The organism is Pseudomonas sp. SDO5271_S396, assembly GCF_054071795.1.
The window spans coordinates 1-42462 of sequence record NZ_JBSVWB010000053.1; the positions used below are offsets into that span (position 1 = coordinate 1).

Annotated in this window: 40 protein-coding genes; 19 read left to right on the forward strand and 21 right to left on the reverse strand. The window is 61.6% G+C overall.

The window, feature by feature from the left end; translation table 11 throughout:
• Window positions 1-68 precede the first annotated feature (68 nt).
• The 12 genes from lipA to ACW9IN_RS25685 all read right to left on the reverse strand — a co-directional run bounded on the left by lipA (window position 69) and on the right by ACW9IN_RS25685 (window position 11468).
• A complete protein-coding gene (gene lipA, locus ACW9IN_RS25630) occupies window positions 69-1070 on the reverse strand; it encodes a lipoyl synthase (RefSeq protein ID WP_457368499.1) in 1002 nt (333 codons plus the stop codon).
• Window positions 1071-1096: 26 nt separating this feature from the next.
• The gene (gene lipB, locus ACW9IN_RS25635; RefSeq protein ID WP_457368464.1) at window positions 1097-1744 is read right to left on the reverse strand and encodes a lipoyl(octanoyl) transferase LipB; all 648 of its coding nucleotides are present in this window, start codon (window positions 1742-1744) and stop codon (window positions 1097-1099) included.
• Entirely contained in the window at window positions 1744-2019 is a 276-nt protein-coding gene (locus ACW9IN_RS25640; protein ID WP_457368465.1) for a DUF493 domain-containing protein, read from the reverse strand. Before ACW9IN_RS25640 ends, lipB begins: the two co-directional genes overlap by 1 nt.
• Before the next feature lie 84 nt (window positions 2020-2103).
• On the reverse strand, window positions 2104-3261 hold the full coding sequence (locus ACW9IN_RS25645) for a D-alanyl-D-alanine carboxypeptidase family protein (protein ID WP_457368466.1): 1158 nt from the start codon (window positions 3259-3261) through the stop codon (window positions 2104-2106).
• A gap of 184 nt (window positions 3262-3445) precedes the next feature.
• Window positions 3446-4441 (reverse strand): septal ring lytic transglycosylase RlpA family protein, encoded by a 996-nt coding sequence (locus ACW9IN_RS25650; RefSeq protein ID WP_457368467.1) that lies wholly within the window; start codon window positions 4439-4441, stop codon window positions 3446-3448.
• Window positions 4441-5451, reverse strand: a complete 1011-nt coding sequence (gene mltB / locus ACW9IN_RS25655; RefSeq protein WP_457368468.1) for a lytic murein transglycosylase B — start codon at window positions 5449-5451, stop codon at window positions 4441-4443. The genes ACW9IN_RS25650 and mltB overlap by 1 nt, the downstream gene beginning before the upstream one ends.
• 17 nt (window positions 5452-5468) lie before the next feature.
• On the reverse strand, window positions 5469-6572 hold the full coding sequence (gene rodA, locus ACW9IN_RS25660) for a rod shape-determining protein RodA (RefSeq protein WP_042570827.1): 1104 nt from the start codon (window positions 6570-6572) through the stop codon (window positions 5469-5471).
• 31 nt (window positions 6573-6603) lie between these two features.
• Window positions 6604-8502 carry a penicillin-binding protein 2 gene (gene mrdA / locus ACW9IN_RS25665; protein ID WP_457368469.1) on the reverse strand — a complete coding sequence of 633 codons (1899 nt, stop codon included), beginning with the start codon at window positions 8500-8502 and terminating at the stop codon, window positions 6604-6606.
• 15 nt (window positions 8503-8517) lie between these two features.
• The gene (gene rlmH / locus ACW9IN_RS25670) at window positions 8518-8985 is read right to left on the reverse strand and encodes a 23S rRNA (pseudouridine(1915)-N(3))-methyltransferase RlmH (RefSeq protein ID WP_457368470.1); all 468 of its coding nucleotides are present in this window, start codon (window positions 8983-8985) and stop codon (window positions 8518-8520) included.
• Between the two features lie 9 nt (window positions 8986-8994).
• Window positions 8995-9489, reverse strand: coding sequence for a ribosome silencing factor (gene rsfS, locus ACW9IN_RS25675; protein WP_457368471.1), 495 nt, complete (start codon window positions 9487-9489; stop codon window positions 8995-8997).
• A 69-nt stretch (window positions 9490-9558) separates the two neighbouring features.
• Window positions 9559-10203 carry a nicotinate-nucleotide adenylyltransferase gene (gene nadD / locus ACW9IN_RS25680; protein ID WP_457368472.1) on the reverse strand — a complete coding sequence of 215 codons (645 nt, stop codon included), beginning with the start codon at window positions 10201-10203 and terminating at the stop codon, window positions 9559-9561.
• The gene (locus tag ACW9IN_RS25685; protein WP_457368473.1) at window positions 10203-11468 is read right to left on the reverse strand and encodes a glutamate-5-semialdehyde dehydrogenase; all 1266 of its coding nucleotides are present in this window, start codon (window positions 11466-11468) and stop codon (window positions 10203-10205) included. Before ACW9IN_RS25685 ends, nadD begins: the two co-directional genes overlap by 1 nt.
• Window positions 11469-11643: 175 nt before the next feature.
• Here ACW9IN_RS25685 and ACW9IN_RS25690 point away from each other — a divergent pair, with 175 nt between their 5' ends.
• Window positions 11644-12330 carry a DNA-3-methyladenine glycosylase gene (locus ACW9IN_RS25690; protein ID WP_457368474.1) on the forward strand — a complete coding sequence of 229 codons (687 nt, stop codon included), beginning with the start codon at window positions 11644-11646 and terminating at the stop codon, window positions 12328-12330.
• 175 nt (window positions 12331-12505) lie between these two features.
• On the forward strand, window positions 12506-13822 hold the full coding sequence (locus tag ACW9IN_RS25695) for a bifunctional DedA family/phosphatase PAP2 family protein (RefSeq protein WP_457368475.1): 1317 nt from the start codon (window positions 12506-12508) through the stop codon (window positions 13820-13822).
• Here the strand turns inward: ACW9IN_RS25695 and ACW9IN_RS25700 are convergent.
• Genes ACW9IN_RS25700 through ACW9IN_RS25710 form a run of 3 tightly spaced genes read right to left on the reverse strand, consistent with a single transcriptional unit; the run spans window position 13819 to window position 15497 of the window.
• Window positions 13819-14409, reverse strand: a complete 591-nt coding sequence (locus ACW9IN_RS25700; protein ID WP_457368476.1) for an LON peptidase substrate-binding domain-containing protein — start codon at window positions 14407-14409, stop codon at window positions 13819-13821. The two genes, ACW9IN_RS25695 and ACW9IN_RS25700, sit on opposite strands and share 4 nt — an antisense overlap.
• Window positions 14410-14430: 21 nt before the next feature.
• Window positions 14431-15147 (reverse strand): LrgB family protein, encoded by a 717-nt coding sequence (locus ACW9IN_RS25705; RefSeq protein WP_457368477.1) that lies wholly within the window; start codon window positions 15145-15147, stop codon window positions 14431-14433.
• Window positions 15144-15497, reverse strand: a complete 354-nt coding sequence (locus ACW9IN_RS25710) for a CidA/LrgA family protein (RefSeq protein WP_457368478.1) — start codon at window positions 15495-15497, stop codon at window positions 15144-15146. The genes ACW9IN_RS25705 and ACW9IN_RS25710 overlap by 4 nt, the downstream gene beginning before the upstream one ends.
• Window positions 15498-15657: 160 nt before the next feature.
• Between ACW9IN_RS25710 and ACW9IN_RS25715 the strand changes: the two genes are divergently transcribed.
• From ACW9IN_RS25715 to ACW9IN_RS25725, 3 genes are all read left to right on the forward strand, one after another.
• Complete coding sequence (locus ACW9IN_RS25715; RefSeq protein WP_457368479.1) at window positions 15658-16113, forward strand: MaoC family dehydratase; 456 nt, start codon at window positions 15658-15660, stop codon at window positions 16111-16113.
• 105 nt (window positions 16114-16218) lie between these two features.
• The gene (locus ACW9IN_RS25720; protein ID WP_457368480.1) at window positions 16219-17937 is read left to right on the forward strand and encodes a C13 family peptidase; all 1719 of its coding nucleotides are present in this window, start codon (window positions 16219-16221) and stop codon (window positions 17935-17937) included.
• Between the two features lie 29 nt (window positions 17938-17966).
• Window positions 17967-18608, forward strand: coding sequence for an oxidoreductase (locus ACW9IN_RS25725; protein WP_457368481.1), 642 nt, complete (start codon window positions 17967-17969; stop codon window positions 18606-18608).
• A gap of 123 nt (window positions 18609-18731) precedes the next feature.
• Here ACW9IN_RS25725 and ACW9IN_RS25730 read toward each other — a convergent pair whose 3' ends face one another.
• The 5 genes from ACW9IN_RS25730 to ACW9IN_RS25750 all read right to left on the reverse strand — a co-directional run bounded on the left by ACW9IN_RS25730 (window position 18732) and on the right by ACW9IN_RS25750 (window position 24182).
• The gene (locus tag ACW9IN_RS25730; protein ID WP_457368482.1) at window positions 18732-19016 is read right to left on the reverse strand and encodes a YceK/YidQ family lipoprotein; all 285 of its coding nucleotides are present in this window, start codon (window positions 19014-19016) and stop codon (window positions 18732-18734) included.
• Window positions 19009-19638: a flavin prenyltransferase UbiX gene (gene ubiX / locus ACW9IN_RS25735; RefSeq protein WP_457368483.1), complete on the reverse strand. Its 630-nt coding sequence runs from the start codon at window positions 19636-19638 to the stop codon at window positions 19009-19011. The genes ACW9IN_RS25730 and ubiX overlap by 8 nt, the downstream gene beginning before the upstream one ends.
• Window positions 19635-20984, reverse strand: coding sequence for a UDP-N-acetylmuramate:L-alanyl-gamma-D-glutamyl-meso-diaminopimelate ligase (mpl, locus tag ACW9IN_RS25740; RefSeq protein WP_457368484.1), 1350 nt, complete (start codon window positions 20982-20984; stop codon window positions 19635-19637). Before mpl ends, ubiX begins: the two co-directional genes overlap by 4 nt.
• Window positions 20985-21081: 97 nt before the next feature.
• Window positions 21082-22155 carry a hypothetical protein gene (locus ACW9IN_RS25745; RefSeq protein WP_457368485.1) on the reverse strand — a complete coding sequence of 358 codons (1074 nt, stop codon included), beginning with the start codon at window positions 22153-22155 and terminating at the stop codon, window positions 21082-21084.
• Window positions 22156-22283: 128 nt separating this feature from the next.
• Entirely contained in the window at window positions 22284-24182 is a 1899-nt protein-coding gene (locus ACW9IN_RS25750) for a sigma-54-dependent Fis family transcriptional regulator (protein WP_457368486.1), read from the reverse strand.
• A 273-nt stretch (window positions 24183-24455) separates the two neighbouring features.
• Here ACW9IN_RS25750 and exaC point away from each other — a divergent pair, with 273 nt between their 5' ends.
• The 9 genes from exaC to ACW9IN_RS25795 all read left to right on the forward strand — a co-directional run bounded on the left by exaC (window position 24456) and on the right by ACW9IN_RS25795 (window position 33870).
• Window positions 24456-25976: an acetaldehyde dehydrogenase ExaC gene (gene exaC, locus ACW9IN_RS25755; RefSeq protein WP_457368487.1), complete on the forward strand. Its 1521-nt coding sequence runs from the start codon at window positions 24456-24458 to the stop codon at window positions 25974-25976.
• A 217-nt stretch (window positions 25977-26193) separates the two neighbouring features.
• Window positions 26194-27627: an ethanolamine permease gene (gene eat, locus ACW9IN_RS25760; RefSeq protein ID WP_457368488.1), complete on the forward strand. Its 1434-nt coding sequence runs from the start codon at window positions 26194-26196 to the stop codon at window positions 27625-27627.
• A 60-nt stretch (window positions 27628-27687) separates the two neighbouring features.
• Window positions 27688-29082, forward strand: coding sequence for an ethanolamine ammonia-lyase subunit EutB (locus tag ACW9IN_RS25765; RefSeq protein WP_457368489.1), 1395 nt, complete (start codon window positions 27688-27690; stop codon window positions 29080-29082).
• Entirely contained in the window at window positions 29079-29912 is an 834-nt protein-coding gene (gene eutC, locus ACW9IN_RS25770; protein WP_457368490.1) for an ethanolamine ammonia-lyase subunit EutC, read from the forward strand. The genes ACW9IN_RS25765 and eutC overlap by 4 nt, the downstream gene beginning before the upstream one ends.
• Window positions 29913-30004: 92 nt before the next feature.
• Complete coding sequence (locus tag ACW9IN_RS25775) at window positions 30005-30463, forward strand: GNAT family N-acetyltransferase (protein WP_038846327.1); 459 nt, start codon at window positions 30005-30007, stop codon at window positions 30461-30463.
• Between the two features lie 303 nt (window positions 30464-30766).
• Complete coding sequence (locus ACW9IN_RS25780) at window positions 30767-31423, forward strand: DedA family protein (RefSeq protein ID WP_457368491.1); 657 nt, start codon at window positions 30767-30769, stop codon at window positions 31421-31423.
• Window positions 31424-31429: 6 nt separating this feature from the next.
• Window positions 31430-32245 (forward strand): M90 family metallopeptidase, encoded by an 816-nt coding sequence (locus tag ACW9IN_RS25785; protein ID WP_457368492.1) that lies wholly within the window; start codon window positions 31430-31432, stop codon window positions 32243-32245.
• A 109-nt stretch (window positions 32246-32354) separates the two neighbouring features.
• Complete coding sequence (gene ppa, locus ACW9IN_RS25790) at window positions 32355-32882, forward strand: inorganic diphosphatase (protein WP_011063696.1); 528 nt, start codon at window positions 32355-32357, stop codon at window positions 32880-32882.
• Between the two features lie 211 nt (window positions 32883-33093).
• The gene (locus ACW9IN_RS25795; RefSeq protein WP_457368493.1) at window positions 33094-33870 is read left to right on the forward strand and encodes a LexA family transcriptional regulator; all 777 of its coding nucleotides are present in this window, start codon (window positions 33094-33096) and stop codon (window positions 33868-33870) included.
• Window positions 33871-34220: 350 nt separating this feature from the next.
• Here ACW9IN_RS25795 and ACW9IN_RS25800 read toward each other — a convergent pair whose 3' ends face one another.
• A complete protein-coding gene (locus ACW9IN_RS25800) occupies window positions 34221-34628 on the reverse strand; it encodes a hypothetical protein (protein ID WP_457368494.1) in 408 nt (135 codons plus the stop codon).
• A gap of 241 nt (window positions 34629-34869) precedes the next feature.
• Here ACW9IN_RS25800 and ycaC point away from each other — a divergent pair, with 241 nt between their 5' ends.
• The 5 genes from ycaC (at window position 34870) to dxs (ending at window position 42365) form a co-directional block, all read left to right on the forward strand.
• A complete protein-coding gene (gene ycaC, locus ACW9IN_RS25805) occupies window positions 34870-35502 on the forward strand; it encodes an isochorismate family cysteine hydrolase YcaC (protein ID WP_457368495.1) in 633 nt (210 codons plus the stop codon).
• Between the two features lie 334 nt (window positions 35503-35836).
• Window positions 35837-39028 (forward strand): hypothetical protein, encoded by a 3192-nt coding sequence (locus ACW9IN_RS25810; RefSeq protein WP_457368496.1) that lies wholly within the window; start codon window positions 35837-35839, stop codon window positions 39026-39028.
• Window positions 39029-39228: 200 nt separating this feature from the next.
• Window positions 39229-39471 (forward strand): exodeoxyribonuclease VII small subunit, encoded by a 243-nt coding sequence (locus ACW9IN_RS25815; protein ID WP_003176346.1) that lies wholly within the window; start codon window positions 39229-39231, stop codon window positions 39469-39471.
• Window positions 39468-40355, forward strand: a complete 888-nt coding sequence (ispA, locus tag ACW9IN_RS25820; protein ID WP_457368497.1) for a (2E,6E)-farnesyl diphosphate synthase — start codon at window positions 39468-39470, stop codon at window positions 40353-40355. Before ACW9IN_RS25815 ends, ispA begins: the two co-directional genes overlap by 4 nt.
• Window positions 40356-40466: 111 nt before the next feature.
• The gene (gene dxs, locus ACW9IN_RS25825; protein WP_457368498.1) at window positions 40467-42365 is read left to right on the forward strand and encodes a 1-deoxy-D-xylulose-5-phosphate synthase; all 1899 of its coding nucleotides are present in this window, start codon (window positions 40467-40469) and stop codon (window positions 42363-42365) included.
• The last annotated feature ends 97 nt before the right edge of the window (window positions 42366-42462 follow it).

Here is a 42462-nt window from a genome sequence, read left to right on the forward strand (position 1 = left end):
ACCGAGGTGATGCTATCGCAGGCAAGCCAGCTCCCACATAAGTCCGCTCCCAGATTTGAGCAGCGGTATTACGAAACCAGACTCGCCTTCACCAGCTTGGCCTGTTCGTCGGCGTGGTACGAGGACCGAACCAGCGGGCCGGACGCAACGTTCTTGAAGCCCATCTTGTAGCCTTCCTCGGCGAACCAGGCGAAGGTGTCCGGGTGCACGAAACGCTGCACCGGCAAGTGGTTTCGGGAGGGTTGCAGGTACTGGCCCAGGGTCAGCATGTCGATGTCGTGTTCGCGCATGCGCTTCATGACTTCGATCACTTCATCATCGGTTTCGCCCAGGCCCAGCATCAGGCCGGATTTGGTCGGTACGTGCGGCATCATCTGCTTGAATTTCTGCAGCAGGGTCAGCGACCACTGGTAGTCCGAACCCGGACGCGCTGCCTTGTACAGGCGTGGCACGGTTTCCAGGTTGTGGTTGAACACATCCGGCGGCTCGGCAGCGGTGATTTCCAGCGCCACATCCATACGGCCACGGTAGTCCGGTACCAGGGTTTCGAGCATCACGTTCGGCGACAGCTTGCGGATCTCGCGGATGCAGTCGGCAAAGTGCTGGGCACCGCCGTCACGCAGGTCGTCGCGGTCCACCGAGGTGATCACTACGTACTTGAGCTTGAGGTCGGCGATGGCCACGGCCAGGTTTTCCGGCTCGCTGGTGTCCAGTGGCTTCGGACGGCCATGGCCCACGTCGCAGAACGGGCAACGACGGGTGCAGATGTCACCCATGATCATGAAGGTGGCCGTACCGCCGGAAAAGCACTCGCCCAGGTTCGGGCAGGACGCTTCTTCGCACACGCTGTGCAGCTTGTGCTTGCGCAGCAGGGCCTTGATACGGTCGACTTCCGGCGAAACCGGGATACGCACGCGGATCCAGTCAGGCTTCTTCGGCAGTTCGGTGGTCGGAATGATCTTCACCGGGATGCGTGCAACCTTCTCGGCGCCGCGCAGCTTGACGCCGGCTTCCACCTTGGCACGCGGGGCCGGGGCTGGACGGTCGGTAACGTCCACCGTCGGGATCATGGTTTGCACTGCATCAGTAGTCATAATCAGTCGATTCCGCCCGTAAGGGTCGTCTGCTCAGCATAGTCGAGGTGTTTGACGAGCTGCGCACGCAGCCGGGCACTTACCTCGGCAAATTTAATCGGTGTGGCGTGGTCGCTCAGTTGCGTCATCGCCAGCCCTGCGTAACCACAGGGGTTGATCCGTCGGAACGGCGCCAGGTCCATGTCCACGTTCAAGGCCAGGCCGTGAAAGGAACACCCGTGGCGAATACGCAGCCCCAGGGACGCGATTTTCGCGCCGTCGACATACACGCCGGGCGCATCGGGCTTGGCCGCAGCGGTCACGCCGTAGCTGGCCAGCAGCTCGATCAGGCAAGCCTCCATCCGGCTGACCAGATCGCGCACGCCAAAACCCAGCTTGCGCACGTCCAGCAACAGATAGGCGACCAGTTGACCGGGCCCATGGTAAGTCACTTGGCCACCTCGGTCGACCTGCACCACCGGAATATCACCCGGAACCAGCAGATGCTCGGCCTTGCCGGCCTGCCCCTGGGTGAACACCGGCGGGTGTTCCACCAGCCAGACTTCATCGGGGGCCGAGCTGCCGCGCTCGTTGGTGAACCGCTGCATGGCATGCCAGACAGGCTCGTAGTCCATCTGGCCGAGCTCGCGAAAGCCCAGGACACTTGACATCAAAGCACCATGTGCACGAAGCCGGTGGCCCGCAGTTCGCTGTTGATGTTGTAGAGCTGGTCCTGATCGGTGGCCAGGATATACAGCTGGGTCGTGGTGTATTTACCCGTGCTGCTTTGCCGCTCCACGGTCTTGCCCAGGTTGATCTCGGCGTGTTTGGACACGATGGCGATCACCTCGGCTTCCCGACCGACGCCCGTATCGCTGATCACTTTGATCGGATAATCGGCCTGGGGGAATTCGATCTTTGGCGCCTTTACTTCTTTATCGGTCATGGCGTAACGGCCTCGTAAGCGTAAGCCGTGGCGACGGGCAAAGCCCCGCGTCGGGTCGACACGGGGCTTTGCAGGTGCACACTATCAGTTGAACAGGCTGTAGAAGAATAGACGGATGCTATCCCAGACGCGGCGGAAGATACCACCTTCGTCAACGGCGTCCAGCGCGATCAGGTCGGCGCTGTGGACCACCTTGTCGTCCAGCTTCACTTCGACCTTGCCGATCACGTCACCCTTGGCAATCGGGGCCACCAGGTGCGGGTTCATGGTCATGCTGGCCGCGAGCTTTTTCAGCTGGCCTTTAGGCATGGTCAGGGTCAGGTCTTCAGCCAGGCCGGCCTTGACTTGCGAGGTCGAGCCCTTCCAGACCGGCGCGGTCGCCAGCTCTGCACCCTTCTGGTAGAAGGTCTGGGTTTCGAAGAAACGGAAGCCGTAGGTCAGCAGTTTTTGCGTCTCGGCCGCACGGGCCTGCTCGCTGTTGGTACCGAACACCACGGCGATCAGGCGCTGGCCGTCACGTACCGCGGAAGACACCATGCAGTAGCCCGCCTCTTCGGTGTGGCCGGTCTTCAGGCCGTCGACGGTCTTGTCGCGCCACAGCAGCAGGTTGCGGTTAGGCTGCTTGATGTTGTTCCAGAAGAACTCTTTCTGGGAGTAGATCGCGTAGTGCACCGGGTCGACGCGGATGATCGCGCGCGCCAGGATCGCCATGTCGTGAGCCGACGAGTAATGCTCAGGGTTCGGCAGGCCGGTCGGGTTCATGAAGTGGCTGTTGGTCATGCCCAGGTCGGCCACGGTTTTGTTCATCATGTCGGCGAACGCATCTTCGCTGCCGGCGATGTGCTCGGACAGCGCCACGCTGGCGTCGTTGCCGGACTGGATGATGATGCCGTGCAGCAGGTCACTCACGGTAACTTGCGAACCTACCTTGATGAACATCCGCGAACCGCCGGTGCGCCAGGCGTTTTCGCTGACGGTCACCGGGTCGTTCTCGCCGATCTGGCCGCGACGGATTTCCAGGGTCGCAATATAGGCCGTCATCAGCTTGGTCAAGCTGGCCGGGGGCAAGCGCTGGTCGCCATTGTTCTCCACCAGCACGTTGCCGCTGGCGGCATCCATGAGCACCCAGGACTTGGCGGCGAGTTGCGGGGCAGCCGGCATCATTTCCACGGCCCAGGCAGCCGGGGTGATGATCAGCGAGATAAGCAGGCACGTGCGTTTGGCTAAGGTGGTGATGTTCATCCGTCTCTCGAAATTGCTAATGGAAACTTGCCCTTGCGGGCAAAACGAGTCAGACAGCCCGTTGCCAGACTGTCGCGTGTTCGGTTGCATGCCCACCCCTTGCCCCCGGGTTTTTATTGTTCAACGAGCCAACAACCTGGGCCCAGGCCCGATCCCGGGCTTGAGCTTTCAATCTGTGTAACGCTTATTCGGCGGTGACCACGCTGGGTTGCCCCAGGTTGGCCAAGCGCACGCTGTTCTGTACCTGGGCGACTTCACTCGGCGAGCCGATCGGCCCCATGCGGACGCGGTGCAGGGTCTGCTGGTTGCGTACGATGGAACTGATGAACACCGGTGCACTCACCATGCTGCTCAGCTTGGACCTTAACAGTTCTGCCGCATCCGGGTTGGCGAAAGCGCCGACCTGCAGGTATTGACCACCGGCTGCCGCGCCACCCGGCATGGCCTGGGGCACGGGTACCGAGTCCGTCGCATGCTGCTGCGGCGGCGGGGTCCACTGCTCGACCTTGCCGGCCGAGGCGATCTGCGGTTGCGGGGTCTGCGGCTCGTTGAGCATCAACGGCGCCGGCTTGCCACGCTGGGCCCAGTATTGCGCCGGGTCGATGCCTTCGACCTTCACCCGCGCAGTACCGGTTTCGGCGTAGCCGAGTTTCTTCGCGGCCGCGTAGGACAAGTCGATGATCCGGTCCGAATAGAACGGCCCGCGGTCGTTGACCCGCAGGATCACCGTGCGGTTGTTGTCCAGGTTGGTCACGCGCACATAGCTGGGCAGCGGCAGGGTCTTGTGGGCCGCACTCATGCCGTACAGGTCATACACTTCGCCGTTGGCGGTGTTCTGGCCATGGAACTTGGTGCCGTACCAGGATGCCGTGCCCGATTGCACGTAGGTCTTGGACTCTTGCAGCGGAAAGTAGGTCTTGCCCAGGACGGTATACGGGTTGGCTTTATAAGCACCGGTATGCAGGGTAGGCGTGGCGTCCGGGATTTTCGAGACATCCACGTCCCACCACGGTGCGCCGTCTTTGTGGGCGCGGTTGATGTCCAGCCCCGGTTGGGAGCGTACGGCCGTACCGCCGGACTTCTGTGCCGGACCACGGCTGGTGGAGCAACTGACAACCAGCAAGGACAACGCGGCGAACGCCACCAGCTTGAGCGGTTTATTGATCGGCGATACCCGCATTACTTGACGCCCCGTGCTTGGACCAGCATGTCTGACAGCTGATGCACGGCCATGGCGTACATCACACTGCGGTTATAACGCGTGATTGCGTAGAAATTCTTCAGGCCCATCCAGTATTCAGGGCCGTTTTCGCCTTCCAGACGGAACGCCGTCACCGGCATGTCGTCGCGTGGCGCATTCTGACTCGACCAGCCCAGCGCCCGCAACTCCCCGACGGTCTTGGCCGGCTCGATGCCTTGGGTCAGGCCTTCGTCGGCGCGATCTCCGGAAATATCGGCACGGATCACCACCGGCTCGCCCGCGACCCAGCCGTGGCGCTTGAAATAGCTGGCCACACTGCCGATGGCGTCGTCAGGGTTGCTCCAGATATTGATATGCCCGTCGCCGTCGAAGTCCACTGCGTAGGCGCGGAAACTGCTCGGCATGAACTGCGGCAAGCCCATGGCACCGGCGTAGGACCCCTTGAGCGTTAGCGGGTCGACCTGCTCTTCACGGGCCAGCAGCAGGAATTCGCGCAGTTCCTTGCGGAAAAACTCGGCGCGGGGCGGGTAATCGAAGCCCAGGGTCGACAGAGCATCGATCACCCGATAGCTGCCCGTGTTGCGCCCGTAGAAGGTTTCGATGCCGATGATCGCGACAATCACCTGGGCCGGCACGCCGTATTCCTGCTCCGCACGGGCCAGCACGGCCTCGTGCTGACGCCAGAAGTCCACGCCCCGGGCCACGCGGGCGTCGGTGAGGAACATCGGGCGGTATTCTTTCCACTGCTTGACCCGCTCGGCGGGCCGGGAGATGGCGTCGAGGATTGCCTGCTTCTTCTGGGCCTCGCGAAACACGCCCATCAACTGTTCACCGGCAAAGCCGTAGTCGCGGGTCATTTCACCGACGAATTCGGCGACCTGGGGTGAGCCATCATAGTCACCGGCCCGCGCCTCCTGCGTTGCTCCCAACAAGCCGATCAGGCCCATCCAGGACGCATGCCGAGTCGCCCAGCCGCGCATTGCTTGCATTGACATCTTCACCTTATTCAAACCTGCGCGATCCACTTGCGATGCGTGTGAATCGACATCAAAACCCCAAACGCTGACAGCAATGTCACCAGCGAAGTTCCGCCGTAGCTAATGAATGGCAACGGCACCCCAACCACCGGCAACAGGCCACTGACCATACCGATGTTGACGAAAACGTAAACAAAAAAAGTCATGGTCAAGGCGCCGGCCAGCAGTTTGCCGAACAGCGTCTGCGCCTGCGCGGTGATCACCAGCCCGCGACCGATCAGCAGCAGGTAGATCAGCAACAACGCGCAAATGCCCACCAGGCCGAACTCCTCGCCCATCACCGCAATGATGAAGTCTGTGTGGCTCTCGGGCAGGAAGTCCAGGTGCGACTGGGTACCCAGCAACCAGCCCTTGCCGAAGACGCCGCCGGACCCGATGGCTGCCTTGGACTGGATGATGTTCCAGCCGGTGCCCAGCGGGTCGCTTTCCGGGTCGAGGAAGGTCAGGATCCGCTGCTTCTGGTAGTCATGCATAAAGAAGAACCACATGGCCACGGCCACCGGTACCGCCGCTGCCAGCACGCTGAGGATCCAGCGCCAGCGCAGCCCGCCCATGAACAGCACGAACGCGCCGCCCGCCAGGATCAGCAGCGAGGTGCCGAGATCCGGCTGGCGCACGATCAGGATGAACGGCACGCCGATCAGGATCAGGCTGATCCCCACATGCTTGAGCTGCGGCGGCAAAGTGCGCTTGGACAAATACCAGGCGATGGTCGCCGGCATGAGGATCTTCATGAATTCCGACGGCTGGAAGCGAATCACCCCCGGGATGTTGATCCAGCGGGTCGCACCCATGGCGTTGTGGCCCATCACGTCCACCACCACCAGCAACAACACGCCCGCGACGTAACCCAGGGGCACCCACCGCGCCATGAAACGCGGCTCGAGCTGGGCGATCACCACCATCGACAACAGGCCCAGACCGAACGAAGACGCCTGCTTGATCAGCAGGTCCCAGTTCTTGCCGCTGGCCGAATACAACACGAACAGGCTGCCGGCGGCGAGCGTCAACAGCAGGATCAGCAAAGGGCCGTCGATGTGCATGCGTTGCAGCAACGTCGCCCGGCGACGCATCACGTCTTCACTGGAGAGGATGCGGTCAAAATTACTCTTCACGGGCCGTAACCTCGGTGCTTGAAGGGGGGCCGCCATATTCGGGCTTGAGCCTGCCGTCGTCGGCCAACAGCCAGGCGTCCATCACTTGGCGCACCACGGGCGCCGCGACGCCGGAGCCGGACTCGCCGTTCTCGACCATGACCGCCACCACGATTTTAGGGTCATCCGCCGGCGCGAAACCGACAAACAGCGCGTGGTCACGGTGGCGTTCCTGAACCTTGGAACGGTCGTATTTTTCGCCTTGCTTGATCGCCACCACCTGGGCGGTACCGCTCTTGCCGGCAATGCGATACTGCGCGCCGATCGCCGCCTTGCGCGCGGTGCCCCGGGCGCCATGCATCACTTGCTGCATGCCGTGGTTGACCTTGGTCCAGTCCGACGAATCGCGCAACACGATGTCGGGAATCGGGTTCTCGTCCACCGGCTTTTCGCCTTCGATGGTCTTGGCCAGGTGCGGACGATTCCAGATGCCCTTGTTGGCCACCAGTGCCGTGGCCTGCGCCAGTTGCAGCGGCGTGGCTTGCATATAGCCCTGGCCGATACCGAGGATCAGGGTTTCACCCGGGAACCACGCCTGACGGCGGGTCGCGCGCTTCCACTCGCGCGATGGCATCAGGCCAGGCGATTCCTCGAACATGTCCAGGGAGACCTTCTGCCCCAGGCCGAACTTGCCCATGTACGCGGACAAGCGGTCGATGCCCAGCTTGTGGGCCAGATCGTAGAAGTAGGTGTCGTTGGAACGCATGATCGCGGTGTCCAGGTCGACATAGCCGTCACCGGTGCGGTTCCAGTTACGGTATTTGTGGTCGTAATTGGGCAGCATGTAATAGCCCGGGTCGAACACCCGGCTGGTGGCCGTGACCACGCCCGCGTCCAGGCCGGCAATCGCCACCGCCGGTTTGATGGTCGAACCCGGCGGGTACAGGCCACGCAATACACGGTTGAACAGCGGACGGTCGATGGAGTCACGCAGCTCGGCGTAAGCCTTGAAGCTGATACCGGTCACGAACAGGTTGGGATCGAAACTCGGCTGGCTGACCATCGCCAGCACTTCGCCGGTCTTCGGGTCCAGAGCGACCACCGCACCGCGCCGGCCGCCCAGCGCCATCTCGGCCGCTTCCTGCAGACGAATATCCAGGCTCAGCACAATGTCCTTGCCCGGCACCGGGTCGGTACGCTTGAGCACCCGCAGCACACGGCCACGGGCGTTGGTCTCGACCTCTTCATAACCCACCTGGCCATGCAGCTCGGGCTCGTAGAAGCGCTCGATGCCGGTTTTGCCGATGTGGTGGGTGCCGCTGTAATTCACCGGATCGAGGCTTTTCAGCTCTTTCTCGTTGATCCGCCCCATATACCCCACGGAGTGGGCAAAGTGCGGGCCTTGCGGGTAATGCCGCACCAGTTGCGCCACCACTTCCACACCGGGCAGGCGGAACTGGTTGACCGCGATTCGCGCAATCTGCTCTTCGGTCAGCTCGAACAGGATCGGCACCGGCTCGAATGGCCGGCGCCCCTGCTTCATGCGTTTCTCGAAGATCACCCGGTCTTCCGGGGTCAGTTGCAGCACCTCGATGATCACATCGAGCACTTGCTGCCAATCGCCGGAGCGCTCGCGGGTCATGCTCAGGCTGAAGCTGGGCCGGTTGTCCGCGACCACCACACCATTGCGGTCGAAAATCAGCCCCCGGGTCGGCGGAATCGGCTGCACATGCACCCGGTTGTTTTCCGACAGTGTGGAGTGATAGTCGTACTGGATCACCTGCAGGAAATACAGGCGCGCAATCAACACCCCGAGCAGGGCCACCACCAGAACCGCGCCAAACACCACCCGCGCGCGTACCAGACGTGCGTCTTTCTCATGGTCCTTGATACGGATCGGCTGGGTCATCGAGAGGGGCGCAGATTATTTGTGGTAAGGGTGCCCGGACAGGACTGTCCAGGCGCGATACAACTGTTCACCGATCAGGATCCTTACCAACGGGTGCGGCAGCGTCAACGCCGACAGCGACCAGCGCTGGTCGGCCCGCGCACAGACTTCCGGCGCCAGCCCCTCGGGGCCGCCGACCATGAAGTTGACCGTACGCGAGTCCAGGCGCCAGCGATCCAGTTCCACCGCCAGTTGCTCGGTACTCCAGGGCTTGCCGTGCACTTCGAGGGTGACGATGCGCTCGTTGGGGCCGACCTTGGCCAGCATGGCCTCGCCTTCCTGACGGATAAAGCGCGCCACGTCGGCATTCTTGCCCCGGGTGTTGAGCGGTATCTCGACCAGGTCCAGCGACAACTCGGCGGGCAGACGCTTGGCATATTCATGCCAGCCCTCCTCCACCCACTTGGGCATGCGTGAACCGACAGCAATCAGACGCAGGCGCACAGCCGTTCCTTATTCCTGGTCTTTGTTCAGCTTGTCGAAGTGTGCATGGCCCACTTCCGGGCTGTGGTGCTTGCCATCGGCGGCACGGCTCTGCTCGGCGCCCATCCACAGGCGCTCCAGGTCGTAGAACTGGCGAGCGGCGCTGGTCATCATGTGCACGATGACGGTGTCCAGGTCGGCCAGCACCCAGTCGCTGTCGCCCTTGCCTTCTTCACCCAGCGGCTTCACGCCCTGGGCTTTGACGGCTTCGCGCACCTTGTCCAGCATCGCGCCGATCTGGCGGTTGGAGGTACCGGTAGCGATGATCATGTAATCGGTGATGCTCTGCTTCTCACGCACGTCCAGGACCTGAATGTCCTGAGCCTTCACGTCTTCCAGCGCGGCGACGGCCAGTTGTACCAGCGCTTCGCCTTCAGGCACCGGGCCGGCCTGGGTTTCAGGCGGCAACGGCGCACTCTTGAAGGTGCCTTTGCGCTTAACTTTGCTTACGTCTTTGTTGGTCATAAAAAACTCGTTTTGCTCATATATTCGGGCGCTCGCTACACGTTTATTCGTGTCTTCAAGCGCGCCTGTTCAGTTCGACGCACGGTACAGATCGTGCGCATCGATGTAGGCCAGGACCGCGTCAGGCACCAGGAACCGTACCGACTTCCCGCTGGCCAGCAGTTGACGGATCTGGGTGGCCGACACCGCAAGCGGGGTCTGCCAGACGAATGCAATATTCCCGTTCGGCCCGGTCAGGGCCAAGGGGTCACTTACCGACCGCGCGGCCAGCAGGTTGCGCAAGGCATCCGGCGGTTCGCTGTCGGCATCCGGGCGTTGCAAAACCAGGATGTGGCAATGCTGGAGGAGTTCTTCCCAGCGATGCCAAGAGGGCAGGCCGCAAAATGCGTCCCAGCCCAAAAGCAGAAACAACTGGTCATCCGCGGCCAACTCGGCGCGCATCAGTTCCAGGGTGTCAACAGTGTAGGACGGTTTATCGCGCTTGAGCTCGCGGTCGTCCACCACCAGCGGCGCGATACCTTCCACGGCAAGGCGCACCATTTCCAGACGCTGCTGCGGTGACACCTGCGGCGTATCGCGATGGGGCGGCCGTGCGTTGGGCATCACGCGCAGTTCATCCAGCGCGAGGGCATCCGCGACTTCCAGGGCACTGCGCAAATGGCCGATGTGCACGGGGTCGAAGGTGCCGCCGAGCAGCCCGATGCGTTTACCCATCAAGTGCGCACATGACCGTCGCCGAACACCACGTACTTCTCGCTGGTCAGCCCTTCGAGACCAACCGGACCGCGGGCGTGGAGCTTGTCGGTGGAAATACCGATCTCCGCCCCCAGGCCATATTCGAAGCCGTCGGCAAAACGTGTCGAGGCGTTGATCATCACCGAAGCGGAATCCACTTCATTGAGGAAACGCCGGGCATCGCTGAAATGCTCGGAAACAATGGCGTCGGTGTGCTTGGAGCCGTAGGTGTTGATGTGCTCGATGGCCTGATCCAGGTCGTCGACAATGCGGATCGACAGGATCGGCGCCGTGTATTCGGTGTACCAGTCTTGCTCGGTGGCTTCGATCACATCCGCACCCAGCAACGCACGGGTACGCTCACAACCGCGCAGCTCCACGCCCTTGTCGCGGTAGATGGCCGCCAGAGGTGGCAACACGCGCTCGGCGATGCCGACGTGCACCAACAGGGTTTCCATGGTGTTGCACGGCGCGTAGCGCTGGGTCTTGGCGTTGTCGGCGATGCGAATCGCCTTGTCGATGTCGGCGGCGATGTCGATGAACACGTGGCACACGCCGTCCAGGTGTTTGATGACCGGCACCTTGGCATCGCGGCTGACGCGCTCGATCAGGCTCTTGCCCCCGCGCGGCACGATCACGTCGACGAACTCGGGCATGGTGATCAGCGCACCCACGGCGGCGCGATCGGTGGTTTCCACCACTTGCACCACTTCGGCGGGCAAATCGGCCACGGCCAGGCCCTGCTGAATGCAGGCCGCAATGGCGCGGTTGGAATTGATCGCCTCGGAACCGCCCCGCAGGATGGTGGCGTTGCCGGACTTGAGGCACAGGCTCGCGGCGTCGATAGTCACGTTCGGACGCGACTCGTAAATGATGCCGATCACGCCCAGGGGCACGCGCATCTTGCCCACCTGGATACCGGACGGCAGGTAGCGCATGTCGCGGATTTCACCGATGGGGTCAGGCAGCTTCGCCACCTGACGCAAGCCTTCGATCATGTCGTCGATACGCGCCGGGGTCAGCGCCAGGCGGTCCAGCAGGGCCGGTTCAAGGCCATTGGCGCGGCCGTTGGCCAGGTCCAGCTCGTTGGCGGCAGAAAGCTCGGAGCGCGCAGCATCCAGAGCATCGGCGGCGGCCAGCAGGGCACGGTTCTTCTGCGCGGTACTCGCGCGGGCGATCAACCGCGAGGCCTGACGGGCAGCGCGACCCAGGCGGGTCATGTAGTCAAGAACGGACTCAGTCATGGTCGGGGAGTCTTGGCAGGGAGGAAAGCGGCAGATTATAGCTGTGACGCCGTCCTACGGACAGCGGTGAGGGGCGGATGGTCGAAATGAACTGTAAAAACTTGAGGTTCAGCGGTAATTAAGGCGGGAGTTGTTATGATTCCGTCACATTTAGCCGCATCCACTGCCCAGCGCCATGCCCAGTCCGTCGCCCCAACACCCCGCCAGCGCCCTGCCCGACAGCTTTTTCGACCGGGATGCGCAGATTCTTGCGCAAGCCTTGCTTGGAAAAATCATCCGCCATCGCGTGGGCGAAACCTGGCTTTCGGCGCGAATCATTGAAACCGAAGCCTATTACCTGGCCGAAAAAGGCAGTCACGCGTCGTTGGGCTACACAGAAAAGCGTAAGGCTTTGTTTCTGGATGGTGGCCATATCTACATGTACTACGCCCGTGGCGGCGACTCCCTGAACTTCAGCGCCCACGGCCCGGGCAATGCCGTACTGATCAAATCGGCGTATCCCTGGGTCGACGAACTGTCCGGCCCAGCCAGCCTGGCGCAGATGCAATCGAACAACCCGGACGCCAACGGCAATCCCAGGCCCGCGCAGAAACTGTGTGCCGGCCAGACCCTGCTGTGCAAGGCGCTGGGGTTGAAGGTGCCGATGTGGGACGCCAAGCGCTTCGACCAGGAACAGCTTTACGTGGAAGACGTGGGCCAAACGCCAGCCCCCATCATCCAGACCACCCGGCTGGGCATCCCCAACGGGCGTGACGAACACTTGATGTACCGCTTCGTCGATGCGGGCTACGCGCCTTACTGCACCCGGAACCCGCTGCGCCGGGGCCAGGTCGAAGGTCGCGATTATCGTTTGATTGAATGAAATGAGCGTTGAAACCTGCAGTCCCGCAGTTCCGATGTGGGAGCGGGCTTGCCCGCGATTGCGGTGCGTCAGCCACAGACTACTTCACTGACAGGCCGCATTCGCGAGCAAGCCCGCTCCCACAGTTGATCTTCAGCGTTTCAAGTCATGTATTGCATAGAGGGAGTGACGTTTTATGGGCCAATGGCTCGATAGCATTACCGGCTGGCTGACCCTGAACCCCGAATGGCTGGCGGTGGCGGTATTCATCGTCGCCTGCGTGGAGTGTCTGGCCATTGCCGGGCTGATCGTGCCAGGCACGGTATTGCTGTTCGCCATTGCCGCTCTCGCCGGCAGCGGAGCGCTGTCATTGAGTGAAACCCTGTTGCTGGGCTTCCTGGGCGGGCTGCTGGGTGACGCGGTTTCCTACTATCTGGGCCGACATTTCCACCAGAACATCCGGCGCCTGCCCGGTCTGCGTCACCACCCGGAATGGATGAACAGTGCCGAAACCTACTTCCACAAGTACGGTATCGCCAGCCTGCTGGTAGGACGCTTCATCGGCCCGCTGCGCCCGATGCTGCCGATGGTGGCGGGCATGTGCGACATGCCCTTCCCGCGCTTTGCCCTGGTGAGCATTGTGGCGGCAGCCGGCTGGTCGGTGGCCTACCTGCTGCCGGGTTGGGCGACCGGTGCCGCGTTCCGCCTGCCGCTGCCGGAAGGTTTCTGGCCCGAGGCCGGGATTGTTGCGGCCTGTATCGCGGTGCTGTTGGGGTTGAGCTTGAACAGCAGCTTGCGCGGCCATCGTCGTGCCACCTTGTGGATCGGCTGCGCGAGCCTGACCTTGTTGATCGCGCTGTTTATCGGCTACCCCCACCTCAATGACTTCGACCAGGGCCTGAGCGCGCTGGTGCAGGAACATCGCAGCCCCTGGCTGGACCAGGCCATGGTGATGGTCACCCAACTGGGCGAGTTCAAGAAGATGTTCGTCGCCAGTGCCGTATTCACCGGCCTGCTGCTACTGGCGAGACAATGGCGGCACGCGCTGTTCGTCGGCGTCACGCTGGCGGGATCGGCGGTGATCAACACGGGCACCAAGCTGTTTTTCGCCCGTGGCCGCCCGGAAATCCTGACGGACCCGCTGACCAGCTTCAGCATGCCCAGCGGCCACGCCTCAGGGGCGTTTGCGTTTTTCCTGGCGCTGGCGATACTCGCCGGACGCGGCCAACCCACGCGGTTGCGCCTGACCTGGCTGCTGCTGGGTTGCATCCCTGCCGCGTTTATTGCGTTGTCGCGGGTATACCTCGGCGCCCACTGGCCGACGGACATTCTGGCCGGCACGCTGCTGGCGATGACAGTCTGCGCATTGAGCCTGACGGCCTTCGAGTACCGCACACCCTTGCCCGCCATGTCGCAAAAAGCGTGGTGGCTGGTGTTGCCGGCGGTGGCGGCGGTGCTCGGCTTCATCGCGTTTACCGGTACGCCCCACGCCTTGCTGCGGTATGCCTATTAAGCGAACAACTCTCCCTGCAACTCGTCGAGCAAGATCTGGATCGCATCCAGCCGCTGCTGCGGGTCGTCGAGTTGCAACAGGTCAATTTTGTCGGCCTCGGTGAACGGCAGCAGGTAGGCCAGCTGATTGCCCAGGGCCTGCTGGCCGTCGGCATGGGTGCCCATGTCGAGGGAAGCCACCATCGGGTGCTCGGCCAACGCGTGGAGCAAGGCCAACAGGTCGGCATCCTCGTCTTCCAGCGGTTGCTCCGGCAGTTCTTCCAGCCACTGCACCTCGGCCACCAGCAGTTGATCCTTCTGCACGCCGGCATCCCGCACGCGAAAACGGCGCCCACCTTCGACACGAATGCCCAGCAGGCCGTTGTCCTGCTGCTTGAAGTCGCGGATCAACGCCTCGCAGCCGATCAGCGCGTAGCCGTCCGGCGCCTGACCCACTTCCTGGCCGTCGAAGATGCACACCACGCCAAAGCTTTCGCCCTTTTTCATGCAACGGCTGATCATGTCCAGGTAACGGGCCTCGAACAGTTGCAGGTCGAGGGTGCAACCCGGAAACAGCACGGTGTTGAGCGGGAACAGCGCCAGACTCATAAAGGTTTCCTTAAACCCGGTTTAAACGATCACCGACACGGCCAGCGGCAGGAACACCGCCGTGGCCACGCCCATCAGACTCATGGCCAGCGCCGCAAAGGCGCCGCACTCTTCGCTTTCCTGCAGCGCCACCGAGGTGCCTACCGCGTGCGCGGTCATGCCCAGGGCCATGCCGCGCGCCTCCGGGCTGTGTACCCCCAGACGCGACAGATACGCCGGGCCGATCATCGCGCCAATCACCCCGGTGATGAGTACGAACACCGCTGCCAGCGCCGCCACGCCGCCGATCTGCTCGGCCACCAGCATGGCGATCGGCGAGGTCACCGACTTGGGCGCCATGGTCATCAACATCCTGTGTTCGGCACCGAACCCCCATCCCAGCAGCACACACAAGCCGGTTGCCACCAGGCCGCCTATCACCAGCGTAGTAAAGATCGGCCAGAACAATTGGCGAATCCGTCGCAGGTTCAGGTAGAGCGGCACGGCCAGCGCCACCGTCGCCGGGCCCAGCAGAATGCCCATGATCTGGGTACTTTCGCGGTACTCGGCGTAGCTCAAGCCACAGGTCAGCAACACGCCGATCACCAGCAGCATGGACACCAGCACCGGCTGCAGGAAAATCCAGCGGGTTTTCTCGAACCCGGCCAGCACCAGTTGATAAGCCCCCAGGGTGATGCCGATACCGAACAACGGGTGATGAATCACCGCCGTCCACGCGCCCTGCCAGTCGAAGGTCATTGGTCCTTCCCCTTGCGCTTGATCATCTGCTGCATCAGTACGCCGACGAACCCCATCGCAATGACCAGCGACAGCACCAGCGCACCGATGATGGCCCAGAAGTCGGCGGCGATATCCTTGGCGTACACCATGACCCCTACTGCGGGCGGCACCAGCAATAACGGCAGGTAACGCAGCAAGCTGCTGGCCGCCAGGCTCAAGGGCTCGCCGACTTCGCCCTTCCAGACCAGAAAACCAAGCATCAGCAGCAGCCCGATGATCGGCCCAGGCAACACCGGCAGCAGCAAGTGATTGAGCGCCGTGCCGAGCAATTGGAACAGCACCAGCCAGGTCAGCCCTCGTAACAGCATCCGTTCATCCCCCTTTTAAAGCGTGCCGGCATTATAAGCACGCCAGCCCTATGCTTCGGCATTCGCCAAAAGCATGGTGGGTTGACCGGCCCGGTTGCCCATGATGATCTACCATGGTTTTCGCACACCGATAAAAACCGATGAACCCAGGAGAGACGCAATGCCCTATGTACCCGTAGCGCAGCTCAAAGATTATGTCGGCAAGGAACTGGGACGTTCCGAGTGGCTCACCATCGATCAGGCACGCATCAACCTGTTCGCTGAAGCCACGGGCGACCATCAGTTCATCCACGTCGACCCGGTCAAGGCGGCGCAAACTCCGTTTGGCAGCACCATCGCCCACGGCTTCCTGTCGCTGTCGTTGCTGCCCAAGCTGATGGAAGACCTGCTGATCGTGCCCGAGGGGCTGAAGATGGCGGTCAACTACGGCCTGGACAGCGTGCGCTTCATCCAGCCGGTGAAGGTCAATTCCAGGGTGCGCCTGAACGTGACCCTCAACGACGTCACCGAGAAAAAACCTGGCCAATGGCTGCTCAAGGCCACCGCCACCCTGGAAATCGAAGGCCAGGAAAAACCGGCTTACATCGCAGAGTCGTTGTCACTCTATTTCGTGTAAGCCCGCACCTGTGGTGGGGACCCGAACCTCACCACAGGGTATGTAAATTTATGTATGAAACTCGCAGCTGCGGCATACTCGGCGCTCAATTATCCGGATCCCGCTATGCGCCCACTCGCTCCCCTTGCCCTTGCCCTTTTGCTCACCGCTTGCGGAGACGGCGAATCGCTGCTGCCGCCCGACGCGCGCCTGCCCGACGGCGGCCGCTACCGGGGCGATGTAGTCAATGGTCTGCTGCAAGGCCAGGGTCGTGTGGACTACCCCAACGGCAGTTGGTACGCCGGCCAGTTCGACAAGGGCCAGTGGCATGGCCAGGGCGAATGGCATGGCAGCAACGGTGAAGTCTATAAAGGCGACTTCCAGCAGGGCCTGTTCGATGGCCAGGGCAGCCTGACCACCGCTGGCAGCCACTACGTGGGTGGCTTCAAGCAGGGACGGCGCAATGGCGAAGGCACCCTCAAAGAGGGGCAGATGACCTATCGCGGCGAGTTCAAGGACGATCAGTATTCCGGTCTCGGTCGCCTGGAGCTTGCCGACGGCAGCCAGTACCAGGGCCAGTTTGCCCACGGCAAACCGAACGGCGAAGGCCAGCGCAACGACGACAGCGGCAATCAGTTCAGCGGCCATTTTGTCGACGGCCAGTTGGAGGGCAATGGCACCTTCAACAGTGCGGACGGCGATATCTACGTCGGCCAGTTCAAGCAGAACCAGCTCAACGGCAAGGGCCGTTATGAAAACGCTGACGGCGATGTGTGGATCGGCCAATTCAAGGAAGGCGCACTCAGCGGCAAGGGAGAACTGATCGGCGTGGACGGCAGCCATTATGTCGGCCAGTTCGCCGACTGGCGCTTCACCGGCGAAGGCCGTCTGAACCTCACCGATGGCAGCTTCTATATCGGTGGTTTCGACAGCGACAGCTACCAGGGCAAAGGCACCCTGGTGCTCACCGACGGCACGGTTCAGGCCGGCACCTGGGTCAATGGCATGCGCGTGCGTGATGCCGATGGCAAGCTGCTGCCCGACCCGCTGGAGATCGGCGTACTCGCCCAGGGCCGCCTGCTGGAGGCGGCCCTCGCCGCCGTGCCCGCCTCCACCGCCGCCGTAGAGCTGTACACCCTGGCCGTGGCCGGCGACGGCAAACAAAGCGTGTTCCTGCGCGAAGCCGATTACGTCAGCAACATGCTCGCCACCCGTTTCGGCGCGCGCGGCCAGATTCGCCTGGTCAACCACCGTGATCACATCGCCGACCGTCCGCTGGCGACCCGCGAAAGTCTGCGCCGTGCCATCCAGACCCTGGCCGAGCGCACCGGGCCGGAAGACCTGGTGTTTATCTACATGACCAGTCACGGCACCCACGAACACGAACTGGTGCTGGACCAACCGCGCATGGAGTTGGCCGACCTGCCCGCCGATGAGCTGGCGGCGGTGATGGCACCGTTGAAAAACCGCGACAAGATCATTGTGATTTCCGCCTGCTACTCCGGCGGTTTCATCCCGGCGCTCAAGGACGACCGTACCCTGATCATGACCGCATCACGGGCTGATCGCGTGTCCTTCGGCTGCTCTGAAGAAGCCGACTTCACCTACTTCGGCGACGCCCTCTTCGCCCAAGCCCTCAACCAGACCGACGATTTGCAGCAAGCCTTCAAGCTGGCACAACAGCATGTGGCCGAGCGCGAACAGGCGGACAACTTCGAAGCGTCGGAGCCGCAGATCTGGGCCCCCAAAGGTGTCATCGCCCACTGGCAATTATTACGCAAGCAGCAGGCACGAAAGGCGCTCGAAAGCGTCTCAATGAATAGCAAGGAAGCCAAAGGCAACTAAGCTGAACTGTGTAACAAGGGGGAAACACCATGTACCTGACGCCTCAGCATATCCTGCTTGCCGGAGCCTCCGGCCTTACCGGCGAACACCTGCTCGATCGCCTGCTCAACGAACCCACCGTCACCCGCGTGCTGGCACCCAGCCGCAAGCCCCTGGCCGAACACCCCCACCTGGAAAACCCGGTGGGCGACCCCGCCGTATTCCTGCCGCAATTGAGTGGCCGTGTCGATCTGGCGTTCTGCTGCCTGGGCACGACCATCAAGCAGGCCGGCTCCGAGGCGGCCTTTCGCGCGGTTGACCTGGACATGGTGGTGGCGTTCGCCAAGCGTGCGCGGGAAATGGGCGCGCGGCACCTGATCGTGATCAGCGCGATTGGCGCCGATCCGAAATCCTCGATTTTCTACAACCGCGTCAAGGGTGAAATGGAACAGGCGCTCAAGGCGCAGGACTGGCCGCAACTGACCATCGTGCGGCCATCATTGTTGCTGGGGGAACGCCTGGAACCACGGCTGGCCGAGCAATTGGCCGGACCGCTGTCGCGCCTGATTCCAGGCAAGTATCACGGTATCGAAGTGTGCGAACTGGCCCGGGCCATGTGGCGCCTGGCGCTGGAAGAGCAGGATGGGGTGCGGGTGGTGGAGTCGGATGAGTTGCGCAAGCTGGGCAAATGATTCTGTGGTGGCCGGACTGGCCTTATCGCAGGCAAGCCAGCTCCCACATTTGATCGAGTTCGCACAGTTCCAAATGTGGGAGCCGGGCTTGCCCGCGATGAGGTCAACCCAGGCGATAAATCACTAAAGGCCACCAGTGGCGTTGAATCCCACGCCCAACACCGTCAATACCGACAACGGCAACAACAACGTATCGAGCAACGCACTCGCCGGCAGATCCACACCGGGATAAGCCGGCGCCTCGGCGCCAAACCTGTCCTTGGCGCAGCAGCCACCATTCATTGCATATAAATTCAACCGCGTGCCGGCATACACCACCGGCGCGTTCGGTTTCGCCGCGTCCAGCGTGCGCGCAGTAGCGCAGCCCGCAAGCTGCACTGCGAGCACCACCATCAGCGCCTTATTCATCGCTGCTCAAATGGTGTTCGCCCCAACGCGGCAGCATGTCCTGAGGGATATTGAGCAGGTTGAGAATGCGCGCCACCACAAAGTCCACCAGGTCATCGATGGTCTGCGGCTGGTGATAGAAGCCAGGCGATGCCGGCAAAATGGTCACGCCCAGGTTCGACAACTTGAGCATGTGTTCCAGGTGAATGCTCGAATACGGCGCTTCGCGCGGTACCAGGATCAGTTGGCGACGCTCCTTCAAGGTCACGTCCGCCGCGCGTTCGATCAAGTTGTTGCAGGCGCCCGTGGCAATCGCCGACAGGGTGCCGGTGGAACACGGCACCACCACCATCGCCGCCGGCGCACCAGAGCCCGAAGCGACCGGCGACATCCAGTCTTCCTTGCCATACACCTTGATCTGTCCCGCCGCCGCGCCGGTGTATTCGGTGAGGAACGCTTGCATCGTCTGCACCTTGGCCGGCAGCGCCACGTCGGTCTCGGTGGCCAACACCAACTGCGCGGCCTTGGAAATCAAGAAATGCACCTCGCGGTCTTCGCGCACCAGGCAGTCGAGCAGGCGCAAGCCATATGGCGCGCCCGATGCGCCGGTCATCGCCAGGGTGACGCGTTCCGGGCCGCTCATTTCAGCGCCTCGGCCAGTTTGCCGTGCAGGCCACCGAAGCCACCGTTGCTCATGACCACCACGTGGGTACCGGGCTTGGCCTGGCGCTTGACGTGGTCGATGATGCCTTCGATGGAGTCACGCACGGTGGACGGCACCGTGCACAGCGCGGCAATGCCGGGCAGGTCCCATCCCAGATTGGCCGGCGCGTACCAGACCGCCTCATCGGCATCGTTCACGCTTTCCGGCAAGCCGTCGCGGTGCGCGCCCAGCTTCATGGAATTGGAGCGCGGCTCGATGATCGCAATGATCGGCGCGTCACCGACCTGCTTGCGCAAGCCGTCCAGGGTAGTCGCAATCGCCGTCGGGTGGTGGGCGAAGTCGTCGTAGATCGTGACGCCATTCACCTCGGCGACTTTTTCCATGCGCCGCTTCACGCTCTTGAAGGCACTCAATGCGGCAATGCCCATCGACGGCACCACGCCAACATGCCGCGCAGCCGCCAGGGTCACCAACGCATTGGCGACGTTGTGCTGGCCGGTCATGCCCCAATCGACAACGCCTTGGGCTTCGCCCTCGAACAGCACCTCGAATCTGGAACCGTCGTCACTGAGCAACCGGACCTGCCACTGCCCGCCAGCACCGGTGGTTTGCACCGGGGTCCAGCAGCCCATGTCGATCACGCGTTGCAAGGCGGGTTCGGTAGTGGGATGAATCACCAGGCCTTCACTCGGAATAGTGCGCACCAGATGGTGAAACTGCCGTTCGATGGCTGCGAGGTCCGGGAAGATATCCGCGTGATCGAATTCCAGGTTATTGAGGATCGCCGTACGCGGACGGTAGTGGACGAACTTGGAGCGCTTGTCGAAAAAGGCGCTGTCGTATTCGTCCGCCTCGATCACGAAGAACGGCGTATCGCCCAGGCGCGCCGACACCGAGAAGTTCTGCGGCACACCACCGATCAGGAAACCCGGGCTCATGCCGGCATGCTCCAGCACCCAGGCCAGCATGCTGCTGGTGGTGGTCTTGCCATGGGTACCGGCAACCGCCAGCACCCAGCGACCTTGCAGCACATGGTCCGCCAGCCACTGCGGGCCCGACACATACGGCAAACCTTTATTGAGTACGTATTCGACCGCCGGATTGCCACGGGACATGGCATTACCGATCACCACCAGGTCCGGGACCGGGTCGAACTGGGACGGGTCATAACCCTGGGTCAGTGCAATGCCCTGGGCCTCGAGCTGCGTGCTCATCGGCGGGTAAACGTTGGCATCGGAGCCCGTGACGTGATGCCCCAACTCTTTGGCCAGCACCGCCATCGACCCCATGAACGTACCGCAGATACCGAGAATATGAATGTGCATAGTCGACCTCGTAAAACATCGAGGCAGGTTAGCGCAGGGCGGGGTAAATCGCACTCTTTAGCTGTCGGGCGGCGGCCCCGAAGGGCCGCTTTCAGGCTCAGGCCAGCGTGGTTGTTTCAGCAGGAAGTTCGGTGCCTTTGAGCAGGATGAGCTTGCCGATGAATTTATTGGCCGCGTCAAAACGTTTGTCCAGTTGCTCCAGCCGACTGCTTTCGGCAACCACGGATGCGCCGGAAGGTGCACTGTAGGGGCGGAAAATCATGTCGTTTTCATCGCCGATCAATTTGAGCTGCTTCTCGGCTACGTCGTAGAGCTGCTCAAGCGACGTCAGCCGAACACTCGCCGACTCTGTCGCACGCTCAACCATCTTGAGCGCCGGTGCATCCATTCCTTCGCGAATCGCCATGATGTTGTTGGCCATCACTTCAATGCGCAGTTCGGCCAGTTGCAAGCGCGACTCGATGTCAGCCGGCGCTGCTCCCACGGTACTGGCTGCCGCAGCCTGGGTGCCGGTGGCCGGCTGGTGAATCGGCGGCAGGATAGGCGTCTGCGCAGCATATTGGCCTTTGATGGCCTCCCCGGTCCAGGCCGAGCCGGCGTAGGTCGCAATGCTCATTGGGGCACTCACGATACCGTTGATACCCGCATTGACGAAGGCATCTCGAGCCACGATGCCCAGCTTGGGCTCGTTGGAAAAAACGCCGGCCTTGTGCAAACGGTCAGCGACCATCAGGTTTTGCGTGACCTCAGCCAAGCTCTTCGGCGCTATATGGCTCTGAGAGGGTAAAACCGCAGCGGCTGGCCGGCCGGTAATCGTAGCCGCTATCTCACGGAAATTATCCTTCGCAGTTCTGACAGGCAGCTTCGGGCTTGATGGCAACGCAGCCGGCGCATGGGGCAACGTCGAGACAACACTGGGCGCACGTGGCAGGACAGGCGGCGTACGCCTGAAGACGTTGTTGAAAATGCCACGCTTGGAACGGACGTGATCATTCTGCGGCTCATCACTGGCAAACGTGTCAGCCGGAGCAGCGGGCACTGTAGACGCCTGGACAGGCGGTTGTTCAAATTGAAAGGGGGTCAACGGACGCAGATCGGTAATTCGCATAATCTTCACCTTGATGACTTCTGATACAGACAGGTTGATGACGCAAGCAAAGCCGAATTGCACCTCGGCCTTACTCAGTGCGTCCTTGAAAATGCCTGTCCGGTTCCAGAAAATCAGCGCCTCACACTAATCCCGAGGGATCGTACTGCGAGGGTCGCGATGAACTTACAAGCCTTTATGAAGAAACCAGGCTATGAGTGAAGTTGTCGTGCGATTCCGTATTTACGTAATTTTCTATAGAGCGTATTGCGACTGACCCCCAGTGCGACCGCCGTATGGCTCATATGCCAGTGCTGCTGCGTCAAGGCGGTGAGCAATGCACCGCGCTCGGCGGCATCCAGCGATGAGTCGGCCGGCGGTGCTGCGCTTGCCGTACCAAAGGGCGAATGGCGAACAGACGCCGGCAAATCCTCAAGCCGCACCCTGCCATCCGTGCACAATGCCACCAATGTGCGCAACACCATGCGCAACTGCCGCACATTTCCCGGCCAGGCGAACGCCAACAGTGCCTGGCGTACCGTTGGATCGAGCACGATCGATTGATCCTGCGCCTCCTGGTTCAGCAAGAAATCCAGCAACTGCGATTTATCAGCGCGATCCCTCAGGGCCGGCAAGGGAATCTCCAGGCCATTGAGTCGGTAGTACAAATCCTCGCGGAAGCTGCCGTCCTGCACCCGTGTCGACAAGTTGCGATGGGTCGCACTGATGATTCTGACGTCGACCGCTATAGGCTCGCCGCCAATGGGCACCACCTGACGGTCCTCCAGCACTCTGAGCAGACGCGTCTGCAACGCCAGCGGCATATCCCCGATTTCATCCAGGAACAAGGTGCCACCATCCGCTTGATGCAGCTTGCCGTGCATGCCCTCTTTGCGGGCGCCGGTAAAACTGCCGCCTCGATAGCCGAACAGTTCACTCTCGATCAGGCTTTCCGGAATGGCCGCGCAATTGAGCGCGATGAACGGTTTGTCTGCCCGCTGGCTGGCCTGGTGCACGGCCTTGGCGAAGGCTTCCTTGCCGGAGCCGGTCTCGCCGTTGATCAACAGCGGCACATCACGTTCGAACACTCGCAGCGCCTTGCCAAAATCGACTTGCAGCGCCGGATCGTCCAGGCAGATGCCCGGCGACCGGGGCGGTTGCGGCCTGGCCAGCCGGGGCGGAACACTGCGCACCTGGCCACGCAGCGCAGCGAACAAAGGCCGGCCATCGCGGGTGCGCAACGGCCAACTGGCGGTGGCATTGGCACTGGCGCGGCCGAGCAGTTGGTCGAGCGAACACTCGAAGAATGCCTCCACCGGCTGCCCCAACAGGGCACCACGCACCTGCCCCAGCAGGTTCAACGCGCTCTGGTTGACCGCACAGATGCGGCCTTCGCCATCGAACGCCAGCAGGCCCTCACTGAACAGGCCCACGGACTCGGCCTGCAGATGGAAACGCAGCAGCCACTGGTTATCGAAATGCCGCAGGAAGTAACAGCTTTCGATCATTTTTGCCGACAGGTTGACCAGCGCCATGGTGTGGAACTGGCTTTGGCGCGAGACCGCCTCCCGGGCCGATGACACATCCAGCACCGCGAGCAGTTCGCCATGGGGGTCGAACACCGGGCTGGCCGAGCAGGTCAGCCCGGTATGCCGGCCTCGAAAGTGCTCATCGCGGTGAATAGTCAGGGACTGGCGCTCCACCAGGCAGGTGCCGATGCCATTGGTGCCCTCGCAGGCTTCGCTCCAGTCGGCCCCCAGCCACAACCCGGCGCGTTCGAAGATCCGGCGCTCGGACGGCGCAGTGACACAATTGAGGATCACCCCGCGCGCATCGGTCAGCAGCACCGCATGACCTGCGCCCGAAAGTTGCTGGTGCAGGCTGTTCATCTCGCTACCGGCAATGTGCAGCACTTGCTGCAGGCGCTCCCGGCTCTCGAGCAGACGACCGTGTTCCAACACAGTGGGTGCAATGGTCAATGCAGGGTCGAGGTGGTAGTCCTCCAGGCAACGCAGCCAGGAGCGCGCGATGGACGGATCGCTGGACGGATCGCGGCCATGGGCCACGGTGAGGACTTGCTGGGCATGGCGACTGAAATGATCGTTGTGCATTTCTTATTATTCTCCCGGCGTGAGAACGGCCAGCATCCTCCAGCCATCCCGCCATTGCAATCCCGGGCGGACCCACCGGTCACCGGCTGTACCGCAGGTGGCACAAACTGTCACACCCACTGTGTCAGCCGTGCCACAGCAACGCCTTGCAACAAACCCTAACCTATTGATTTATCTGGCCTGCAAAGCAGTGGCCCAACCTTTGCTCTACGCTTCATAACGCGCTCGATGCGCTGCACTCCCAATAAACACAAGAGCCAGGAGATACCCACCATGCGTTACGCACACCCCGGTACTGAAGGCGCGATCGTTTCGTTCAAGGCCAAGTACGGCAACTACATCGGTGGCGAATTCGTTGCGCCGGTCGACGGCAACTATTTCACCAACACCTCGCCGGTCAACGGCAAGCCCATCGCCGAATTCCCCCGCTCCACCGCCAAAGACATCGACAAGGCGCTGGACGCCGCCCATGCCGCCGCCGACGCCTGGGGCAAGACCTCGGCCCAGGACCGCTCGCTGGTCCTGTTGAAAATCGCCGACCGCATCGAACAGAACCTCGAACTGCTGGCCATCACCGAAACCTGGGACAACGGCAAGGCCGTGCGTGAAACCCTCAACGCCGACATCCCGCTGGCCGCCGATCACTTCCGTTACTTCGCCGGCTGCATCCGCGCCCAGGAAGGCACCAGCGCCGAGATCAACGAACACACGGCCTCCTACCACTTCCATGAACCGCTGGGCGTGGTCGGCCAGATCATCCCGTGGAACTTCCCGCTGCTGATGGCCGCGTGGAAACTCGCCCCGGCCCTGGCCGCCGGCAACTGCGTGGTGCTCAAGCCCGCCGAGCAGACCCCGCTGGGCATCAACGTGCTGCTGGAAGTCATCGGCGACCTGCTGCCACCGGGCGTGCTGAACGTTGTGCACGGTTTCGGCAAGGAAGCAGGTGAAGCATTGGCCACCAGCAAACGCATCGCCAAGATCGCCTTCACCGGCTCCACCCCGGTGGGTTCGCACATCATGCATGCGGCGGCCGAGAACATCATTCCGTCCACCGTCGAGCTGGGCGGCAAGTCGCCGAACATCTTCTTCGACGACATCATGAAGGCCGAACCGTCCTTTATTGAAAAAGCCGCCGAAGGCCTGGTGCTGGCGTTCTTCAACCAGGGCGAAGTGTGCACTTGCCCGTCCCGTGCGCTGGTGCAAGAGTCGATCTATCCGGAATTCATGAAAGTGGTGATGAAGAAGATCGAGTCGATCAAGCGCGGTGACCCGCTGGACACCGACACCATGGTCGGGGCCCAGGCGTCCGAGCAGCAGTTCGACAAGATCCTGTCGTACCTGGAAATCGCCAAGGGCGAAGGTGCGCAACTGCTGACCGGCGGCAAGGTCGAGAAACTCAGCGGGGATATGGCCGGCGGTTATTACATCCAGCCGACCCTGCTCAAGGGCACCAACGAGATGCGCGTGTTCCAGGAAGAAATCTTCGGCCCGGTGGTAAGCATCACCACCTTCAAGGACGAAGCCGAAGCCCTGGCCATCGCCAACGACACCGAGTTCGGCCTCGGCGCCGGCGTGTGGACCCGCGACATCAACCGCGCCTACCGCATGGGCCGAGCGATCAAGGCGGGCCGAGTGTGGACCAACTGCTACCACCTGTACCCGGCACACGCCGCGTTCGGCGGTTACAAGAAGTCCGGTGTGGGGCGCGAGACGCACAAGATGATGTTGGATCACTACCAGCAGACCAAGAACCTGCTGGTGAGCTACGACATCAACCCATTGGGCTTCTTCTAACCTCCCCTGCTGGCAGGTGACCAGCTTCCGACTTGATATGCGATCAAGTGTGGGAGCTGGCTTGCCTGCGAATGCAGTGGGTCAGCCCAATGTGTGTTGGCTGACAGAACGCTATCGCAGGCAAGCCAGCTCCCACATTTGAACTTCGCAAATAGCTGCTACCTCATCCGGCGCAAGCAGGCCGAGTTAAAACAATAAGAATGGAAGGTACTTCCCCATGCCTAGCGAACCTGCAAGTTCATCGGTCGACTTCGAAAAAGTCGACTCCCACTACTTCCAACAACGCGAACTGAAAAAAGGCGCCGCCGGCTGGGTGTTACTGGTTGGCCTTGGCGTGGCTTATGTGATCTCCGGCGACTACGCCGGCTGGAACTTCGGCCTGGCCCAGGGTGGCTGGGGAGGGATGTTCCTCGCCACATTGTTGATGGCCACCATGTACCTGTGCATGTGCTTTTCGTTGGCCGAGCTGTCTTCCATGATTCCGACCGCCGGTGGCGGCTACGGCTTTGCCCGCAGCGCCTTTGGTCCCTGGGGTGGGTTCCTCACGGGCACCGCCATCCTGATCGAATACGCCATCGCCCCCGCCGCCATCGCGGTGTTTATCGGCGCCTATTGCGAGTCGCTGTTCGGCATCGGCGGCTGGATGATTTACCTGGCGTTCTACGTCCTGTTTATCGGCATCCACATCTTCGGTGTGGGCGAAGCCTTGAAGCTGATGTTCGTGATCACCGCCATCGCCGCCATCGCCCTCGGTGTGTTCCTGGTGTCGATGGTGCCGCACTTCAGCGTGGCCAACCTGCTGGACATTCCAGTGACTGAGGCCAAGGGCGCCAGTACTTTCCTGCCGTTCGGCTACGTGGGCGTATGGGCAGCGATTCCCTATGCCATCTGGTTTTTCCTCGCGGTGGAAGGCGTGCCCCTGGCTGCCGAAGAAACCAAGAACCCCAAGCGCGACCTCCCCCGCGGCCTGATCGGTGCCATTGTGGTGTTGACCAGTTTCGCCCTGCTGATTCTGGTGATCGCACCGGGCGGAGCGGGCACTTACGCGCTGATCAAATCCGGCAACCCGCTGGTGGAAGCGCTGGCGCTGTCCTACGGCGGCTCAACGTGGATGGGCGGCTTCGTCAACCTGGTGGGCCTGGCCGGGCTGATCGCCAGCTTTTTCTCGATCATCTACGCCTATTCGCGACAGATTTTTGCCTTGTCCCGCGCCGGCTACCTGCCGCGCAAGTTGTCCCAGACCAACAAAAGCAAGGCGCCGGTGCTGGCACTGGTGATTCCCGGCATCATCGGTTTCGGGCTGTCGCTGACCGGCCAGGGTGATTTGCTGATCCTGGTGGCCGTGTTCGGCGCGACCATTTCCTACGTGCTGATGATGGCCGCGCACATCACCCTGCGCATCCGGCGCCCCAAGATGGAGCGTCCATACCGCACACCGGGCGGCATCTTCACCTCTGGAGTTGCCCTGGTACTGGCCTGCGTGGCCGTGGTGGCGGGCTTTCTGGTGGATCCACGGGTGGTGATTGGCGCGGCGATCATCTATGGAGTATTAATTGCTTACTTTGCTTTCTACAGCCGGCATCACTTGGTAGCAGGCACGCCCGAGGAGGAATTCGCGGCGATCCAGGCCGCAGAGGCCGCCTTGCACTAGCCGTAAACCTCGACGCGGGAGCTTTGTCTCACGCTGCCCGCGTCGCCAAGGAGACACTGTATGGCAAGTTTTTCCCACGCGGTGGGTACACAAACCTACCGCTTTGACAGCCTCAAGGACGTGATGGCCAAGGCCAGCCCGGCGCGTTCCGGGGACTTCCTCGCGGGCGTAGCGGCGCAAAACGACGGCGAGCGAGTGGCCGCGCAAATGGCCCTGGCGGACATTCCGCTCAAGCACTTTCTGCAAGAAGCGCTGATCCCCTACGAAAACGACGAAGTCACCCGGCTGATCATCGACACCCACGACCAGCAGGCATTTGCCCCGGTCAGCCACCTGACCGTCGGCGGCCTGCGCGACTGGCTGCTCAGTGACGCCGCCGACGAACACTCCCTGCGTGCCTTGGCGCCCGGTCTGACACCGGAAATGGCCGCCGCCGTGTCCAAGATCATGCGCGTGCAGGACTTGGTGCTGGTGTCGCAGAAGATCCGCGTGGTCACGCAGTTTCGCGGCACCCTGGGCCTGCGCGGGCGTCTGTCGACCCGCCTGCAACCCAATCACCCCACCGACGAACCGGCGGGCATTGCCGCGAGCATTCTCGACGGCCTGCTCTATGGCAACGGCGACGCCATGATCGGCATCAACCCGGCCACCGACAGCATCGCCTCGATCTGCGCCATGCTGGAAATGCTCGATGCGATCATCCAGCGCTACGAAATCCCTACCCAGGCCTGTGTGCTCACCCACGTCACCACCTCGATTGAAGCGATTAACCGGGGCGTGCCGCTGGACCTGGTGTTCCAGTCGATCGCCGGCACCGAGGCGGCCAACGCCAGCTTCGGCATCAGCCTGAGCGTGTTGCAGGAAGGTTACGACGCCGGCCTGAGCCTGAAGCGCGGCACCCTGGGCCAGAACCTGATGTATTTCGAAACCGGCCAGGGCAGCGCCTTGTCGGCCAACGCGCACTTCGGTGTCGACCAGCAAACCTGCGAAACCCGCGCCTATGCGGTGGCCCGGCACTTCAAGCCGTTTCTGGTGAACACCGTGGTTGGCTTCATCGGCCCCGAATACCTGTACAACGGCAAGCAAATCATCCGCGCCGGCCTCGAAGACCACTTCTGCGGCAAGTTGCTGGGCGTACCCATGGGTTGCGACATCTGCTACACCAACCACGCCGAAGCCGACCAGGACGACATGGACACCCTGCTGACCCTGCTGGGCGTGGCCGGGATCAACTTCATCATGGGCATCCCCGGTTCCGACGACATCATGCTCAACTACCAGACCACCTCGTTCCACGACGCCCTCTACGCCCGGCAAACACTGGGTTTGAAACCAGCGCCGGAGTTCGAACAGTGGCTGGCGAAAATGGGCATCTTCACGCAAGCCGACGGCAAGGTGCATTTCGGCAACAGCCTGCCACCGGCGTTTCGCCAAGCCCTGGCGCAATTGGGATGAAGGAGCCGCCCGTGGAACTCGACCTGCCCGACAACCCGTGGCTGGAACTGCGCCGCCTGACGCCGGCGCGCATTGCCCTGGGCCGCACCGGCACCAGCATCCCGACCCGCGCGCAACTGGACTTTCAGTTCGCCCATGCCCAGGCACGCGATGCGGTACACCTGCCCTTCGACCATGCCGGCCTGAGCCGCCAACTGGCTGAGCGTGGGCGTGACAGCCTGTTGCTGCACAGCGCCGCCACCGACCGTCACAGCTATCTGCAACGTCCGGACCTGGGACGACGCTTGAGCGATGAGTCGGCCCGGTTGCTGCGCGATCATGCGTCAGCCAATCCCGGCGGCGTGGACTTGGCGGTGGTCGTCGCTGATGGTCTGTCGGCGCTGGCGGTGCACAAACACACCTTGCCGTTTCTGACGCGCATGGAGGAACAGACCCACGTCGAAGGCTGGTCCCTGTCGCCGGTGATCCTCGTGGAACAGGGCCGTGTAGCGGTGGCCGATGAAGTGGGCCAGTTGCTGGGCGCCAAAATGGTGGTGATCCTGATCGGCGAACGGCCAGGCCTCAGCTCACCGGACAGCCTGGGCTTGTACTTCACCTACAACCCCAAGGTCGGCCTGACCGATGCGTACCGCAATTGCATCTCCAACATACGCCTGGAAGGCCTGAGCTACGGCATGGCGGCCCATCGCCTGCTTTACTTGATGCGAGAGGCGTGTCGCCGGCAGCTGTCGGGGGTCAACCTCAAGGACGAGGCGCAGGTGCAGACCATCGAATCGGATGATCCGGACCTGATGAAAGGCAATTTCCTGCTCAGCTCACCGGATGACTGATTGCTGCACGATTGCGCTTTTTGGCGCCATTAGGCAGCATCAAGTCACGGCCGCTTGTGTGGTCATCCCCCCTTTGGAAGTTGAGGCCTGGCATGCGGATTACTCAAGCGACCCTGGAACACTTGGACCTGTTGACCCCGCTGTTCGTCAAATACCGTGAGTTCTACGGAGCGCTGCCCTTCCCGGACTCGTCGCGGGACTTTCTGGAAAAGCGCCTGCGACGCAAGGAGTCAGTGATTTACCTGGCCCTGGCGGATGATGACGACAAGAAACTGCTCGGATTTTGCCAGCTGTACCCGAGCTTTTCGTCGCTGTCGCTCAAGCGGGTGTGGATCCTCAATGACATCTACGTCGCTGAAGACGCCCGCCGGCAACTGGTGGCGGACAACCTGATGCGCACCGCGAAGAAAATGGCCAAGGAGACCCACGCGGTCCGGCTGCGGGTGTCCACCAGCAGCGACAACGAAGTCGCGCAGAAGACCTATGAGTCGATCGGGTTTCGCGAAGACACCGAATTCAAGAACTACACATTGCCGATCAGCGAAGACTGACCCCAATCGCCCAAACACCGCGAATCCCCTGTGGGAGCGGGCTTGCTCGCGAAAGTTGAGTGTCAGTCGACACACCTGGTGCTGACCCACCGCATTCGCGAGCAAGCCCGCTCCCACATTTGGATCGCGTGCGCCAAGTCCCTGCACGACATCCCCCGCTACAAAACCAACACGCTTTTCACCTCTCGATCCGTATAATGCGGACCTTTCAGGGTTGTAAGAATCTCGACTTACACTTGTAGCCTTATTACCCGAGCTACCGCACAGGCCTGCTGAGCCGGGCCATTCACACAGGTGCCATCCATGGATTTCAACCCGCTTGACCTTATCCTGCATCTCGACATGTACCTCGACCTGCTGGTAACCAACTACGGTCCGTGGATCTACGCCATTCTGTTTATGGTGATCTTTTGCGAAACCGGCCTGGTGGTCATGCCGTTCCTGCCGGGCGACTCCCTGCTGTTCATCGCCGGCGCAGTGGCCGCAGGCGGCGGCATGGACCCGGTACTGCTGGGCGGTCTTTTGATGCTGGCGGCGATTCTGGGTGACAGCACCAACTATGTGATCGGGCGAACGGCGGGCGAGCGCTTGTTCAACAACCCGAACTCGAAAATATTCCGCCGCGACTACCTGCAAAAAACCCATGACTTCTACGACCGCCATGGCGGCAAGACCGTGACCCTGGCGCGTTTTCTGCCGATCCTGCGCACCTTTGCGCCCTTCGTGGCCGGTATCGCCAAGATGCCTTACGCGCGATTCTTCGGCTTCAGCGTGCTCGGCACCATCCTCTGGGTCGGCGGCCTGGTGACCCTGGGCTATTTCTTCGGCAATGTGCCGTTCATCAAGAAGCACCTGTCGCTGCTGGTGGTATTCATCATCCTGCTGTCGCTGGTCCCGATGATCATCGGTGTATTCCGCAGCCGGTTTGGCCGCGCGTCGTCCGAAGCCAAGCCACAGTAACCGCTGATGTGGTCCCTCAGTGCCTGGCGCCGCAAGCGCCTGCTGGCCCGGCACCCGATTGCCGATGACACCTGGCAGCGGGTGCGCCACCACCTGACTTTTCTCGATGGCATCAGCGCCGAGCAGGACCAATGGTTGCGCGAAGCCTGCGTGGTGTTTCTCGATGAAAAACACCTCACCGCCCTGCCCGGCGTCGAACTGCACCAGGAACAACGCCTGCTGCTCGCCGCCCAGGCCCAACTGCCGCTGATGAACCTGGGTGATCTCGACTGGTACCAGGGTTTTCACGAGATCGTGCTCTACCCTGACGACTTCCTCAGCCCCCAGCGCCATCGCGATGCCAGCGGCGTGGAACACGAGTGGGACGGCGAGCACAGCGGGGAAGCCTGGCAACAGGGTCCGGTGATTCTGGCTTGGCCCGGGGTACTGGCCAGTGGCAACTGGGAAGGCTACAACCTGGTGATCCACGAACTGGCTCACAAGCTCGACATGCTCAACGGCGACGCCAACGGCCTGCCGCCGCTGCACAGCGATATGCGCGTGCAAGAGTGGGCCAGCGTAATGCAGAGCGCCTTTGATGACCTCAACCGTCAGCTGGACGCCGACCCGGAGGCAGAGACCGGGATCGATCCCTACGCCGCCGAAAACCCCGCGGAATTCTTTGCCGTCACCAGCGAATATTTTTTCAGCGCCCCGGATTTACTGGTCAGTTGCTATCCACAGGTGTATGCACAGCTCGGCCACTTTTATCGCCAGGATCCTCTGGCCCGCCTGCACCAACTGCAAGCCGGCGACCCGCGTTATCAGCCTCGCGACGAATGACCGTACGACGTCTGGCGCATGGCATCGGCGGCAGAATGTGCCTATAATCGCCGCCACTTTTAGGCCAATCCGGCCAAGTTTCTTGGCCAACTAACGGGGGCAACGCCCAATGAGCTACAGCAAGATTCCGGCTGGCAAAGACCTGCCGAACGACATCTACGTCGCCATCGAGATTCCGGCCAACCACGCGCCGATCAAATACGAAATCGACAAAGACAGCGACTGCCTGTTCGTTGACCGTTTCATGGCCACCCCGATGTTCTACCCGGCCAACTACGGTTTCATCCCCAACACCCTGGCGGACGACGGTGACCCCCTCGACGTGCTGGTCGTGACCCCTTACCCGGTTGCGCCAGGCTCGGTGATCCGCGCGCGCCCGGTCGGCATCCTGAACATGACCGACGACGGCGGCGGCGATGCCAAAGTAATCGCGGTGCCCCACGACAAGTTGTCTCAACTGTACGTGGACGTGAAGGAGTACACCGACCTGCCCGCACTGCTGCTGGAACAGATCAAACACTTCTTCGAGAACTACAAAGACCTCGAAAAAGGCAAATGGGTGAAGATCGACGGTTGGGGCAACGCAGACGCCGCCCGCGCCGAGATCCTCAAGTCGGTCGCTGCCTACAAAGGCTGATACCGCACCTCATTGCTTCGGCAATCGAAAAGCCCCGACTGTTCGGGGCTTTTTCATGGGCGCAACTAAACGACAAGTTCAGCTGCAAACAACTTGTGTTTACTCGGATACAACATCCGAAAGATCAGGCCACAAACCGGTAAAAACCTACATGCGCAACTCAACGCATGGTTTATTTGATCTGTTGTCTCCGCCAGTAAACTCAGCGTTTATGAATACATCAGGTGATCGCTTAAAAGCACTATTACGGGAAGTTCATCTTTCCGCTTCGGACTTCGCCAAGAACCGTGGCGTCACGCCTCAACACGTGAACAACTGGTTCAAACGCGGTGTACCCATGGGCCGACTCAACGAGATCGCGGAGCTGCTATGCATCTCCAGTCGCTGGCTGCGCACTGGCGAAGGTCCCAAACACCCACCGGCCAACTTTCTACTGGAAGGCCCGGGATCAAGACAAGGACTCCAACCCACCCGCGAAGACAACGGCAAGTACCTCACAGCCCCCGCCTGCACCCCGGAAAAAATCGACGTGGAACTGCCGCTCCACACCACCTTCGCTTCGACCGAACGCATTCGCGTCGCCCTGCACACCCTCGAAGCACTCAACGTAAACCCCGACCGTGCCCTGGGTGCGTACATGGTCGACAACAGCATGATCGAGATCATCCAGCAAGGCGCCACTCTCGCCATCGACCGTGGCCGCACCCAGATCATCGACGGCGAAATCTACGCCGTCGAACACGACGGCATGCTGCGCATCAAGTACCTCTACAACCGCCCGGGCGGTGGTTTACGCATGCGCAGCCACAACGCCAGCGAACACCCGGACGAATACCTGACCTTCGATCAACGCTTCGAACAAAACTTCCAGATCCTGGGTTGGGTGTTCTGGTGGTCCACCCTCAACAACCGCCGCCCACCCGTACCGCTGGACGAACATCTACTGGGCTGGGAAGGCTCTAAATCGGATCCAGAGGTGGGCATTTGAGGTGAATGTGGGTATGATGCGGCCCACCTTTGGCAGGGGGTGGCTTAACGCTATCCACCCTGTCTGGCGACGCGGAGGAGTTCCCGCAGATGCCTCGACCAGTCAGCCCGACGCAATGTGGGCTGAGCGATTTGAAGGCTGGTGAGGTTTGTCAAAAACAAGCTGAAGCAGTCCCCGAGAAGCCGGCCACAAGCCGGCTTTTTAATGCCCCTTCCCCAGGAAACATGGCCTTAACGAAGCATTGCTTACACCAGCCCATAGCGACACGTCCCGCACACGCGCTTTCACTCCTGAGCGGCACGTAAAGCATAAGTCGCTTGATTTACGTGCCGTTCTAGAGGGCGCTTCGCTCAACGGCTCAACGCCTGCGCATACTTCCCACATGCCCCGACATCACCGTCATACGACGCGTTGCGAATAATCTCCTGGCCATCCACTTCGACATCAATCTTGCACGTCGCATTCATCTGCACGGTGGTCCCGCCGATGCTGGTCCCCGAATAGGTGGATTTACCGGTACCGGTCGGCACTTTACCGGTGGAGACGCTGCTGCTTGGCTGATAGGTGGACACCATTTGCGAGGTGGTCCAGGTGTAGACGTGGCGGCCGGCCAACGTTCGCTCGCTGGTCGGGACGCCCAGCCTGTCGATCGCCACGGACACAGGTTGCCCCCGCAGGCGAGCGAAGCCGTTGTCCAGTTGGTCGGTCACACATGCCGAAAGCAGCAGCAGGGGAAACAGCACAAACAATCCCTTCACGTTTTTTATTCTCCGAAATTTTTGGGTTAGATACAGGACGCACCCGGAGAAATATAACCGATTTGGTAGAATACCTACCAAATCGGTTTGTTTTGTTTTTGTAAAGGCGCCTTCGACAACTGTCCCCCTCCAGTTGACAGTTAAACGCTTTCAAGCTGATTTATCCCCACTCACCCACCCATTAATCTGTGCCCATGTTGAACGCAACGCCTAACCTACCTAAACAAAAAGGGATCCAACCATGAGCACTCCAACTTACAACCGCTTGAACAAAGACGACGCCATCGTGTTGCTGGTCGACCACCAGACCGGCCTGATTTCCCTTGTGCAGGACTTCTCGCCCAACGAGTTCAAGAACAACGTGCTCGCCCTGGCTGACCTGGCCAAGTTCTTCGAACTGCCGACCATCCTCACCACCAGCTTCGAACAAGGCCCCAATGGTCCGCTGGTGCCGGAGCTCAAGGAAATGTTCCCGGACGCGCCGTACATCGCCCGCCCCGGTCAGATCAACGCCTGGGACAACGAAGATTTCGTCAAGGCGATCAAGGCCACGGGCCGCAAGCAGATCATCATTGCCGGTGTGGTCACGGATGTGTGCGTCGCGTTCCCGACCTTGTCGGCGCTGGCGGAAGGGTTTGAGGTGTTTGTGGTGACGGATGCTTCGGGCACCTTCAACACTACCGTGCAACAGGCCGCCTGGAGCCGCATGACCCAAGCCGGCGCACAGATGATGAACTGGTTTTCGGTGGCCTGTGAGTTGCACCGCGACTGGCGCAACGACATCGAAGGCCTGGGCAATCTGCTGTCCCAACGCATTCCGAACTACCGCAACCTGATGAACGGTTACGCGGCGCTCACCGCCCACGCGCGCTAAGCGTTATCGCCCTCTGCAACAAGCCTGCGCTGAAACCGCAGGCTTTTTTGCGTCCGTTCGCCGGACGCGTTCGAGGCTTGGAAAAATCAAGTCGCTGTGAATTGTTGTGAAGACTTTGCGAAATGATGAATTTCCCGTGATAGGTTCCAAATCACTCTAATTCACCGCCTTCACCGATTTACCAGCGAACTAGCGGCGCACCCTTGATACCAACTAAAAAGTTTCGGGCATTTGCCCTGGAAGTTGTAGAGCTCTGCGCGTTTTAAAAAAGCAGGGACTTTTAAACCGGTGCCGATGGAACTTTCGGCGTAGCAATTACATTCGGAGAATGACCATGGTAGCGAAGGTAGAACCCACCCCCAAGGACGCCCCGGGCCCAGATAAAACTACCAATGCGGCCTGGGAAAAGTCTGTCAAGAATGCCTCTACGACGCCCAAGCCCACGCCACCGGATGAACTCGGCAAAGGCCAGAAACGCCCCGAAGGCGACAACCGCACCGCCCAGCAAATCATCGATGACACCCCGCTGCTCAAGTACCTGGGCAACCAGAGTGGCGTGAAAGACAACCTCAAGAAACAGGTCGGCGATTTCGACAAGGACGCCGACGCCGCCTACCGTGCGTCCAAAGTGCTGGAACACGTCGAGTACATCGACGAAAACGGCAAATTGACCGACGGCAAGGATGTCGGCAACAAGAGCATCGACGGTTTCACCAAAGACGGCGAGGCCCGCCATGGCACCGAGGCCGGGCGCCTGCAGGACTTCGGCAAATACGGCTACTCGAGCCTGCGTGGCGAGGTGGTGAAATCCGACCTGGGCGAGAAGCAGAAGCGCCCGGCGGGTGACAACCGCACCGCCAAGGAAATCATCGACGCCACGCCGCTGCTGCGCAACCTGGGCAACCAGAGCCATGTGAAGGACAACCTGAAGAAACAAGTGGGTGACTTCGAGAACGACGCCGACGCCGCCTACCGCGCCACCCAGGTGCTGGAGCACGTGGTCAGCCTCGATGAAAACGGCAAGTTGTTGACCGGCTATGACGCCCGCAACAAAGACAACGACAGCATCGACGGCTTCACCAAAGACAAGGAAGCCCGCCATGGCACTGAAGCCGGGCGCCTGCAGGACTTCGGCAAATACGGCTATTCAAGCCTCAAGGGCGACCTGGTTCACGTCAAGGACAAGACCCACACCGACAAGGCCGCACCGGCCGACGAGCCCAAAGACGTACAGGCCCTGCGCGACAAGTACCACATCCCGAGCTTCGGCGCCGAAGGGTTGATGGACATGGAGTTGCCCAACGACAAGACCGTGGGCGGCCAGACCGCCGAGAATTTTGTGCAGGGCATTCGCGACGACATCAAGAGCGGCAAGCTGGCCGAAGACTCGGACGAAGCGAAAATCGTCAAGTTGATGGACGCTCAGGCCGCGCTGGATAACGGCTATGACCTGTATGGCTACGCAGAAAGTATCAACTTGGGCAGCGGTACTTACCGTGAATCGGATAAGAGCCCGACCAAACTCAATGGCAAAGACGTCAAGGAGATGGTCGACGAAGAAAAACTCGCGAAAGAAATTTCCACGCTGATGAGCAAGGAAGGTATTAAAGACCGTTACGACACTGAACTTAAGAAAAGTGTCGGCAGCCTCTCGAAAGAGCGTCTGGACGAAGTTCGCGAACAAGTTTTCCCGGCACTCTTTAAAGAAGGCACTCGCGAAGCCAATTTGGACTTCGAAGACTATGTGATCGCCATGAACGACTCGGGCGATCCGAAAAAGTCGGAAATGGCCGAATTGGACGTGGACCGCTATTTCGAGTCCCTGCGCATCCTTGAGCCGGACAGCTACACCGCCCGTCGTCAGACCTTCGACCAGAACATGATGACGCACCAGCTCAACACCTACATGGAAAATCCTGACAAGGTTTCGCCAGAAAATGCCGAAAGCGGCCTGCGCGCAACGTTCACCATGGTCAAGAGTGGCATCAACACCCTGCTGGGTTCGCTCGACAAGGGCGATAAAACCTACGACATGTACAAGAAAATGAAGGATGAATTCGACATCCTCGACGGCCACATTTCCGGGCTGAAGCCGGAAGAAAACAGCAAGATCGCCGCCGCGATCCGCCAGGCGGCAGCCAGTGGCGACGCCGCAACCATCGACAAGGTCGTGGACGCCCAGCTCAAGGGCCTGTCGACCAATCGCGAAGAAACCGCCGGCTCACTGAAAAAACTGCTGCACTCGGCCAGTTCTACCGGGACCCTGGGGGCGATGTCGGGCACCATGAGCCTGGTCAGCGGCGCGCTTCAACTGGCCAACGGTGGCGGCTGGAAAAACATGACCACCGACCAGCAAATCGCCGCCGTGCGCGACCTGGTCGGCGGGTTGAGCTGGACCAACGACTTCCTCAAGTTTGGGTCGAACATCGTCGAAACCCTGGGCGGCACACAGAAAATGGACCCGGCTGCCGGCCCGGACGGCAAGCCGCAACCCAAGGTCAAGGCCACGGCCTGGCTCGGCCTGCTGGACGAGAACTTCCCGGATATCTGGGGCAACAAAGACACCAAGGCGGACAAACTCTCCACCGAGATCAATGACCGCATCGCCAAGTCCTCCGAGAGCCTCAAGTCCTATGACGTGACCCAGTTCACCCCGGATGAACTCAAGGAATACGAAAAGACCATCAAGTCCATTGGCGAGGCGATGGGCGTGAAAGACGTGCCGGGCAAACCCGGTATCCCTGACGGCACCAAGCCGAATACCGCCGTGGCGGCCGGGCGCTCCTTCCTGCGCTTCATGGGCGGCTCGGGCCTGGACATCACCGGCGGGGTCATGGACATCGTGTCCGGCGCGCGCAAACTCAAGAACGCCAAGACCGCACTGGAAAAGGTCGACGCGGCCTTCTCCCTCGGCGCCGGCGCCTCCGGCACCGGGATGGCGATCTCCAACACCGTTGCGATGTTTGCCCCCAAAGGCGCGCACCTCGCTGCCAAGCTGGCCGGTGACGTGGCCTCCACCGTCGTGCGCGGCCTGGCCATCGGCGCGCGCGTGGCTGGCCCGGTGTTTGCCGTGGCCGGCCTGGTCTTCGGCGTGGCCGGTACCTTGATCGCCGAGGCGGTGGAACACGCCAAGATGCAGAAACTGACGGACTCGCAAGGCAAGTTCTTCAAGGACCTGGCCGACGCCGGCGTGACCAAGGAAGACTGGGGCGACAAGCTCGAATACGCCCGCTATGCCTCTTATATGTATGGCGGACGGGACACGCCGGACGATAAGTCGATGTTCGACTACCAGTCGGACGAATGGAAACACTTCCAGCAGACCGAAGACAAAAAAGGCAGTTCGCTGGCCCGGCTTGCGCCTTACCTGCACAAGGACGGCGACCCCGACAGCAAGAACTTGTGGGAGAAGCACCTGTCGGGCGCCACCAGTTCCAGCGGCCCCCACGGCAGCGAGCGCCACACCGATGACTGGCGCCCCTGGGGCAGCACGGACATGGACGCGGGGAGCAAGAAAAAAGCCTGAGTGGACGATGAGCCGAATAGATTGCGCAATCGGCTCATTAAATGAGCCGAATAATCCCCCTATTCGGCTCATCGGCTTGTCACAGCCCTCGGGACGCGTTATCACGCCAGTAAAAAGGGCACATAACAACCCGCTCATTTGCCCCGCCCCCCCATGTCTGCTAGTGTCGCGCCGGTTTACCGTCTACCGGAATAGCCGCCATGGCCCGCAAAAAAGTAGCACTCGATTTCGAACAATCCCTCGCCGACCTGCAAACCCTGGTCGAGCGTCTGGAGAACGGCGAGTTGTCGCTGGAAGACTCGCTGACCGCGTTTGAACAAGGCATCGGCCTGACCCGCGACTGCCAGAGCGCACTGGCACAGGCGGAGCAGAAAGTGCAGGTGCTGCTCGAACGCGACGGCGAATTGGCCGAAGAGCCCTTCGATGCGGAACAGCCCGAATGATCGACGCGTATCAGGCCAGCAGCCAGGCCCGGGTCAACGCGGCGCTGGAACCCTTGTTCGTGGCGCCAAGCCCTGAACTCAAGCGCTTGTATGAAGCCATGCGCTACAGCGTGATGAATGGCGGCAAGCGCGTACGTCCGTTGCTGGCCTATGCGGCCTGCGAAGCACTAGGCACACCCGCCGAGCAAGCCAATGGCGCGGCCTGTGCGGTGGAATTGATCCACGCGTACTCCCTGGTGCATGACGATTTGCCGGCGATGGACGACGATGATCTGCGCCGCGGCCAGCCCACCACCCACAAAGCCTTTGATGAAGCCTGCGCGATCCTCGCCGGCGACGGCCTGCAAAGCCTGGCGTTCAGCGCCCTGCTGGACCCGACCTTGAGCGACGCGAGCGCCGAGATTCGCTTGCGCATGGTCAGCGCCCTGGCGTTGGCGGCGGGCCCTGCCGGTATGGTGGGTGGCCAGGCCATCGACCTCGGTTCGGTCGGCCAGAAGCTTGACCAGCACGCGCTGGAATATATGCACCGTCACAAGACCGGCGCCTTGATCGAGGCCTCCGTGCACCTGGGTGCCCTGGCCAGCGGTCGTGCCGACGCTGCGCAACTGGCCGCGCTGAAGACCTACTCCCGCGCCATCGGCCTGGCCTTCCAGGTGCAGGACGACATCCTCGACGTGGAAAGTGACACCGCCACCCTGGGCAAGCGCCAGGGTGCAGACATCGCCCGGGACAAGCCGACCTACCCCGCGCTGCTCGGGCTGGACGCCGCCAAGGCCTACGCCCTGGAACTGCGCGACCAGGCCCTGGACGCCCTGCGACCTTTCGACGCGGCGGCCGAGCCCCTGCGCGACCTGGCGCGGTATATCGTCGAACGCCGGCACTGACAACGGCGGCCATTGCGGCCGCATATCGGCCAAGTTCGGCGCTCTGCGTGGGCAGTTTGCGATGCTTGAGGTAAACTGCCGCCTCTTTCTATACCTATAACGATTCGCCTGATGCCCACGACGTTCCAAGAGATTCCCCGCAAGCGCCCGTCCACGCCCCTGCTCGACCGTGCTGCCACGCCGGACGGCCTGCGTCGACTGGGTGAAGCCGAGCTGGAAACCCTGGCCGATGAGTTGCGCCTCGAATTGCTCTACACGGTCGGTCAGACCGGTGGGCATTTCGGTGCCGGGCTGGGCGTCATCGAGCTGACCATCGCCTTGCACTACGTGTTCGATACCCCGGACGACCGGCTGGTGTGGGACGTGGGCCATCAGGCGTATCCGCACAAGATCCTCACCGGCCGCCGCGAGCGCATGCACACCTTGCGTCAGAAGGACGGCGTCGCCGCCTTCCCGCGCCGTTCCGAGAGTGAGTACGACACCTTTGGCGTCGGCCACTCCAGCACGTCCATCAGTGCCGCGCTGGGCATGGCCATTGCCGCCCGCCTGCAACACAGCGATCGCAAGGCCATCGCCGTGATCGGCGATGGTGCACTGACCGCCGGCATGGCCTTCGAAGCGCTGAACCATGCGCCGGAAGTGGACGCCAACATGCTGGTGATCCTCAACGACAATGACATGTCGATCTCGCGCAATGTCGGCGGCCTGTCGAACTACCTGGCCAAGATCCTCTCCAGCCGCACCTACGCCAGCATGCGCGAAGGCAGCAAGAAGGTGCTCTCGCGCCTGCCCGGCGCGTGGGAGATTGCCCGCCGCACCGAAGAATATGCCAAGGGCATGCTGGTACCCGGCACCTTGTTCGAAGAACTGGGCTGGAACTACATCGGTCCGATCGACGGCCATGACCTGCCGACCCTGATCGCCACCTTGCGCAACATGCGTGACCTCAAGGGCCCGCAATTCCTGCATATCGTGACCAAAAAAGGCAAAGGCTTCGCCCCGGCGGAAGTCGACCCGATCGGTTACCACGCCATCACCAAGCTGGAACCGCTGGACGCGCCTGCCGCTGCGCCGAAAAAAACCGGCGGGCCGAAGTACTCCGGTGTGTTCGGCGAATGGCTGTGCGACATGGCCGCCGCCGATCCGCGCCTGGTGGGCATCACCCCGGCGATGAAGGAAGGCTCTGACCTGGTAGCGTTCAGCGAACGTTTCCCGCTGCGCTATTTTGACGTGGCGATTGCCGAGCAACACGCGGTGACCTTCGCCGCCGGCATGGCCTGTGAAGGCGCCAAGCCAGTGGTGGCGATCTACTCCACCTTTCTGCAACGGGGTTATGACCAGCTTGTTCATGACGTGGCGGTGCAGAACCTCGACGTGCTGTTCGCCATCGACCGCGCCGGTTTGGTGGGAGAAGACGGCCCGACCCACGCCGGCAGCTTTGACTTGTCCTACCTGCGCTGCATCCCCGGCATGCTGGTGATGACCCCGAGCGACGAAAACGAACTGCGCAAGATGCTCAGCACCGGCCACCTGTACAACGGCCCCGCCGCCGTGCGCTACCCGCGCGGCAACGGCCCGAATGCGGTGATCGAGAAGGACCTTGAGCCCATCGAAATTGGCAAGGGCATCGTGCGTCGCCAAGGCCGCAACACCGCATTCCTGGTATTCGGCGTGCAATTGGCCGAAGCCCTGAAAGTCGCCGAGACGCTCGATGCCACGGTGGTCGACATGCGCTTCGTCAAGCCACTGGATGAAGCGCTGGTGCGCGAGATCGCCGGCAACCACGCGTTGCTGGTGACCGTCGAAGAAAACGCCATCATGGGCGGAGCCGGTGCGGCGGTCAGCGAATTCCTAGCGCGGGAGAATATCCTCAAGTCAGTGCTGCACCTGGGCTTGCCGGATGTATACGTGGAACACGCCAAGCCGGCGCAGATGCTGGCCGAATGCGGCCTGGATGAGGCCGGTATCGAGGCTTCGGTTCGCGAACGCCTGGCGCTGCTCGGTCTGTAACCCAGTTTCCCGGAAAAAACAGAGACTAAAATGTGGGAGCGGGCTTGCCCGCGAAAGCGGTGGGTCAGTCACTTCATAGGCTGGCTGACACACTGTT

Bases quoted from the DNA above. Each gene is read 5' to 3' on its own strand.
- ACW9IN_RS25720 (WP_457368480.1), top strand. From the start codon at position 16,219: ATGCGCCCACTCGCTCCCCTTGCCCTTGCCCTTTTGCTCACCGCTTGC.
- eutC (WP_457368490.1), top strand. From the start codon at position 29,079: ATGAAGGAGCCGCCCGTGGAACTCGACCTGCCCGACAACCCGTGGCTG.
- ACW9IN_RS25815 (WP_003176346.1), top strand. From the start codon at position 39,229: ATGGCCCGCAAAAAAGTAGCACTCGATTTCGAACAATCCCTCGCCGAC.
- ACW9IN_RS25725 (WP_457368481.1), top strand. From the start codon at position 17,967: ATGTACCTGACGCCTCAGCATATCCTGCTTGCCGGAGCCTCCGGCCTT.
- ACW9IN_RS25640 (WP_457368465.1), bottom strand. From the start codon at position 2,019: ATGACCGATAAAGAAGTAAAGGCGCCAAAGATCGAATTCCCCCAGGCC.
- mrdA (WP_457368469.1), bottom strand. From the start codon at position 8,502: ATGACCCAGCCGATCCGTATCAAGGACCATGAGAAAGACGCACGTCTG.
- rsfS (WP_457368471.1), bottom strand. From the start codon at position 9,489: ATGACCAACAAAGACGTAAGCAAAGTTAAGCGCAAAGGCACCTTCAAG.
- ACW9IN_RS25705 (WP_457368477.1), bottom strand. From the start codon at position 15,147: ATGACCTTCGACTGGCAGGGCGCGTGGACGGCGGTGATTCATCACCCG.
- lipB (WP_457368464.1), bottom strand. From the start codon at position 1,744: ATGTCAAGTGTCCTGGGCTTTCGCGAGCTCGGCCAGATGGACTACGAG.
- ACW9IN_RS25750 (WP_457368486.1), bottom strand. From the start codon at position 24,182: ATGCACAACGATCATTTCAGTCGCCATGCCCAGCAAGTCCTCACCGTG.
- ACW9IN_RS25690 (WP_457368474.1), top strand. From the start codon at position 11,644: ATGCCCAGTCCGTCGCCCCAACACCCCGCCAGCGCCCTGCCCGACAGC.
- rodA (WP_042570827.1), bottom strand. From the start codon at position 6,572: ATGCGTCGCCGGGCGACGTTGCTGCAACGCATGCACATCGACGGCCCT.
- ACW9IN_RS25650 (WP_457368467.1), bottom strand. From the start codon at position 4,441: ATGCGGGTATCGCCGATCAATAAACCGCTCAAGCTGGTGGCGTTCGCC.
- ACW9IN_RS25695 (WP_457368475.1), top strand. From the start codon at position 12,506: ATGGGCCAATGGCTCGATAGCATTACCGGCTGGCTGACCCTGAACCCC.
- dxs (WP_457368498.1), top strand. From the start codon at position 40,467: ATGCCCACGACGTTCCAAGAGATTCCCCGCAAGCGCCCGTCCACGCCC.
- lipA (WP_457368499.1), bottom strand. From the start codon at position 1,070: ATGATCCCGACGGTGGACGTTACCGACCGTCCAGCCCCGGCCCCGCGT.
- mltB (WP_457368468.1), bottom strand. From the start codon at position 5,451: ATGCAAGCAATGCGCGGCTGGGCGACTCGGCATGCGTCCTGGATGGGC.
- ubiX (WP_457368483.1), bottom strand. From the start codon at position 19,638: ATGAGCGGCCCGGAACGCGTCACCCTGGCGATGACCGGCGCATCGGGC.
- ACW9IN_RS25785 (WP_457368492.1), top strand. From the start codon at position 31,430: ATGTGGTCCCTCAGTGCCTGGCGCCGCAAGCGCCTGCTGGCCCGGCAC.
- nadD (WP_457368472.1), bottom strand. From the start codon at position 10,203: ATGGGTAAACGCATCGGGCTGCTCGGCGGCACCTTCGACCCCGTGCAC.
- ACW9IN_RS25775 (WP_038846327.1), top strand. From the start codon at position 30,005: ATGCGGATTACTCAAGCGACCCTGGAACACTTGGACCTGTTGACCCCG.
- ACW9IN_RS25700 (WP_457368476.1), bottom strand. From the start codon at position 14,409: ATGAGTCTGGCGCTGTTCCCGCTCAACACCGTGCTGTTTCCGGGTTGC.
- ACW9IN_RS25730 (WP_457368482.1), bottom strand. From the start codon at position 19,016: ATGAATAAGGCGCTGATGGTGGTGCTCGCAGTGCAGCTTGCGGGCTGC.
- ACW9IN_RS25795 (WP_457368493.1), top strand. From the start codon at position 33,094: ATGAATACATCAGGTGATCGCTTAAAAGCACTATTACGGGAAGTTCAT.
- mpl (WP_457368484.1), bottom strand. From the start codon at position 20,984: ATGCACATTCATATTCTCGGTATCTGCGGTACGTTCATGGGGTCGATG.
- ACW9IN_RS25765 (WP_457368489.1), top strand. From the start codon at position 27,688: ATGGCAAGTTTTTCCCACGCGGTGGGTACACAAACCTACCGCTTTGAC.
- ycaC (WP_457368495.1), top strand. From the start codon at position 34,870: ATGAGCACTCCAACTTACAACCGCTTGAACAAAGACGACGCCATCGTG.
- ispA (WP_457368497.1), top strand. From the start codon at position 39,468: ATGATCGACGCGTATCAGGCCAGCAGCCAGGCCCGGGTCAACGCGGCG.
- ACW9IN_RS25715 (WP_457368479.1), top strand. From the start codon at position 15,658: ATGCCCTATGTACCCGTAGCGCAGCTCAAAGATTATGTCGGCAAGGAA.
- ACW9IN_RS25810 (WP_457368496.1), top strand. From the start codon at position 35,837: ATGGTAGCGAAGGTAGAACCCACCCCCAAGGACGCCCCGGGCCCAGAT.
- eat (WP_457368488.1), top strand. From the start codon at position 26,194: ATGCCTAGCGAACCTGCAAGTTCATCGGTCGACTTCGAAAAAGTCGAC.
- ACW9IN_RS25710 (WP_457368478.1), bottom strand. From the start codon at position 15,497: ATGCTGTTACGAGGGCTGACCTGGCTGGTGCTGTTCCAATTGCTCGGC.
- ACW9IN_RS25645 (WP_457368466.1), bottom strand. From the start codon at position 3,261: ATGAACATCACCACCTTAGCCAAACGCACGTGCCTGCTTATCTCGCTG.
- ppa (WP_011063696.1), top strand. From the start codon at position 32,355: ATGAGCTACAGCAAGATTCCGGCTGGCAAAGACCTGCCGAACGACATC.
- ACW9IN_RS25685 (WP_457368473.1), bottom strand. From the start codon at position 11,468: ATGACTGAGTCCGTTCTTGACTACATGACCCGCCTGGGTCGCGCTGCC.
- exaC (WP_457368487.1), top strand. From the start codon at position 24,456: ATGCGTTACGCACACCCCGGTACTGAAGGCGCGATCGTTTCGTTCAAG.
- ACW9IN_RS25780 (WP_457368491.1), top strand. From the start codon at position 30,767: ATGGATTTCAACCCGCTTGACCTTATCCTGCATCTCGACATGTACCTC.